This window comes from Hydrogenophaga intermedia (assembly GCF_000723405.1).
GTDB lineage: Bacteria > Pseudomonadota > Gammaproteobacteria > Burkholderiales > Burkholderiaceae_C > Hydrogenophaga > Hydrogenophaga intermedia.
On sequence record NZ_CCAE010000011.1, the window covers coordinates 1 to 55,018 of the forward strand.

General features: G+C 68.4%; 56 protein-coding genes (1 of these 56 cut by a window edge). 29 read left to right on the forward strand and 27 right to left on the reverse strand.

The features are described 5' to 3' along the window. Window positions 1-473 (forward strand): MFS transporter (locus BN948_RS09050; protein ID WP_035621348.1); only part of this gene is annotated, 473 nt, incomplete at its 5' end. Here the strand turns inward: BN948_RS09050 and murI are convergent. Together murI and BN948_RS09060 are read right to left on the reverse strand one after the other, a co-directional pair. Beyond that, window positions 464-1,279: a glutamate racemase gene (gene murI / locus BN948_RS09055; RefSeq protein ID WP_009518674.1), complete on the reverse strand. Its 816-nt coding sequence runs from the start codon at window positions 1,277-1,279 to the stop codon at window positions 464-466. The genes BN948_RS09050 and murI overlap by 10 nt on opposite strands. After that, entirely contained in the window at window positions 1,276-2,829 is a 1,554-nt protein-coding gene (locus BN948_RS09060; RefSeq protein WP_009518673.1) for a fumarate hydratase, read from the reverse strand. Before BN948_RS09060 ends, murI begins: the two co-directional genes overlap by 4 nt. A 146-nt stretch (window positions 2,830-2,975) precedes the next feature. On the opposite strand from BN948_RS09060, the gene BN948_RS09065 reads away from it, so the two are divergent. Both BN948_RS09065 and BN948_RS09070 read left to right on the forward strand, forming a co-directional pair. After that, window positions 2,976-3,251, forward strand: a complete 276-nt coding sequence (locus tag BN948_RS09065) for a type II toxin-antitoxin system Phd/YefM family antitoxin (protein ID WP_009518672.1) — start codon at window positions 2,976-2,978, stop codon at window positions 3,249-3,251. After that, the gene (locus tag BN948_RS09070) at window positions 3,251-3,592 is read left to right on the forward strand and encodes a type II toxin-antitoxin system RelE/ParE family toxin (protein WP_009518671.1); all 342 of its coding nucleotides are present in this window, start codon (window positions 3,251-3,253) and stop codon (window positions 3,590-3,592) included. The genes BN948_RS09065 and BN948_RS09070 overlap by 1 nt, the downstream gene beginning before the upstream one ends. Window positions 3,593-3,639: 47 nt before the next feature. On the opposite strand, the gene BN948_RS09075 is transcribed toward BN948_RS09070, so the two are convergent. After that, entirely contained in the window at window positions 3,640-4,602 is a 963-nt protein-coding gene (locus BN948_RS09075; protein WP_009518670.1) for a Bug family tripartite tricarboxylate transporter substrate binding protein, read from the reverse strand. A gap of 65 nt (window positions 4,603-4,667) precedes the next feature. Next, on the reverse strand, window positions 4,668-5,504 hold the full coding sequence (locus tag BN948_RS09080; RefSeq protein ID WP_009518669.1) for a cupin domain-containing protein: 837 nt from the start codon (window positions 5,502-5,504) through the stop codon (window positions 4,668-4,670). A gap of 98 nt (window positions 5,505-5,602) precedes the next feature. Between BN948_RS09080 and BN948_RS09085 the strand changes: the two genes are divergently transcribed. Both BN948_RS09085 and BN948_RS09090 read left to right on the forward strand, forming a co-directional pair. Continuing rightward, the gene (locus BN948_RS09085) at window positions 5,603-6,502 is read left to right on the forward strand and encodes a LysR family transcriptional regulator (protein ID WP_009518668.1); all 900 of its coding nucleotides are present in this window, start codon (window positions 5,603-5,605) and stop codon (window positions 6,500-6,502) included. 10 nt (window positions 6,503-6,512) lie between these two features. Further along, entirely contained in the window at window positions 6,513-7,310 is a 798-nt protein-coding gene (locus BN948_RS09090) for an aminoglycoside adenylyltransferase family protein (RefSeq protein ID WP_035621408.1), read from the forward strand. 4 nt (window positions 7,311-7,314) lie between these two features. Here BN948_RS09090 and BN948_RS09095 read toward each other — a convergent pair whose 3' ends face one another. Then, window positions 7,315-7,590 carry a DUF2164 domain-containing protein gene (locus tag BN948_RS09095; protein ID WP_009518666.1) on the reverse strand — a complete coding sequence of 92 codons (276 nt, stop codon included), beginning with the start codon at window positions 7,588-7,590 and terminating at the stop codon, window positions 7,315-7,317. A gap of 18 nt (window positions 7,591-7,608) precedes the next feature. After that, on the reverse strand, window positions 7,609-8,544 hold the full coding sequence (locus BN948_RS09100) for a LysR family transcriptional regulator (protein WP_009518665.1): 936 nt from the start codon (window positions 8,542-8,544) through the stop codon (window positions 7,609-7,611). 152 nt (window positions 8,545-8,696) lie between these two features. On the opposite strand from BN948_RS09100, the gene BN948_RS09105 reads away from it, so the two are divergent. From BN948_RS09105 to BN948_RS09135, 7 genes are read left to right on the forward strand one after another with little or no spacing between them, the layout of a single operon-like run. Beyond that, window positions 8,697-9,527, forward strand: coding sequence for an intradiol ring-cleavage dioxygenase (locus BN948_RS09105; RefSeq protein ID WP_009518664.1), 831 nt, complete (start codon window positions 8,697-8,699; stop codon window positions 9,525-9,527). A 34-nt stretch (window positions 9,528-9,561) separates the two neighbouring features. Next, window positions 9,562-10,659 carry a C4-dicarboxylate TRAP transporter substrate-binding protein gene (locus tag BN948_RS09110; protein WP_009518663.1) on the forward strand — a complete coding sequence of 366 codons (1,098 nt, stop codon included), beginning with the start codon at window positions 9,562-9,564 and terminating at the stop codon, window positions 10,657-10,659. Window positions 10,660-10,671: 12 nt separating this feature from the next. After that, a complete protein-coding gene (locus BN948_RS09115; RefSeq protein WP_009518662.1) occupies window positions 10,672-11,244 on the forward strand; it encodes a TRAP transporter small permease subunit in 573 nt (190 codons plus the stop codon). Further along, entirely contained in the window at window positions 11,237-12,556 is a 1,320-nt protein-coding gene (locus tag BN948_RS09120; RefSeq protein ID WP_009518661.1) for a TRAP transporter large permease, read from the forward strand. The genes BN948_RS09115 and BN948_RS09120 overlap by 8 nt, the downstream gene beginning before the upstream one ends. A gap of 17 nt (window positions 12,557-12,573) precedes the next feature. After that, on the forward strand, window positions 12,574-12,879 hold the full coding sequence (locus BN948_RS09125; protein WP_009518660.1) for a YciI family protein: 306 nt from the start codon (window positions 12,574-12,576) through the stop codon (window positions 12,877-12,879). A 7-nt stretch (window positions 12,880-12,886) separates the two neighbouring features. Further along, window positions 12,887-13,195, forward strand: a complete 309-nt coding sequence (locus tag BN948_RS09130; protein ID WP_009518659.1) for a Dabb family protein — start codon at window positions 12,887-12,889, stop codon at window positions 13,193-13,195. A 26-nt stretch (window positions 13,196-13,221) separates the two neighbouring features. Then, a complete protein-coding gene (locus BN948_RS09135) occupies window positions 13,222-13,809 on the forward strand; it encodes a malonic semialdehyde reductase (protein WP_009518658.1) in 588 nt (195 codons plus the stop codon). Between the two features lie 62 nt (window positions 13,810-13,871). Here the strand turns inward: BN948_RS09135 and BN948_RS09140 are convergent, their stop codons facing one another. From BN948_RS09140 to BN948_RS09150, 3 genes are all read right to left on the reverse strand, one after another. Continuing rightward, window positions 13,872-14,651 (reverse strand): peptidylprolyl isomerase, encoded by a 780-nt coding sequence (locus tag BN948_RS09140; protein ID WP_009518657.1) that lies wholly within the window; start codon window positions 14,649-14,651, stop codon window positions 13,872-13,874. A gap of 92 nt (window positions 14,652-14,743) precedes the next feature. Further along, complete coding sequence (locus BN948_RS09145) at window positions 14,744-15,019, reverse strand: BolA family protein (RefSeq protein ID WP_009518656.1); 276 nt, start codon at window positions 15,017-15,019, stop codon at window positions 14,744-14,746. Next, the gene (locus tag BN948_RS09150; protein WP_009518655.1) at window positions 15,016-15,561 is read right to left on the reverse strand and encodes a septation protein A; all 546 of its coding nucleotides are present in this window, start codon (window positions 15,559-15,561) and stop codon (window positions 15,016-15,018) included. Before BN948_RS09150 ends, BN948_RS09145 begins: the two co-directional genes overlap by 4 nt. A gap of 122 nt (window positions 15,562-15,683) precedes the next feature. Between BN948_RS09150 and BN948_RS09155 the strand changes: the two genes are divergently transcribed. Further along, a complete protein-coding gene (locus tag BN948_RS09155) occupies window positions 15,684-16,679 on the forward strand; it encodes a YcjF family protein (RefSeq protein ID WP_009518653.1) in 996 nt (331 codons plus the stop codon). A gap of 9 nt (window positions 16,680-16,688) precedes the next feature. On the opposite strand, the gene BN948_RS09160 is transcribed toward BN948_RS09155, so the two are convergent. Genes BN948_RS09160 through BN948_RS09170 form a run of 3 tightly spaced genes read right to left on the reverse strand, consistent with a single transcriptional unit; the run spans window position 16,689 to window position 19,610 of the window. After that, complete coding sequence (locus tag BN948_RS09160) at window positions 16,689-17,708, reverse strand: LLM class flavin-dependent oxidoreductase (RefSeq protein WP_009518652.1); 1,020 nt, start codon at window positions 17,706-17,708, stop codon at window positions 16,689-16,691. Next, window positions 17,705-18,106: a peptide-methionine (R)-S-oxide reductase MsrB gene (gene msrB / locus BN948_RS09165; protein WP_009518651.1), complete on the reverse strand. Its 402-nt coding sequence runs from the start codon at window positions 18,104-18,106 to the stop codon at window positions 17,705-17,707. Before msrB ends, BN948_RS09160 begins: the two co-directional genes overlap by 4 nt. A 13-nt stretch (window positions 18,107-18,119) precedes the next feature. Further along, a complete protein-coding gene (locus BN948_RS09170) occupies window positions 18,120-19,610 on the reverse strand; it encodes a protein adenylyltransferase SelO (RefSeq protein WP_009518650.1) in 1,491 nt (496 codons plus the stop codon). A 147-nt stretch (window positions 19,611-19,757) separates the two neighbouring features. Here BN948_RS09170 and BN948_RS09175 point away from each other — a divergent pair, with 147 nt between their 5' ends. Then, a complete protein-coding gene (locus tag BN948_RS09175) occupies window positions 19,758-20,924 on the forward strand; it encodes a hybrid sensor histidine kinase/response regulator (RefSeq protein ID WP_009518649.1) in 1,167 nt (388 codons plus the stop codon). A gap of 19 nt (window positions 20,925-20,943) precedes the next feature. Here the strand turns inward: BN948_RS09175 and BN948_RS09180 are convergent, their stop codons facing one another. Beyond that, window positions 20,944-21,930, reverse strand: a complete 987-nt coding sequence (locus BN948_RS09180; protein ID WP_009518648.1) for an AraC family transcriptional regulator — start codon at window positions 21,928-21,930, stop codon at window positions 20,944-20,946. Between the two features lie 218 nt (window positions 21,931-22,148). Between BN948_RS09180 and BN948_RS09185 the strand changes: the two genes are divergently transcribed. From BN948_RS09185 to BN948_RS09215, 7 genes are all read left to right on the forward strand, one after another. Continuing rightward, window positions 22,149-23,897, forward strand: a complete 1,749-nt coding sequence (locus BN948_RS09185; RefSeq protein WP_009518646.1) for a carboxylesterase/lipase family protein — start codon at window positions 22,149-22,151, stop codon at window positions 23,895-23,897. Window positions 23,898-24,013: 116 nt separating this feature from the next. Continuing rightward, window positions 24,014-25,657, forward strand: coding sequence for a 3-(methylthio)propionyl-CoA ligase (locus BN948_RS09190; protein ID WP_009518645.1), 1,644 nt, complete (start codon window positions 24,014-24,016; stop codon window positions 25,655-25,657). 154 nt (window positions 25,658-25,811) lie between these two features. Next, on the forward strand, window positions 25,812-27,047 hold the full coding sequence (locus tag BN948_RS09195) for a branched-chain amino acid ABC transporter substrate-binding protein (protein WP_009518644.1): 1,236 nt from the start codon (window positions 25,812-25,814) through the stop codon (window positions 27,045-27,047). 78 nt (window positions 27,048-27,125) lie between these two features. Further along, window positions 27,126-28,160, forward strand: coding sequence for a branched-chain amino acid ABC transporter permease (locus BN948_RS09200; protein ID WP_009518643.1), 1,035 nt, complete (start codon window positions 27,126-27,128; stop codon window positions 28,158-28,160). A 3-nt stretch (window positions 28,161-28,163) separates the two neighbouring features. Next, entirely contained in the window at window positions 28,164-29,465 is a 1,302-nt protein-coding gene (locus BN948_RS09205) for a branched-chain amino acid ABC transporter permease (protein WP_009518642.1), read from the forward strand. After that, the gene (locus BN948_RS09210) at window positions 29,462-30,247 is read left to right on the forward strand and encodes an ABC transporter ATP-binding protein (protein ID WP_009518640.1); all 786 of its coding nucleotides are present in this window, start codon (window positions 29,462-29,464) and stop codon (window positions 30,245-30,247) included. The genes BN948_RS09205 and BN948_RS09210 overlap by 4 nt, the downstream gene beginning before the upstream one ends. Continuing rightward, a complete protein-coding gene (locus BN948_RS09215; protein WP_009518639.1) occupies window positions 30,247-30,942 on the forward strand; it encodes an ABC transporter ATP-binding protein in 696 nt (231 codons plus the stop codon). The genes BN948_RS09210 and BN948_RS09215 overlap by 1 nt, the downstream gene beginning before the upstream one ends. Before the next feature lie 22 nt (window positions 30,943-30,964). Here the strand turns inward: BN948_RS09215 and BN948_RS09220 are convergent, their stop codons facing one another. From BN948_RS09220 to BN948_RS25605, 4 genes are all read right to left on the reverse strand, one after another. Continuing rightward, on the reverse strand, window positions 30,965-31,768 hold the full coding sequence (locus BN948_RS09220; RefSeq protein ID WP_009518638.1) for a hypothetical protein: 804 nt from the start codon (window positions 31,766-31,768) through the stop codon (window positions 30,965-30,967). Beyond that, entirely contained in the window at window positions 31,765-32,178 is a 414-nt protein-coding gene (locus tag BN948_RS09225; RefSeq protein ID WP_009518637.1) for a type III secretion system chaperone, read from the reverse strand. The genes BN948_RS09220 and BN948_RS09225 overlap by 4 nt, the downstream gene beginning before the upstream one ends. Window positions 32,179-32,290: 112 nt before the next feature. Next, a complete protein-coding gene (locus BN948_RS09230; RefSeq protein WP_009518636.1) occupies window positions 32,291-34,375 on the reverse strand; it encodes an ATP-binding response regulator in 2,085 nt (694 codons plus the stop codon). Between the two features lie 79 nt (window positions 34,376-34,454). Continuing rightward, window positions 34,455-35,159, reverse strand: coding sequence for an N-acyl amino acid synthase FeeM domain-containing protein (locus BN948_RS25605; RefSeq protein ID WP_009518635.1), 705 nt, complete (start codon window positions 35,157-35,159; stop codon window positions 34,455-34,457). 362 nt (window positions 35,160-35,521) lie between these two features. Between BN948_RS25605 and BN948_RS09240 the strand changes: the two genes are divergently transcribed. The 4 genes from BN948_RS09240 to BN948_RS09255 are packed head-to-tail and all read left to right on the forward strand — an operon-like array spanning window position 35,522 to window position 41,129. Continuing rightward, on the forward strand, window positions 35,522-37,636 hold the full coding sequence (locus BN948_RS09240; protein WP_009518634.1) for a 3-hydroxyacyl-CoA dehydrogenase NAD-binding domain-containing protein: 2,115 nt from the start codon (window positions 35,522-35,524) through the stop codon (window positions 37,634-37,636). A gap of 28 nt (window positions 37,637-37,664) precedes the next feature. Beyond that, window positions 37,665-38,840 carry an acetyl-CoA C-acyltransferase gene (locus BN948_RS09245; protein WP_009518633.1) on the forward strand — a complete coding sequence of 392 codons (1,176 nt, stop codon included), beginning with the start codon at window positions 37,665-37,667 and terminating at the stop codon, window positions 38,838-38,840. A 14-nt stretch (window positions 38,841-38,854) separates the two neighbouring features. Further along, window positions 38,855-39,292, forward strand: coding sequence for a PaaI family thioesterase (locus BN948_RS09250; RefSeq protein ID WP_009518632.1), 438 nt, complete (start codon window positions 38,855-38,857; stop codon window positions 39,290-39,292). A 13-nt stretch (window positions 39,293-39,305) separates the two neighbouring features. Then, window positions 39,306-41,129, forward strand: coding sequence for an acyl-CoA dehydrogenase (locus BN948_RS09255; protein ID WP_009518631.1), 1,824 nt, complete (start codon window positions 39,306-39,308; stop codon window positions 41,127-41,129). Between the two features lie 31 nt (window positions 41,130-41,160). Here the strand turns inward: BN948_RS09255 and BN948_RS09260 are convergent, their stop codons facing one another. Genes BN948_RS09260 through BN948_RS09305 form a run of 10 tightly spaced genes read right to left on the reverse strand, consistent with a single transcriptional unit; the run spans window position 41,161 to window position 51,216 of the window. Then, on the reverse strand, window positions 41,161-42,846 hold the full coding sequence (locus BN948_RS09260; RefSeq protein WP_009518630.1) for a tannase/feruloyl esterase family alpha/beta hydrolase: 1,686 nt from the start codon (window positions 42,844-42,846) through the stop codon (window positions 41,161-41,163). Between the two features lie 38 nt (window positions 42,847-42,884). Then, window positions 42,885-43,640, reverse strand: a complete 756-nt coding sequence (locus BN948_RS09265; protein WP_009518629.1) for an SDR family oxidoreductase — start codon at window positions 43,638-43,640, stop codon at window positions 42,885-42,887. Next, entirely contained in the window at window positions 43,637-44,539 is a 903-nt protein-coding gene (locus tag BN948_RS09270; protein ID WP_009518628.1) for an SDR family NAD(P)-dependent oxidoreductase, read from the reverse strand. The genes BN948_RS09265 and BN948_RS09270 overlap by 4 nt, the downstream gene beginning before the upstream one ends. Before the next feature lie 15 nt (window positions 44,540-44,554). After that, entirely contained in the window at window positions 44,555-45,487 is a 933-nt protein-coding gene (gene kce / locus BN948_RS09275) for a 3,5-dioxohexanoate:acetyl-CoA acetone transferase (RefSeq protein ID WP_009518627.1), read from the reverse strand. Between the two features lie 35 nt (window positions 45,488-45,522). Next, on the reverse strand, window positions 45,523-46,233 hold the full coding sequence (locus tag BN948_RS09280; protein WP_009518626.1) for an ABC transporter ATP-binding protein: 711 nt from the start codon (window positions 46,231-46,233) through the stop codon (window positions 45,523-45,525). Beyond that, window positions 46,230-46,985 (reverse strand): ABC transporter ATP-binding protein, encoded by a 756-nt coding sequence (locus tag BN948_RS09285; protein WP_009518625.1) that lies wholly within the window; start codon window positions 46,983-46,985, stop codon window positions 46,230-46,232. The genes BN948_RS09280 and BN948_RS09285 overlap by 4 nt, the downstream gene beginning before the upstream one ends. Beyond that, window positions 46,982-48,208: a branched-chain amino acid ABC transporter permease gene (locus tag BN948_RS09290; RefSeq protein WP_009518624.1), complete on the reverse strand. Its 1,227-nt coding sequence runs from the start codon at window positions 48,206-48,208 to the stop codon at window positions 46,982-46,984. Before BN948_RS09290 ends, BN948_RS09285 begins: the two co-directional genes overlap by 4 nt. An 8-nt stretch (window positions 48,209-48,216) precedes the next feature. Further along, the gene (locus BN948_RS09295; RefSeq protein ID WP_009518623.1) at window positions 48,217-49,158 is read right to left on the reverse strand and encodes a branched-chain amino acid ABC transporter permease; all 942 of its coding nucleotides are present in this window, start codon (window positions 49,156-49,158) and stop codon (window positions 48,217-48,219) included. Window positions 49,159-49,161: 3 nt separating this feature from the next. Continuing rightward, on the reverse strand, window positions 49,162-50,397 hold the full coding sequence (locus BN948_RS09300) for a branched-chain amino acid ABC transporter substrate-binding protein (RefSeq protein ID WP_009518622.1): 1,236 nt from the start codon (window positions 50,395-50,397) through the stop codon (window positions 49,162-49,164). A gap of 27 nt (window positions 50,398-50,424) precedes the next feature. Continuing rightward, a complete protein-coding gene (locus tag BN948_RS09305; protein ID WP_009518621.1) occupies window positions 50,425-51,216 on the reverse strand; it encodes an SDR family oxidoreductase in 792 nt (263 codons plus the stop codon). A gap of 166 nt (window positions 51,217-51,382) precedes the next feature. Between BN948_RS09305 and BN948_RS09310 the strand changes: the two genes are divergently transcribed. From BN948_RS09310 to BN948_RS09325, 4 genes are all read left to right on the forward strand, one after another. Continuing rightward, window positions 51,383-53,320, forward strand: a complete 1,938-nt coding sequence (locus tag BN948_RS09310) for a helix-turn-helix domain-containing protein (protein WP_009518619.1) — start codon at window positions 51,383-51,385, stop codon at window positions 53,318-53,320. Between the two features lie 102 nt (window positions 53,321-53,422). Continuing rightward, on the forward strand, window positions 53,423-54,214 hold the full coding sequence (locus BN948_RS09315; RefSeq protein WP_009518618.1) for an SDR family oxidoreductase: 792 nt from the start codon (window positions 53,423-53,425) through the stop codon (window positions 54,212-54,214). A 4-nt stretch (window positions 54,215-54,218) separates the two neighbouring features. Further along, window positions 54,219-54,647: a PaaI family thioesterase gene (locus tag BN948_RS09320; RefSeq protein WP_009518617.1), complete on the forward strand. Its 429-nt coding sequence runs from the start codon at window positions 54,219-54,221 to the stop codon at window positions 54,645-54,647. A gap of 17 nt (window positions 54,648-54,664) precedes the next feature. Further along, on the forward strand, window positions 54,665-55,018 hold the beginning of the coding sequence (locus tag BN948_RS09325) for an NADP-dependent oxidoreductase (RefSeq protein WP_009518616.1). The gene runs 663 nt beyond the window's last position; the window shows 354 of its 1,017 coding nt (coding positions 1-354); it begins with the start codon at window positions 54,665-54,667; the stop codon falls past the right edge of the window.

Genomic DNA, 55,018 nt, shown 5'->3' on the forward strand with positions numbered 1-55,018 from the left:
GATCTACCAACACCACCTCCGCGCCAGTGCTAGCTTTTCGTACCGTCACTTATTGCACTGAAAACGAGGAGACCCCCAAGCTGGCGCTGGGCCTCACGCTGCTGGGCTGGATTGCCACCTGCGTGATCGCGGCGCTCAGCACCACCAAGGGCATGTTCTGGTATGCCGCCGCCATTGCGGGCCTGTGCATGGGCTCCAGCCAGTCGGCCGGGCGCGCCATGGCCGGCATGCTGGCGCCGCCCGCGCAACTGGCCGAGTTCTTCGGCCTGTGGACCTTTGCCGTGCGCGTGGCCAGCATCGTGGGCCCGCTCACCTACGGCGTCATCACCTGGGCCACCGGCGGCAACCAGCGCCTGGCCATCATGTCGACCGCCTTGCTGTTCGTGCTGGGGCTGAGCTTGCTGGCGCCGGTGAACATGCGGCGCGGACGCGAAGCGGCGCTCACGGCGCCGTCGGCCCCCGCTCAGCTCTGAAGCGGGCGCACATCGGCTGGCATGCCCAGCCACTGCCGCGTGGCGCGGCTGAGGGCCTCGGCGTGGCCGGTGCAGTGCCAGATCGGCTCATTCTTCAACGCCAGGCCAGACGCTGCCGCACCCGACAGCAAGCCGAGCGCGCGGCGCGCCACGGCCTGCGCGGGATCGATCAGCGTGAGCGGCTGCGCGCCGCTGGCCGCTCGCCAGGACCCGAGCACCAGTGGGTAGTGCGTGCAGCCCAGCACCAGCGTGTCGATGGCCGGCGCCTCGTCCAGCAGCGCTTGCAGGTGGCTGCGACACAGCGCTTCGGCCGCCGCCCCGTCGCCGCGCTCGATCGCCGCGGCCAGGCCGTCTGCCGCGCGCTCGTGCACGGTGGCGCCACCCGGCGCGCGTGCCAGGCAGGCCGCGCGCAGCGCCTGGTAGCGCGCGCTGTTCAGCGTGGCGCGCGTGGCCACCACACCCACCCGGCCGCTGCGCGAGGCGGCCAGGGCGGGGCGAATGGCGGGTTCGATGCCCACGATGGGCAGTTCGCGATGTTCCGCGCGCAAGGCGTCGATGCCGACGGCGGTGGCCGTGTTGCAGGCCAGCACCAGCAGGTTCAGGGGTTCGCGCGCGCGCCAGTCGCGAACGAGGGTGAGGAGGCGTTCGCGCAGCGCCTCGGCGGGCCGCTCGCCGTAGGGCGCCCAGGCGTTGTCCGCCAGGTAGCTCAGTCGGGCGTGGGGCAGCGCGCCGCGCAGGGCGCGCCACACGCTCAAGCCCCCGACGCCGCTGTCGAAGACACCGACGACGGGGGCGAAACCGCTCAAGCCGTGGCCAGCGAAATGCCCTTGAACTCGCCCGAGGCGATGCGCTGGCTCCACTCGGCCGGGCCGGTGATGTGCGCGCTGGTGCCGCCGGCGTCCACCGCCACGGTCACGGGCATGTCCACCACGTCGAACTCGTAGATGGCTTCCATGCCCAGGTCTTCAAAACCCACGACCTTGGCGTTCTTGATCGCCTTGGACACGAGGTAGGCCGCGCCGCCCACGGCCATGAGGTAGGCGCTCTTGTGCTGCTTGATGGCTTCGATGGCGACCGGGCCGCGCTCGGCCTTGCCGATCATGGCGATCAGGCCGGTCTTCTCCAGCATCATGCCGGTGAACTTGTCCATGCGCGTGGCAGTGGTGGGGCCGGCGGGGCCCACGGCCTCGTCGCGCACCGGGTCCACCGGGCCCACGTAGTAGATGACGCGGTTGGTGAAGTCCACGGGCAGCGGTTCGCCCTTGGCCAGCATGTCCTGGATGCGCTTGTGCGCGGCGTCGCGGCCGGTGAGCATCTTGCCGTTGAGCAGCAGGGTCTGGCCGGGCTTCCAGGCCGCGACTTCCTCTTTGGTCAGCGTGTTCAGGTCCACGCGCGTGCTCTTGTTGTAGTCGGGCGCCCAGTGCACGTCGGGCCACAGGTCCAGGCTGGGCGCTTCCAGGTACACGGGGCCGCTGCCGTCGAGCACGAAGTGCGCGTGGCGCGTGGCCGCGCAGTTGGGGATCATGGCCACGGGCTTGCTGGCCGCGTGTGTGGGGTACATGGCGATCTTCACGTCCAGCACCGTGGTGAGGCCACCCAGGCCCTGTGCGCCGATGCCCAGGGCGTTGACCTTTTCGTGCAGTTCCAGGCGCAGTTCTTCCACCTGCGAGAGCTTCTCGCCCTTGGATGCCTTGGTCTGCAGGTCGTACATGTCGATGTCGTCCATCAAGGACTGCTTGGCCATCAGCATGGCCTTCTCGGCCGTGCCGCCGATGCCGATGCCCAGCATGCCCGGCGGGCACCAGCCGGCGCCCATGGTGGGCACGGTCTTGAGCACCCAGTCCACCAGCGAATCGCTGGGGTTGAGCATCACGAACTTGCTCTTGTTCTCGCTGCCACCGCCCTTGGCGGCCACGGTCACGTCCACGGTGTTGCCGGGCACGATCTCGGTGAAGATGACCGCGGGCGTGTTGTCCTTGGTGTTCTTGCGCGCGAAGTGCGGGTCGGCCACCACGCTGGCGCGCAGGGTGTTGTCGGGGTGGTTGTAGCCGCGGCGCACGCCTTCGTTGACGGCGTCGTCCAGGCTGCCCGAGAAGCCCTCGAGCCGCACGTCCATGCCGATCTTCAGGAAGACGTTGACGATGCCGGTGTCCTGGCAGATGGGCCGGTGGCCGGTGGCGCTCATGCGGCTGTTGGTGAGGATCTGCGCGATGGCGTCCTTGGCCGCGGGGCTCTGCTCTCGCTGGTAGGCGCGGGCCAGGTGGGCGATGTAGTCGGCGGGGTGGTAGTAGCTGATGTACTGCAGCGCACCGGCGATCGATTCGATGAGATCGTCGGCCTTGATGGTGGTGGGCATGGTCGGTCGTGGGCTGGGGGTGGATAACCTCGGGATTATCCCTCTGTGAGGATGGGCGCGCCGGGAGCGCCAAGGTGTCCACACATGGTCAGATAGGACCAAAAAAGGACTATATTCAGTCCTTTCCGGATCCCGAAGGACAGATCGTGCGCTACTCATCTCAAGTCAAGCCCATCAGTTACCTCAAGGCCAACGCGGCAGAGGTGTTGGCGCAGTTGTCCGAGCAGCGCGAACCCCTGGTCATCACACAGAACGGTGAAGCCAAGGCGGTGCTGCAGGACGTCGCCTCCTTCGAGGAAACGCAGGAGGCCTTGGCGTTGCTCAAGATCCTGGCGCTGGGCCACCAGGAGCTGGAGGCGGGGCGGGTCCGACCGGTGGCCGAGGTAGTGGCGCGCTTGCGGTCGAAGCGGGCACCGGGCTGATGGCCAGCAGGCCGAAGCGTTACGAGGTCCTGCTCACTCATGGCGCGGAGCAGGACCTGGAGTCCATTCACGACCACATCGCCGAGTTCGACTGTCTGGCCAATGCCCATCGTGTTCTGGACCAGTTGATGGCGGTGGTGGACGGGCTGGCTCACATGCCCGAGCGGGGCAGCTATCCGAAGGAGCTGGTGGCGCTCGGCATCAAGGAGTACCGCCAGACGGCATTCAAGCCTTATCGGGTGATCTACCGCGTCGTGGGCCAGCGCGTCGTCATCTACCTGATCGTGGACGGTCGCCGAGACATGCAGTCTGTGTTGGCCCGCCGGTTGCTGGGTGCTTGAGGCTTGTCATCTCGCCCGAACACGTCGGGCGGATCGGTTGAGGGCATTCACTCCAGCGTGATCTTCGCCCGCTCCACGACCTGCTTCCACTTCACCAGGTCGGCCTTGACGCGCTCGGACAGCGCCTCGGGTGTGCTGGGTGTGACTTCGTAGCCCAACTGGCGCAAGCGCTCGACCAGATCGGCCTGCGCCAGCGCCGTGGCCGTGGCCTCGCGCAGGCGCTGCAGCACCTCGGGCGGGGTGCCGGCCGTGGCGAACAGGCCGTACCACAGGTCGTGCGTGGCGCCCACGCCGTTCTCGGCCAGGGTGCGCACCTCGGGCAGCAGGGGCGAGCGCTTGTCGCCGCCGATGACGCTGATGCCGCGCAGCTTGCCCGCCTTGATGTGCGCTGCCAGCGCAGGCACGGTCACCACCACCATGTCGATCTGCCCACCCAGGACGTCGTTGATGGCCGGTCCCGTGCCACGGTAGGGGATGTGCTGCACGCGGGTGCCGGTGTTGAAGCCGTAGAGCTCGCCGAAAAGGTGCGGTGAGGTGCCCACGCCCGGCGTGCCGTACTGCAGCGTATGCGCCTGGGATTCGGCGCGCAGGGACTGCGCGTCCGTGGCCTTGACCCGCTGCGGGTTGACGGCGATCGCCATCTGCGTGGAGCCCACCAGCGAAATCGGCGCGAAGTCTTTCGCCGGGTCGTACTTCAGGTCCTTGTAGAGGTTGGGATTGGTGCCGAGGAAGTCGTTGGCGAACAGCAGGGTGTAGCCGTCCGCCGGGGCACGGGCCACGAACTCCGCGCCGATGTTGCCTCCCGCGCCGGGCCGGTTGTCCACGATCACGGGCTGGCCCAAGGCGGCGGACAGGCGCTCGGCGAAGGGGCGCGCGATGCCATCGAAGCCACCGCCGGGCGGGAAGGGCACCACCATCTTGATCGGGCGGTTGGGATAGGGCTGCGCCATGGCGAGTGCCACCGCGCCGAAGGCGAGGCCGCCGATCAGCAGGCGGATGAAGGTCTTCATGTCTTGTCTCCTGTGCGGTGTTCGTTGTCGTGCCACCGCGCGTTGCCGGGCGGTGTGCAGGGAAATCAATGGCCGGTGAGTGGCGGTATGTGCATCTCCAGCAGTTCGCTCGGCCGGGTGGCGCGCACCGTGGCGCCGTCGGCATCGGTGCGCAGCGTGGCGTGTCGCTTCCACGTGCCCAGGGGCGACGTGCCTTCGCCGTCGAGCACGAAGACGATGGCGTGTGGGGCGAGGGGCACAGGCATGTCGGCCGACAGGCCGATGAGGCTCAGGCGCGTGCCCCGGGCCGAGAAGCGGCCCAGCGGCTTGCGGCGCACACCCGGTGCAGCCGGATCGTCCTGCCACTCGATGGCCGCCGGGTCCAGGAAGACCGGCGCGTCCAGTTCGCTGGGCGAGTAGGCGATGCGCCGCCCGTGCACGTGTTCCCACACGGCTTCGTAGGCGTCCTGGTTCTTTCGGCCGCTCTCGCCTTCATGTCGGCGGAACACGCCGTTCTCGAACGTGCCGTGGCGGCGAAGCTCGTCCACGGCCTGCTGGAAACGCGCTTCCGAGATGTAGCCGCTGCCGCTGGCACCGCCGAACTGCAACACCAGCGTGGCCGATTCGCCGGCGATGCTCTGCGGCCCATAGTGCACGCCCTCGGGGAAGTAGGCGATGGAGCCGGGCCGCATCACGCCGTTGCGCGCGAAGTCGGCGTCGCCGTGCAGTTGCACGCGCACCTGGTCGAAGTTGTGCCTGTGGCGCGGCGAGTGGAAGTCGGCGTAGGTGTGCGCGAGCTGCAGGTAGAAGTTCTCCGGCGTGCCTTCTTCGCCGTGCAGCAGCGACTGCGAGCGGAACAGGCCGGCGCGCGCGTGCTGGCGCTCGATGACGGGCACATCGTCGAGGTTGACGAGGGCTTGCATGGGTCTCCTTCGGTAGTGGGGCGGGTCGAAGGAGCCGGAGTGTCGGCGCGCGGACGACATCAATCAATACAATGAACCGACTATCGAATATCAACGCAATGCATGTCAACGACATCGACCTGAACCTGCTGCGCCTGTTCGACGCGGTGTTTCGCGCGCGCAGCGTGAGCCGCGCCGCCGACACCTTGAACATGACGCAGCCGGCCGCCAGCCAGGGCCTCACGCGGCTGCGCGCCTTGTTGCACGACCCGCTGTTCATCCGCGCGCCGGGCGGTGTGCAGCCCACGCCCAAGGCCCAGCGGCTGGCCGAGCCGGTGCGTCGCGCGCTATCGGGCATCGAAGAGGCCTTGAACGAGACGGCGGCTTTCGATCCGGGGCTGTCTCGACGCACCTTCCACCTGCACATGAGCGACAGCGGCGAAATGCGCTTTCTGCCGGCGCTGATGGCGGCCGTGCGCGAACAGGCGCCGAACGTGCGTTTGGAAACGCGTCGCGTGCCGCGCGAGCAGATCACCGAGGCGCTGGACACGGGGCGCATCGACTTTGCCTTCGGCTTCCTGCCCACGGTGAAGGACACGCGGCGCGTGCAACTCATCCGCGACCGCTACGTGGTGCTGCTGCGCGAGGGGCATCCCCTGGCCGCGCGGCGCCGCACGGGCAAGGCCTTGCTGGCGGCCATGCGCGAGCTGGATTTCGTGGGCGTGCGATCGCACGCGGACACCCTGCGCATCCTGCAACGGTTGGGGGTGGATGACCGCCTGCGCCTGGTGACGGACCACTTCACCGTGCTGCCATCCATCGTGCAGTCCACCGATCTGGCAGCCATCATGCCCGGCGTGATCGCACGGGGTTTCGATCGTGGCTACACCATCCTCGAGCCCGACTTTCCCTTGTGCGAATTCACCGTCTCGCTGCACTGGAGCCGCCGCTTCGAGGTGGACCCGGGCAACCAGTGGCTGCGCGAGCTGGCCGTGGGCCTGTTCAGCGGGACGGACTGATATGGCGGAGATGAACAAATCCATGCCCCCGGAGATCCGTGCGCAGGTGTCGGCGGCGTGCACCCTGCTGAACCGGCACTTGGGCGATGCGCTGCTCGGCGTTCACCTGTTCGGCTCGGCCGTCGATGGTGGGCTCAAGCCTTTCAGCGACATCGACCTGCTTGTGACCGTCGGGGACCGTGTGCCCCCGTCCGTGCGCCGTTCGCTGATGGTGGATCTGCTGGACGTGTCCGCGCCGCCCGGGTCGGCGGGCCTTCGCGCGCTGGAGGTCACCGTGCTGGCCCTGCCCGAGGTCGTGCCCTGGCGTTACGCGCCGAGGCGCGAGTTGCAGTTCGGCGAATGGTTGCGCGCGGATATCGGGGCGGGTGTCATCGAGGGGCCGGTGAACGACCCCGATCTCGCGATCTTGTTGACGAAGGCCCTCCGGCACAGCGTGGCATTGGTGGGTGAGGGGGCCAATGGCTGGTTCGATGAGGTGCCCCGCGCCGACCTCGTGCGCACCTTGCTGGACACCGTGGCTCAGTGGAACGGGCCGGACGATTGGGCGGGCGACGAGTGCAACATCGTGCTGGCGCTGGCCCGCATCTGGTACACGGCCAGCACCGGCGGCATCGCGTCCAAGGACGCCGCCGCCCGCTGGCTGCTGGACGGCGGTGAGGCCGCCTCGCACCGCGCCGTGATCGAGCAGGCGCGCGCGGCCTATCTGGGGCAGGAGAGCGATGAACTGGCCCGGTGGCCAGCGGAAATCGCCGCCTTCGTGGCCCACGCCCGCCAAGCCATCGAGCGGCTGTGCACCGCGCCGCGCTGAAGGCTCAGCGCTTGCCTTTGCCCCCGGCCTGCCGCTTGCGCCAGTACTGGAAGGCGTCCTCATGCAACTCGATGTCGAGTTCCAGCAGGCGCTGCTGCAACCGCTCCTGCACCTCGGCCACCGTCTGGTTGTAGACCAGCGGGCCGATCTCTTCCAGAAAGAAGTTCAACAGCGCGCCCGCGCCGATGTTGCCGATGCGCTGGTCGAGCTCTTCGTTGAAGTAGCGCTCGATGGAGGCGACGGCCTGCGCGCGTTCGTCGCGGGGGAGTTCGATGGGCATGGCTTGGCTTCGTTGAAATCAATACACCGCGAACCGCCCCGTCCACTTCCGTTCGTAGTCCATCTTCGCGAAGTGCCCCGCCATGAAGTCGATGAAGGCGCGGACCTTGGCCGAGAGGTGTTTGCGGCTGGGGTAGGCGAGGTTGATGGTGAGATGGGGCAGGTCCCAGTCCTCCAGCACGGGCACCAGGCGGCCCGCGACGATGTCGTCGTAGACGATGTAGCTGGGCTGGATGAGGATGCCCATGCCGTCCAGCGCGGCGGCGCGCACGATCTGGCCGTCGTTGGTTTCCAGCAGGCCCTTGATCTGGATGGTCTTCTGCTCACCGCTGCCGATCTGCGTGAAGCGCAGCTCGTTCGGCGTGTTGGCGTGCAGGTAGACGAGCAGCTTGTGCTGCTGCAGGTCGTCCAGCCCCTTCGGAAAACCATGCTTCGCCAGGTAACCGGGTGAAGCCGCCAGCACGCGGCGTGTTTCGCCCAGGCGGCGGATGGTGATGTTGCTGTCGGGCTCGTACTCGCGCGTGCGGATCGCCACGTCGATGTTGTTGTCGATGATGTCGAGGTAGCGGTTGGCCGCCTCCACGTGCACGCTCACATTGGGGTAGCGCTCGGTGAACTCGCGCAGCAGCGGCGCGATGTGGTGCATCGAAAAGCTCAGCGAGGCCGTCACGCGCAGCAGGCCCGTGGGGTTGAGCGCGGCGGCGTTCACGTCCGACTCCGCGTCGCGCAGGTCGCTCAGGATGTTGCGCGCGCGCTGGAAGAACTCCTGCCCCGTGTCGGTGAGGTAGAGGCGGCGCGTATTGCGCTCCACCAGGCGCACGCCCAGGCGTTCCTCCAGCGCCGCCAGGTGGCGGCTGGCGCTGGCGTTGCTCAGGTTCAGGGTTTCGGCCGCGCGCGACAGGCTGCCGGTTTCGGCCACCTGCACGAACAGTTCGATCTCGGTCCAGCGGTCCATCGCTTGTCTCGTTGTCTTCTTCGGGTTGTCCCTGAGGCTCTTTCGCCGGACGGAAAAGTCTTTTCGATTCCGGGCATTGGTTTTCCATTTCGAGCGGCCTACATTCTGCCGCCACGGTGGCCCACGGGCCCAAGGATTTTGGAGACACGACGGTGCGCAACCTCAACCAGGACAACATCACGCAGGCGGTCATCGCCCGCCTGGCCCAGACGCCGGACCCGCGCCTCAAGCAGGTGCTGACGAGCCTGGTGCAGCACCTGCACGCCTTCGCCCGCGAGGTGAAGCTGACCGAGGCCGAATGGGCCTACGGCATCGACTTCCTCACCCGCGTGGGCCACACCTGCGACGACCAGCGCCAGGAATTCATCCTGCTGTCGGACACGCTGGGCCTGTCGATGCTGACGGTGGCGCTGAACAACCAGAAGCCCGCTGGCTGCACCGAGGCCACGGTGTTCGGGCCCTTCCACGTGGAGGGCGCGCCCGAGGTGCCGCACGGCGCCGACGTGGCCAATGGCGCACCCGGCAAGCCCTGCGAGGTGGCGGGCAGCGTGCGCGGCCTGGGCGGCGAGCCCGTGGCCGGTGCGGTCATCGACGTCTGGCAGGCCGACGCCGAGGGCCTGTACGACGTGCAGCGCGAAGGCCTGAAGGAGGCGCAGGGCAGGGCCGTGCTGCGCAGCGACGCCGAGGGCCGTTTCCACTTCCGCAGTGTGGTGGCCGAGCCGTACCCCATCCCCGACGATGGCCCCGTGGGCGAGATGCTCACCGCCACCAAACGCCACCCCTGGCGCCCCGCGCACCTGCACTTCCGCATCCAGGCGCCCGGTTACCAGACGCTGGTGACGCACGTCTTCCGCGATGGCGATCCCTATCTCGACTCCGACGCCGTCTTCGGCGTGCGCAGCTCGCTCGTGTCCGACTGGGTGGAACAGCCCGACGGCCGCGTGACCCTGGACTTCGATTTCGTGCTCAACCCGAGCGCCTGACGCTCACCGTTCCACAACAACAGGAGACAAGACCATGATGATCCACAAACGCGCCTTCGTGGCCGGCGCCCTGGCCGCCGCGCTGATGGCCGCCGGCCTCACCACGGCCCACGCGCAGCAGACCTTCAAGCTCACCATCGCTTCCAGCCACCCCACCACTTTGCCCTGGGTGGGCCTGATGAGCACGCTCTTCGTACCCGAGGTGAACAAGCGCGTGGAGGCCCTCGGCAAGGGCTACAAGATCGAGTGGAAGGAAGCCTACGGCGGCCAGCTCTACAAGATGAACGCCACGCTCACCAGCGTGGGGCAGGGCATCGCCGACATCGGCTGGGTATTCGCCAACCTCGAGGCGGCCAAGATGCCGCTGACCCAGTACGCCACCGTCACGCCCTTCGCCACGGGTGACGTGCGCACCCTGCTGCAGGTGGCCAACGAACTCAACGAAAAGATCCCCGCGCTCAAGGCCGAGTGGGACCGCAACAACCTGGTGTTCCTGGGCGCCAGCGGCGTGGACACCTACCACCTGTTCACCAAGAACCCGCTCAGCACCTACGCCGACCTCAACGGCCGCAAGCTCTCGGCCCCCGGCGCGCTGGGCCTGTGGCTCAAGGGCTCGGGCGCGGTGCCGGTGGACGGCTCGCTCACCAGCTACTACACCGACATCCAGACCGGCGTGAGCGAGGGCACCATCTCCATCGCCACCGGCATCCTGCCCAGCAAGGTCTACGAAGTGGCGCCCTACGTCACCACGGTGGACATCGGCGCGCTCTACAACGGCGGCATGGCCATGAACAAGGACAGCTTCAACGCGCTGCCGCCCGAGGTGCAGAAGATCATCAAGGACGTGGGCCTGGAGTACTCGCGCGTGCTGGGCGACACGCTCATGCAGCGCTACGAGGCCGCGCTCAAGGCCATCGGCGAGCAAGGCGCCAAGCAGGCCGTGCCGGTGAAGATCGCGCCCATGGCCCCTGGCGAGCGTGAGAAGTGGGCCAAGACCATGCCCAACATCGCCGGCGATTGGGTGAAGGCCAATGCCTCGCGCGGCCCGGCGGCGCAGATCGTGAAGACCTACCTCGAAGAGTTGCGCAAGCGCGGCGCGAAACCCCTGCGCGACTGGGACAAAGAGCTCTGATCGGCCGCTTTCATGAGCTTCGAAGCCAACACCAACCTGGAGGAGGCGCCAGTCTCGACGGCGCCGTCCAGTCCCTTCGGGCACGTCGTCGACGCGCTCAATGGCCTGGGCTCCATCGTCATCGCGCTCGTCATGGTGCTCATGTGCGCCGACGTGTTCATGCGCAATGCCTTCAACCAACCCCTGGACGGCGTCGCCGAGATGGTCGCGGCCTCCATCATCGTGATCGTGTTCCTGCAACTGCCGGCCACGCTGCGCCATGGCCGCATGAGCCGGGCCGACCTGTTCATCGATCCCTTCGTGTCCCAGCGGCCACGCGCCGGCAAGCGCCTGCGCGCGCTGTTCTCGCTCGCGGGCATCTTCGCCTGCGGCGTGATCGCCTACGCCACCTGGCCGCTGTTCCAGCGCGCCTGGACGAACAACGAGTTCTTCGGCGTCGAGGGCGTGTTCACCTTCCCCACCTGGCCCATGCGCATCGTGGTGTTCACGGGCGCCTTGCTGGCGGCGGTGCAGTACGCGCTGCTGGCCTGGCAGGACTGGCGAGAAGCCGCGCATGACCGAGCAGGGGAGGGCCGCCATGTCTGACCTGCTGCTGGGCTTCATGGCCATCGGGGTGATGCTGGCCTTCATCATCCTGGGCATGCACATCGGCATCGCGCTCATCGTCACGTCCTTCGTGACGGTGTGGGCCATGCGCTCGCCCGAGATCGCCGCGCGCTTCGTGGGCGCGGCGGCGAACGATGCCATCCGCGACTACCTCTTCGGCGTGGTGCCGCTGTTCGTGCTCATGGGCATGTTCGTCAGCGTGAGCGGAGTGGGGCGCGACACCTTCGACGTGTTCCAGTGGCTCTTGCGCCGCCTGCGCGGCGGCCTGGGCCTGGCCACCGTCGGCGCCAACGCGGTGTTCGCGGCCATTACGGGCATTTCCATCGCCTCGGCCTCGGTGTTCACCAAGGTGGCCACGCCCGAGATGATCCGCCACGGCTACACGCCGCGCTTCTCGGTGGGTGTGGTGGCGGGCTCGTCGGTGCTGGGCATGCTCATCCCGCCGTCGCTGCTGATGATCATCTACGGCGTGATCGCCGAGGAGTCGATCGGGCGCATGTTCCTCGCGGGCATCTTCCCCGGCCTGCTGCTGGCCCTGCTGTTCTGCGCGCTGATCCTGGGCCTGGCGTATCTGCGCCCTGCCAGCATCTACGCTTCAGGCCATGCGGCCCCTGCGGCCGAACAGGACACGGAGACCTGGCGCAGCGCCACGGTGAAGTTCTTTCCCATCCTGGTGCTCATCGTGCTGGTGCTGGGCGGGCTCTACAGCGGCTTCTTCACGCCCACCGAGGCCGGCGCCGTGGGCGCTGCCGGCGCCTTCGCGATTGCCATCGCCCGGCGCCGCCTGAGCTGGCGCAAGCTGTGGAACGTGCTCACCGAAACCGGCTACGTCTCGGTGTCGGTGCTGTTCCTCATCGTGGCGGCCTCGCTCTACAGCCGCATGCTCGCGCTCACCGGCATGCCCGCGGCCATCACCACCGGCATCACCGAGATGGGCCTGGGGCCCTGGGGATTCCTGGCGGCCTACCTGCTCATCGTCATCGCCCTGGGCTGCATCATCGATTCGGTGTCCATCATGTTGATCATGCTGCCCATCGTGCTGCCCATCGCCGAGGCCTTCGGCATGGACAAGATCTGGTTCGGCGTGCTCACCGTGGTGGCGGTGGAGATCGGCCTGCTCACGCCGCCTTTCGGCGTCTCGGTCTACACGGTCAAGAGCGCGCTCAACAACCCGTCCATCACCATCCGGGACATCTTCGCCGGCACCTTGCCCTTCGTGCTGGTGATGGTGTTCTCGCTGTTCGTCCTCGCCGTCTTCCCGGGCCTGTCCACCTGGCTGGCCCGCATGTGACCGTCTCTTGCGAACCCATGATCTACATCTTCCATCTCATCGACAAACCCGGTGGACTCGAACTGCGCCAGCGCATGCGCCCCGAGCACAAGGCCTACCTGGGCGCCATGGCTGATCGCATCGCCTTCGCCGGCCCCTTGCTGGCCGACGACGGCAGCACCATGGTGGGCAGCGTGCTCGCCATCGACTTCGACAGCCGCGAGGCCGCGCTGCAATGGCAGGCGGGCGAACCATTCACGAAGGCTGGGCTGTACGCCAGCGTCTCGGTGTACGCCTTTCAGAACCTGTGGCCCCAGAAGGCGGGTTTTCCGCCCAGCGCCTGAGGACGCAATGCCCATCGTCAAGCACATCGTGATGTGGAACATCCTCGGCGATACAGCCGAGGAGAAGGCGCGCAACACGCTGCGCCTGAAGGAAGCCTTCGAAGGCATGCGCGGGCGCATCCCGGGCATGCTCGCGCTGGAGATCGGCGTGGACATCAGCCGCGTCGACTACGCCTGCGACGTGGTGCTCTATTCCGAGTTCGAGACCACACAAGCCCTGGCCGACTACGCTACGCACCCCGAACACCTGCGCGTGCGCGAGCAGCTCGAAGGCCTGCGCATCGCACGCCACCAGGTCGATTACCTTCCCCTCTGACTTCAGTACCGAAAGGACTTCCCTCCGTGACCCCGCTCGACCCCGTTGCCATCGACACGATCTTTCGCCAGGCCCGCACGGCCAATGGTTTCCTCGACAAGCCCGTGTCCATGGACCTGCTCAAGCAGGTGTACGAACTGGCCGCGCTCGGCCCCACCTCGATGAACACCCAGCCCACGCGCTACGTGTTTCTGCAATCGAAGGAAGCGCGCGAGCGCCTGCTGCCGGCCATGTCGCCCGGCAACCTGGACAAGACCCGCACCGCGCCGGTGACGGTGATCGTGGCCACCGACACGAAGTTCCACGAGTACATGCCCCGCGTGTGGCACCGCGAAGGCGCCAAGGAGAACTTCGAAGCCAACGCCGCCCTGGCCAGCGCCACCGCCACGCGCAACGGCACCCTGGGTGGCGCGTACTTCATCATTGCGGCGCGGGCGCTGGGCCTGGACTGTGGCCCCATGAGTGGCTTCGACATCGCCAAGGTGGACGCCGAGTTCTTCCCCGACGGCCGCTGGAAGACCAACTTCCTGATCAACCTGGGCCACGGCGACGACAGCAAGCTGTTCAACCGCAACGCCCGCCTGGGCTTCGACGAGGCCTGCAAGGTGCTCTGAGCGCAGCGCGCACAAAAAAAGCGCGGCCGGGCCGCGCTTTTTTGTGGTCGACAGGGCAGGGCTTACTGCACCTTGGCCTTGTCGCGCAGGCCTTGCTGGTACTGCTGCATCTTCTGCTGCGTGATCTGCTGGGTGATCTGCGGCTTGAGCTCGTCCAGGCTGGGCAACTGCGCCTCACGCACGTCGTCCACGCGGATCACGTGCCAGCCGAACTGGCTCTGCACCGGGGCCTCGGAGAGTTGGCCTTTTTCCAGCTTGACCATGGCCTGCGAGAACTCGGGCACGTAGCTGGCTGCGGGCGCCCAGTCCAGGTCACCGCCGTTGGCGCCGGAGCCCGGGTCCTTGGACTGCTTCTTGGCGATGTCCTCGAACTTGGCGCCCTTCTTGAGGTTGGCGATGATGGCCTTGGCCTCGTCTTCCTTCTCGACCAGGATGTGGCGCGCCTTGTATTCCTTGCCCGCGCTGGCGGCGGCGAACTTGTCGTACTCGGCCTTGACCTCGGCGTCGGTCACGGGGTTCTTCTTCTGGTAGTCCGCGAAGAGGGCGCGGATCATGATGGTCTGGCGGGCCAGCTCCATCTGGTTCTTGAACTCGGGGCTGTTGGCCACGCCCTGCTTCTGCGCTTCCTGCATGAAGATCTCGCGCAGCACGACTTCTTCCTTGATCTGGGCACGGACGGCGTCGTCGACCGGACGGCCGCTGGCCTCGATCTGCTGCACCAGGGCATCCACGCGCGCGGTGGGCACGGGTTTGCCGTTGACGATGGCCACGTTCTGCGCGGCCGCCCAGGGGGCGGTGGCCATCAAGACCGCCGCGGTCAGTGCCGTGAGGGTGACTTTCATGGATGGAAATCCTCGAAGTTGGAAAGGTGTTGGAGCCGCCGCGCCCACGCCGGTTCGCGGGGGGATGTGACAGAAGGTAGTCGGGGGCTGCGTCAGCGCTGGATCTCGATGGCCAGGGCGTGCAGCCCGGCGTCCGTGAATTGACGCAGGGCATCATACACAAGGCGATGCTGCGCCACGCGGCCCAGGCCGGCGAACGCCGGGGCCCCGATGCGCACGCGGAAATGCGTGCCGTAGCCCAGGCCGTTGGCGCCCGCGTGGCCCGCGTGCGCGGCGCTTTCGTCGATGACTTCCAGCGTGGTGGGCGAGAGGGTGTCGCGCAGCCGCGCCTCGAGGGCGGCGGCGGTGGGGATGGACAGGGTGTTCATGCTTCGGAGCGCGGTTCCTCGTCCTTGATGTGCCGCGCGATGTAGAGCCCTTGCGCGACGATGAACGCCACCGGGAAGACGTAGCCCCAGAGCTTGAAATTCACCCATTGTTCGGTGGTCTGGTAAGCGGCGAACCAGGCGTTGATGGCCGCCATGAACAGGAAGTAGCCTACCCAGGCCACGGTGAGGCGCGCCCACACGGGCTCGGGCAGGCTCAACTGGCTGCCCAGCAGCATCTGCAGGAAGTTCTTCTTCCAGCCCCACAGTGCGGCGGCCAGCACCACGGCCATGCCGAAGTACAGCACGGTGGGTTTCCATTTGATGAAGCGCTCGTCCTGCAGCACCAGGGTGAGCACGCCGAACACCAGCACCAGCACCAGCGTGATCTTGTGGATGTTCTGCAGCTTGCGGTCCAGCGCGTAGACGATGCCGGTCTGCACCACGGTGGCGGCCATGAGCACGCCGGTGGCCAGGTAGATGCCCTCCAGCTTGTAGGCGGCGAAAAAGAGCAGGATGGGGAGGAAGTCGAGCAGCAGGCGCATGATGGCGCGATTATCCGTGGACTGTGTGTCAGGGAACCCGGGCGGGGCGGACCGGCTCTGAAGTCCGGCGCCTGTCTGGGAGCCGATTCCGCATTCCCGTGTTCCCACCGGCTGGAGACTTCATGAACCTGCAAGAACAACAGACCATCCTCACCATTGCCCTCATGGCCGCCCTGGCCGACGGCGAGAAGGCCGACACCGAGCGCGAGAGCATCCGCGCCATCGCCGAGTCACTGGGCGCCGAGGCCGGCGCCGGGCTGGCCAAGGTGTATCAGGATGTGCTGCTCAAGCGGGTGGATCTGGCGGCCTGCGTGGCCCGCCTGAGCGACCCGGGCCAGCGCGAGCTGGCCTACGAAATGGCGGTGTGCGTGTGCGACGCCGACGGCGCGCGCTCGGCGGCCGAAGCGGCCTTCCTGGCCGACCTGAAGGCCCGGTTGAAGCCGGATGCGGCCGAGTCGGCGGCCTTCGAGAAGGTGGAGGCCGAGCTGGTGGAGGCGGCGAGCACGGTGGCGCCGGTGGCTCCGGCGGCGGCGGTGGCCACGGCTGCCGCCAGCACCCCGGCCGCCTCGCCGCCGTCCGCCGCCAACGAGCGGCGCGGACCGGACGGCGCCGCGCTGGACAAATCCATCCTCAACTATTCGCTGCTCAACGGCGCGCTGGAACTGCTGCCGCAGTCCTGGGCGTCGATGGCCATCATTCCCCTGCAGGTGAAGATGGTCTACGAGATCGGCCAGGCGCACGGGGTGGAGCTGGACCAGGGCCACATCCGTGAGTTCATCGCGGCGGTGGGCGTGGGGCTGACCTCGCAGTACCTGGAGCAGTTCGGCCGCAAGCTCATCGGCGGGCTGCTGGGCAAGGCGGCGGGGCGCACCCTCGGCGGGGTGGGGCGCGCGGCCACGGGCATGGCGTTTTCCTTCGCCACCACCTACGCGCTGGGGCAGGTGGCCAAGCGCTACTACGCGGGTGGGCGGCAGATGAGCACTGCGCTGCTCAAACAATCCTTCCAGGACCTGCTGGGCCCGGCGAAGCAGATGCAGACGCAGTACCTGCCGCAGATCCAGCAGAAGGCGGCGACGCTGGACGCGGGGCAGGTGATGGCGATGGTGCGGGGGCGCTGAGCCCCGCGCTCAGACAGCGGCCGGCGCGCCCTCACGCATCGCCGCGGCGGCGATGTCCAGCGAGCGCAGGCGCAGCGCCGGGTCGAACACGTCGCTCACCAGGATGAACTCGTCCGCCTCGGTCAGGTCGGCCAGCCGCTGCAGGCCTGCGCGCACCGTCTCGGGGCTGCCGATGACGGCGGCGGCCAGGAAATCGCCAATGCCCTGGCGCTCATGCGGCGCCAGCGAGGCCACGAAGTTCTCCACCGGCGGCGGCAGTTGCCCGCGTTGCCCGGTGAGGATGCCCAGCACCCGCTGGTAGGTGCTGCTGGCCAGGTACTCGGCCTCCTCGTCGGTGGGCGCGGCAACCAGCGGCACGCCGATGGCGGCGTAGGGCTTGTCCAACGTGGCCGAGGGGCGGAACTCGCCGCGGTACACCTCCAGCGCCTGCAGCAGCAGGCGTGGCGCGAAGTGCGAGGCGAAAGCGAAGGGCAGGCCGCGCTGCGCCGCCAGCCGGGCCGAGAACAGGCTGGAGCCCAGCAGCCAGATCGGCACGTTCGTGTTCTGCCCCGGCACGGCCACCACGCGCTGGCCCGGCTGCACGGGCCCCAGAAAGGCGGCCAGCTCGGCCACCTCGCGCGGGAAGTCGTCCTCGGTCTCGCGGCGGTCACGGCGCAGGGCGCGCATGGTCAGGCCGTCGGTGCCGGGGGCGCGGCCCAGGCCCAGGTCGATGCGGCCGGGGTACATCTCGGCCAGGGTGCCGAAGGCCTCGGCCACCACCAGCGGGGCGTGGTTGGGCAACATGACACCGCCCGAGCCGACGCGGATGCGCTGCGTGGCGCCGGCGATGTGGCCCACCAGCACGGCCGTGGCCGAGCTGGCGATGCCGCTCATGTTGTGGTGCTCGGCCAGCCAGTAGCGCGTGAAGCCCAGGCGCTCGGCGTGCTGGGCGGTGCGGGTGGCGATGGCGATCGCCTCGGACACGGTGCCGCCTTCGCGCACCGCGACGAGGTCGAGCATGGACAGCTTGATGTTGCTTAGCGGGGTCATTTCAGTTCGAGGGAGGCAGAGTTCATGCAGTAGCGCAGGCCGCTGGGCGCGGGGCCGTCCTCGAACACGTGGCCCAGGTGGGCGCCGCACTGGCTGCACACGGTCTCGGTGCGCACCATGCCGTGGCTGCGGTCGGTGATCTCGGTGATGGCGCCCGGAATGGCCTTCCAGAAGCTGGGCCAGCCGCAGCCGGCGTCGAACTTGGTGCCGGCGTCGAACAGGTGGTTGCCGCAGCAGATGCAGTGGTAGCTGCCGTCGGCCCAGATCTCTTCGTACTTGCCGGTGAAGGGGCGCTCGGTGTGGGCCTGTCGCGTGACCTCGAAGGCACCGCGTTCGGCGCCCTTGGCGGCCAGGATTTCGCGCCACTCGGCGTCGGTTTTCTTGATGGGGAAGTCCATGTCGTGGGTCCTTTCAGGAGGAGCAGGAGATCTCGATCTGCTGCGCCCAGTCGGGCGGGAAGGCGGCGAGGTCGTCTTCGCCTTTGCGTTCGTCGTAGGGGGCCGACAAAGCTTTCAGCAGGCGGTCGACTTCGCCGAAGTCGCCTTGCTCGGCGCGCTGGATGGCGATCTGCGCCAGGTGGTTGCGCAGCACGATGCGCGGGTTGACCCGGCGCATCGCGGCGGCCGTGGCGGCGGCGTCGAAGCCGGGCTGCGCCTGCAGGCGCTCGCGCCAACGCGCGGCCCAGGCGTCGAAGGACTCGCGCTGCAGGAACAGGTCGCGCACGGGCTCGGCCGCACCCTCGAGCGCGTCGCACAGCCGACGGAACAGGATGGTGAAGTCCACCGCGTCCTTGGCCATGAGCTGCATCAGCTCCTCGATGAGCGCGGCATCGCCCTCGCGGGTGTCGGCCAGCCCCAGCTTGGCGCCCATGCGTTGCGTGAGCGCGGCGGGGAACCGGGTCTTGTAGGGCTCCAGCGCGTCCAGTGCCTGCTGCTGGTCGTCCATCAGCGGCAGCAGGGCCTGGCCCAGGCAGAACAGGTTCCAGTAGGCCACGTTGGGCTGGCGGTGGTAGGCGTAGCGCCCGCCGTGGTCGCTGTGGTTGCAGATGTGCGCCGGATTGAAGGCGTCCAGAAACTGGAAGGGGCCGTAGTCGATGGTGAGGCCCAGCACGCTCATGTTGTCGGTGTTCATCACACCGTGGCAGAAGCCCACGGCCTGCCACTGCGCCAGCAGGTCGGCGGTGCGCGCGCTCACGGCCTCGAGCAGGCGCGCGTAGGGGTTGCCGCCCGCCTCGCGGCAGCCCGGGTAGAACGCGTCGATGACGAAGTCGGCCAGTCGGCGCAGTTCGTCCGCGAGCCCGTTGGCGGAGAAATGCTCGAAGTGCCCGAAGCGGATGAAACTGGGCGCCACGCGCGTGACCACGGAGGCGCTCTCCACGGTCTCGCGGATCACCGGCTGCGGCGAGCCCGTGACGATGAGCGCGCGTGTGGTGGGAATGCCCAGGCCGTGCATGGCCTCGCTGCACAGGTACTCGCGGATGGAACTGCGCAGCACGGCGCGGCCGTCGCCCATGCGCGAGTAGGGCGTGCGGCCCGCGCCCTTGAACTGGATTTCCATCGGCCCGGCGGGCGTGTCCAGCTCGCCCAGCAGCAGGGCGCGGCCGTCGCCCAGCTGGCCGGCCCACACGCCGAACTGGTGCCCGCTGTACACGGTAGCCAGCGGGCGCGCCCCTTCGATCGGCAGCGAGCCGCTGAACGCGCGCACGGCGTCGTCCTGGCGCAGGCGCGCGGGGTCCAGCCCCAGCGCTTGCGCCAGCGGCGCGTTCAGGCTCACCAGGTGGGGCTCGGGCAGCGGGGTGGGGGGCAGTTCGGTGAAGAAGGCCGGCCCCAGGTCGGCGAAGCGGTGGCGCCAGGGCAGGGCCAGGTCCAGCGCCGCCGGTGCGGCGGTGTCGGTGTCGTTCATGTGGGGGATTGTCCCCTGGGGGGGTATCCCGGCCTGTTTTCAGGGCCTTGACCGGTTGCCAGCGCCGCGGCGGGCCAGATAATGTGCGCCGGTTATGCGCCGGCCACACGCCGGTGCCAGGGGGAATGACAACCATGCGAAAGAAAAATGCGCACTGACGCCCAGGCCATCCTGTTCGTGGACGACGAGGCCGTGTCCCGGCAGTGGTTCTCGCGCTGTTTCGGCGACGAATTCGAGATCGCCACCGCCGCCAGCGCCGAGGACGCGCTGACGATGCTCTCCGATCGCGGCGAGTCCTTCGCGGCGCTCATCACCGACTACCGCATGCCCGAGCAGGACGGCATGAAGCTGCTCAAGGCCGTGCGGCGCGAGCACCGCCACCTGGTGCGCCTGCTGGTGACGGCCTATGCCGAGAAGGATGTCGCCATCGCCGCGGTCAACCAGGGACAGGTGCTGCGCATCCTGGAAAAGCCCCTGGAAGACGAGCCCACCCGCGAAGCGCTTCGCGAGGCGCTGTCGCTCTACCGCCACCAGGCGATGGAGCGCGCGCTCAACGAAGGCCGGGCCGCCGCGCTGCGCGAAACCCTGGGCTTCCTCGCGCACGAGCTCAACACGCCGCTGGCCACGGTGCGCGGCAGCGTGGCGGCGGTGCTGGAGCGCCACCGCCCGCCCGAGCCGGGCGACCCCCCGGGCACGGTGCGCTTCGAGGGCCTGGGGCCGAAGGAGTTGCTGGCCGCGTTGCAGCGCGCGGAGCGGCGCGCACAGTACTGCCAGTCGCTGGTGGCCACCTTCGTGCAGTCGGCGCGTGACGCCTACCCGGGCGCGGCGCCGCAGACGGTGAGCGCGTCCAGCCTGCTGGCCGTGCTGGTGGACGAGTACCCCTTCGAAGACCGCGAGCGCCGCTGGGTCGATGCCGAACTGCGGCACGACTTTCGCCTGCCTGGCCGGCGCGACCTGCTGTACCTCGTGCTGTGCACCTTGACCAAGAACGCCATCCTGGCGCTGCGCGACACCACCGAGCCGCGCCTGCGCGTGGAGGTCGACTGCGTGGCGGGCCCGGCCGGGCCGCGGGCCTTCATCCGCTTCATCGACAACGGCCCGGGCATTCCGCCCGAGGTGCTGGCGCGGCTCACGCGCGAGCCGGTGACCACCCGCGCCGCCACTGGGGGCAACGGCATGGGCCTGATGTTCTGTCAGCGCGTGATGCAGGCGGCGGGCGGGCAGATCCGCATCGATTCCACCCAGGGAGAAGGCACCACGGTGGAACTGCTGTTCGAACGCGGCGTACAGCCGGTGGCCGCGGGCGAGGCCTGAGCCGCGCGGTCGGGCCGCCTCAGCCGGACTCGCTCACCGCCTCGGCGCCCAGCAAGCGGGCCCGGTATTGACCCGGTGATACGCCGAACCAGCGCTTGTTCGCGCGAAAGAAGTTGCTCTGGTCCGCAAAGCCGAGCAGGTCGGCCACCTGCGCGAGCGCGTAGCGCGGTTCGGCCAGGTACTTGCGCGCCAGGTCGCGCCGCGCGTTGTCCAGCAACTGCTGAAAGCTCGTGCCTTCCTCGTGCAGGCGGCGCTGCAGCGTGCGGTCGGCCATGGCCAGGCCGTTGGCGATGTCTTCTCGCCGTGGCTCCCCCAGGTGCAGGCAACGGATGATGGCCTCGCTGGCGCGGTGACCGACGCGGGCATTGCCCAGGTGCACCAGGCGCGCCTCGATGACGCGCCGGTGCATGTCGAGGAGCACCGGGTCGCTGGAGGGCAGGCGGGTCTCGAGGTCCGCGTTGTCGAGCAGCAGGCGTGTGGCCGGTCGATCGAAGCGCACCGGGCAGCCGAAGGCGCGTCGGTACGGCTCGGCGCTCACCGGCTCGGGAAAGATGAACTCGGCGGCCAGCGCCTGTACCTCGCGCCGCGTGATCCAGCGGCACAGCATGGCCAGCGCGAGCAAGCCGTACTCCTGGCGCTGCCGCGGGATCGGCTGCGTATTGCCGATGTGGCCCAGCACCAGCCAGCACTGCCCCGTGCCTTGCGGCTCGAGTTCGAAGGTGGCGGCGTCGGAGATCACCGCCAGGTAGCGCGCGAAGCTCTGCAGGCCACAACGCAGCGTGGGGCTGGCCAGCATCACGTAGGCCACCATGTCGTAGTTGACGTGACGGGTGGCGAGCTCGCGGTCCATGCCCAGCGCCGGCTGGCCCGACCACGCCACGGCCAGGCGCCACAGGCGGCTGATGTCCTCGGCGTCGAAACGGGCCTCGGGCTGTTGCAGCAGGGCCATGTCGATGCCGGCCGTCGCGAAGAGGCGGGGCACGTCCAGCCCCTGCGAGGCAAACATGTCGGCAATGCCCCGGACCCAGGTGACCGAGCTTGTCCGTTTCGCTGGGGGTTGGCGGTGTGAAGTCACTGGATTGGCCACGTTGCGATAGCGGCGCGGCGTGCGCCCGTTCCTAGAATTTTTTGCGAGGACGGTGCCGCCAGGCGGAGCCGGATTCAACGGGATTTCAGTGCACGGCGCAAGCTGTTGTTTACCCCCAAAACACGAGGAGACAAGACATGTTCGAACGCACACCGGTGGGCGTGAAATGGGGCGTGGGCGCGGCCTTCGCGTTGCTGGCCGCGTGCGGCGGCGGCACGACCGTCGAGCCGCCAACGCCCGCTCCCCCCGCGCCACCCGCCCCCGAAGTCCGCCAGCTCGTCCAGGGCAGCGTGCGCGGCGTCAACGCGGCCACCGCCAACGGCACCTACTTCTGGAAGGGCATTCCCTACGCACAACCGCCGGTGGGCGCGCGGCGCTGGAAGGCGCCGGCTGCGCCCCTGGCCTGGACCGGCACGCGCGACGCCAGCCGCTTCGGCGCCGCCTGCCTGCAGAACGGCCGCATCTACGGCCCTGGCGCCAACAACCGGCACGACGCCACCATTGCCACCACGCTGAACACCCCCGTGGGCAGCGAAGACTGCCTGACGCTCAATGTGTGGCGCCCGGCGAACGGCGGCGTCGGTCTGCCAGTGATCGTCTTCGTGCACGGTGGCAGCAACATCTCGGGCTACACGGCCGACCCGGTGTACGACGGCGCGGCCCTGGCGCGCGCCACCAACACGGTGGTGGTGACGCTGAACTACCGGCTCGGCGTGCTGGGCTTCATGAACCTGCCACAACTCAAAGGCGGCACCGACCCCGACGAGGACTCGGGCAACTTCGCGTTGCTCGACATCGTGCAGGCCCTGCGCTTCGTGCGGCAGAACATCGCGGCTTTCGGCGGCAACGCCGGCAAGGTCACGCTGATGGGGCAGTCGGCTGGCGCCATCAACGTCTGGGCGCTGATGGCCTCGCCGCTGGGCACCGGGCTGTTCCAGCAGGCGGTGCCACTGTCAGGCGGCATTTCGCTGGCGAGCAACTTGCCGCCCGGCACCATCCCCACGCTCAACCCCGCCTCGACCTACCTGGCGCAGGCCAATGGGTTGCTCGCGCGCCTGGCGATGGCCGATGGCCTGGCCGCCGACCTGCCCGGGGCGCAGGCCTGGATCGCCACGCAGTCGGCCACGCAGATCGCCGACTACCTGCGCGGCAAGAGCGGCGCCGCCCTGCTGAGCACCTTGCTGGCGAACGGGCTCACCGGCTCCGGGCCGATTCCCGACGGCGCGGTGCTGCCCACCGACCCGATCGCCGCCATGGTGGCCGGCCACTACAACAAGGTGCCCGTGCTCGCGGGCAACACGGGCGAGGAGGGCAAACTCTTCGCGCCCTTCCTCACGCTGTTCGGCGGCCCGCCGGGCTTTCGCATCGACGACGCCACGCGCTTCAACATGATGGAAGCCTTCGACCCCGACGCGCCCACGGCGCTCACCGAGGGCGACATCCTGGACGCCGCCTACACGCCCTCGAACACGCCGGTGACCGGCTGGAGCGCGCGCGCCGCGCAACTGTCCGCCACCTTCATGGCGCCCAGCCGCGACAACGTGTTGAACACGCTCAAGGCCCGACAGGCCGAGGTCTGGTATTACCAGTTCGACTGGGCGCAGCAGCCCGCGCCATGGAACACCGTCTACGGCGCCGCCCACGCCTTCGACCTGCCGTTCCTGTTCGGCAACTTCGGCCCTTCGCTGTTTGCCAACACCATCGGCGGCAGCGCCAACCGCGGCGGCCGACTGGCGCTCTCCGCGCACATGATGGCCACGCTCGGCGCCTTCGCGCACCATGGCGATCCCAACCACGCCGGCCTGGGCGTGAACTGGCAACCCTGGCCGACGCAACTGCGCTTCGACGCCACGCCCACGGCCGCGCAGATCGGTACCGTGCCTTGAGCCTGTCCCGGATCGGACATGTCGGGGTTTCCTCTCGGGGAACGGCGGCTCTGCACCGCGCTTCACCCGCTACGATGAACGCCCCATTCCCTTGCCGGTAGACAGGAGACATTCACATGCTGGGCCAGATGCAGAGCCAACCGCTGCTCATTTCCAACCTCATCGTGCACGCCGAACGGCACCACGGCGCCACCGAGATCGTGTCGCGCCGCGTCGAGGGCGACATCCACCGCACGACCTGGGCCGAGGTGTCTCGCCGTTCGCGCCAGGTGGCCAATGCACTCGACGGACTGGGCCTGGCCTTTGGTGACCGCGTGGCCACCCTGGCCTGGAACGGGTATCGCCATCTGGAACTGTATTTCGGCGTCAGCGGCACCGGCCGCGTGCTGCACACGCTCAACCCGCGCCTGCACCCCGAACAACTGGTGTGGATCGTCAACCACGCCGAAGACAAGGCCCTGTGCTTCGACATGACCTTCCTGCCGCTGGTGAAGGCGGTGTGGAGCAAGTGCCCCACGGTGAAGCACTGGATTGCCCTGTGCGACGAGGCCGCGCTGCCGGCCGACAGCGGCATCCCGGGTCTCAAGAGCTACGAGGCCTGGATCGGCGCCCACAAGGACACCTACGCCTGGCCCGAGTTCGACGAGAACAGCGCCTCCAGCATGTGCTACACGAGCGGCACCACCGGCAACCCCAAGGCCGCGCTGTACTCGCACCGCTCCACCACGCTGCACGCTTATGGTGCGGCCATGCCCGACGCGATGAGCTGCTCGGCGCGCGACAGCATCCTGCCGGTGGTGCCCATGTTCCACGTCAACGCCTGGGGCCTGCCGTATTCCGCGGCGGCCGTGGGCTGCAAGTTGGTCTTCCCCGGCCCGGCGCTGGACGGCAAGTCGGTCTACGAGCTCATCGAGGCCGAGCGCGTGACCATGGCCGCCGGCGTGCCCACCGTCTGGCAGATGCTGCTGGGCCACCTGCAGCAGAACGGCCTGAAGTTCAGCACGCTCAAGCGCACGGTGATCGGCGGCTCGGCCTGTCCGCCCGCCATGATCAATGCCTTCAACGACCAGTACGGCGTGGACGTGCTGCACGCCTGGGGCATGACCGAGATGTCGCCGCTGGGCACGGTGTGCACGCTCAAGAACGCCCAGCTCGAACTGCCGGCCGACGAGCAACTGAAGGTGCGGCTCAAGCAGGGCCGCGCCATCTTCGGCGTGGACATGAAGATCGTGAACGAAGCCGGCGAAGAACTGCCCTGGGACGGCAAGGCTTACGGCGACCTGCTGGTGCGCGGGCCCTGGATCATCGCCAGCTACTTCAAGGGCGAGGGCGGCGACCCGCTGCGCTACGACGACCAGGGCCACGGCTGGTTCCCCACTGGCGACGTCGCCACCATCGACGCCGACGGCTTCATGCAGATCACCGACCGCAGCAAGGACGTGATCAAGTCCGGCGGCGAGTGGATCAGCTCCATCGACGTGGAGAACATCGCCATGGCGCACCCGGCCGTGGCCATGGCCGCCTGCATCGGCATGAAGCACCCCAAATGGGACGAACGGCCCATCGTGGTGGTGGTGAAGAAGCCCGGCGCGGAGGTGACGCGCGAGGAACTGCTGACGTTCTACGAAGGCAAGACCGCCAAGTGGCAGATCCCGGACGACGTGGTCTTCGTCGAGGCGATTCCACTGGGCGCCACGGGCAAGATGCAGAAGATGGTGCTGCGCCAGCAGCTCAAGGACTACGCGTTGCCGGGCCTGTGACAAACGGTTGGTGACAGTCCCATGGCCGCGCCATGACGGTGCAGGGTGTCGCCCAGGGGATAGGAGCCCGGGCAATCCCTGAAGCGACCACACGCCGCTACGCCTTACGCTGCGAAGGTTTGTGGCTCAACACACTCATCAAGGAGACAAAGGCATGAAATCGAGCATGAAGGCCCTGGCCGCCGCGGCCCTGCTGGTGGCGTCCGGCGCGTCGTTCGCCCAGGCGGGCGAGACGGTGAAGATGGTTCGCATCGACCCCCTGACCGGCCTGCTGGGCCCCGTTGGCGTGAGCCAGTTCAAGGGCTACCAGTTCTTCGCCGAGAAATTCAGCGGCAAGGGCAACCCGGCCGGCGTGAAGTTCGAGATCACCGCGATCGACAACAAGCTCAGCCCGGCCGAAAGCCTCAACGCGCTGAAGGCCGCCATCGACCAGGGCGCGCGCTACATCATCCAGGGCAACGGCTCGTCGGTCGCGCTGGCGCTGTCCGACGCGGTGGAAAAGCACAACGCGCGCAACCCCGGCAAGGAGGTCCTGTACCTCAACGACTCGGCGGTGGACCCGGACCTCACCAACAGCAAGTGCAGCTACTGGCACTTCCGTTTCGACGCCGACACGTCGATGAAGATGGAAGCCATGTCCAGCTTCATCGCCACGCAGCCGGACATCAAGAAGATCTACCTGCTCAACCAGAACTACTCGCACGGCCACCAGGTCGTGAAGTACGCCAAGGAAACCATCGGCCGCAAGCGCCCCGACATCCAGTTCGTGGGCGAAGACCTGCACCCCCTGGCCCAGACGCGCGACTTCGCGCCCTATATCGCCAAGATCAAGGCCGCGGGCGCCGACACGGTGATCACCGGCAACTGGGGCTCCGACCTGTCGCTGCTCATCAAGGCCGCCAATGAGAACGGCTACAACGGCAAGTTCTTCACGTACTACGCCGGCGTCACCGGCACGCCCACCGCGCTGGGCACCAACGGCGCCGGCCGCGTCTACCAGATTGCCTACAACCACTACAACATGGGCGGGCAGATGGAGAAGTGGATGAAGGAGTTCAACCAGAAGTACAACGACGACTTCTACACCGGCTCCACCATCCGCATCTACGAGATGCTGGGCGCGGCCATGGCCAAGGCCAAGTCCACCGACCCGGTGAAGGTGGCCGCCGCCATGGAAGGCCTGAGCGTCAAGAGCTTCAACGGTGAGGTGCAGATGCGCAAGACCGACCACCAGCTGCAGCAGCCGCTGTACATGTCGGTCTGGCAGAAGGCCGACGCCAAGTACCCCTACAGCCCCGAGAAGACCGGCATGACCCTGGCCCCGGTGGCGGAGTACCCGAACTACGTGTCGAGTACCCCCACGAGTTGCCAGATGAAACGCCCCGGCTGAGCAAGCTGCTCCCCTGAGGAGCCCGAGGCGGGGTGCCGTTTCGGGCTCTTTCAATTTCAACGATGAAGGTCTGAGGGAATGGAGTTTTTCATCATCTCGATGCTGAACGGGCTGAGCTACGGGCTGCTGCTGTTCATGCTCAGCTCGGGGCTCACGCTGATCTTCAGCATGATGGGCGTGCTCAACTTCGCGCACGCCAGCTTCTACATGCTGGGCGCCTACGTGGGTTACACCGTGGCGCAGTTCGTGGGCTTCTGGCCGGCCCTGGTCGTCGCGCCCATCGTGGTCGGCCTGCTGGGCGCCGCCTTCGAACGCCAGTGCCTGCGCAAAGTGCACAAGTACGGCCACGTGCCCGAGCTGCTGGTCACCTTCGGCCTGTCCTACGTCATCGTCGAGCTGGTGCAGCTCATCTGGGGCCGCATCGCGGTGGAATTCCGCCCGCCCGAGCAGTTGCAGGGCCCGGTGTTCACCCTCATCAACCATTCCGTCGACGGCCTGCGCCTGATCTGGGGCACGGCCGCGCCCGAGCTGTGCAGCGCCGCCGACGCGGCGGTGCGCGTGGTGTGCTCGCCGTTCCCCGCCACGCGCGGCTTCATGATGCTGGTGGCGGTGGTGATGCTGGCGTCGGTCTGGCTGCTGCTCACGCGCACGCGCATCGGCCTGGTGATCCAGGCCGCGCTCACGCACCCGCAGGCGGTGGAGTCGCTGGGCCACAACGTGCCGCGCGTGTTCATGCTGGTGTTCGGCGCCGGCTCGGCGCTGGCGGGCCTGGCTGGCGTCATCGGCGGCAGCACGTTCCTCACCGAACCGGCCATGGCGGCCACAGTGGGCTCGGTCATCTTCGTGGTGGTGGTGGTGGGCGGCATGGGCTCGCTCTCCGGCGCCTTCGTGGCCTCGCTGCTCATCGGCGTGATCCAGACCTTCGCCGTGGCCTTCGAGTACTCGCTGCTCACGCTGTTCGAGCAGATCGGCGTGCCCCTGTCCGACAGCCTGCGCAACAACTCCTACATCCGGCTCACGCTGTCGCAGGTGGCCCCCATCCTGCCGTACCTGTTCCTGGTGCTGATCCTGATCTTCCGCCCGCGTGGCCTTCTCGGCAAACGGGAGGGCTGAGCCATGAACACGACCACATCCACGCTTGCGCCCGTGCGGCGCTTAAACACCGGTCGCTGGCTCATCTGGGGCAGCTTCGCGCTGCTGCTGATCGTGGCACCCCACATCTGGGGCAGCGGCCTGGGCCTGACGGTGCTCTCGCAGATGGGCATCGCCATCATTGCCTGCCTGTCCTACAACATGCTGCTGGGGCAGGGCGGCATGCTCAGCTTCGGGCACGCGGTGTACACGGGCCTGGGTTCCTTCATGGCCATTCACGCACTCAACCGCGTCACCGAAGGCGCGATGCAGATGCCCGTGTCGCTGATCCCCATCGTGGGCGGCCTGGCGGGCCTGGGCTTCGCGGTGCTGTTCGGCTACGTCACCACGCGCAAGTCGGGCACCACCTTCGCCATGATCACCCTGGGCCTGGGCGAGCTGGTGTTCGCGCTGTCGCTCATGATTCCCGAGTTCTTCGGCGGGGAGGGTGGCGTCTCGGGCGACCGCATGGCTGGCGAGCCCTTCATGGGCATCACCTTCGGGCCGCAGCGGCAGGTGTACTACCTCATCGCGGTCTACACCTTCGTCTGCGTGGCGCTCATGTACGCCTTCACGCGCACGCCGCTGGGCCGCATGCTCAACGCCGTGCGAGACAACCCCGAGCGCGTGGAGTTCGTGGGCTACGACACGCAGAAGGTGCGTTACCTGGCCTTCATCATCGCGGGCTTCTTCGCCGGCATCTCGGGTGGCCTGGCCGCGCTCAATTTCGAGATCGTCACGGCCGAGGTGGTGGGCGCGGCGCGCTCCGGCGCCTACCTGCTGTTCACCTTCCTGGGCGGCGCCACCTTCTTCTTCGGGCCCATCATCGGCGGCGTGCTGATGGTGCTGGCGCTGATCCTGCTGTCCGAGCTCACCAAGGCCTGGCTGCTCTACCTGGGGCTCATCTTCCTCTTCATGGTGATGTACGCGCCCGGCGGCATCGCGGCGCTGATCATGATGAACGTGCGCGTGGCGGCTTATGGCCGCTTGCGCGAACTCACCGGCAGCTACCTCGCGCTGTTCGCGGCCACTGTGGTGATGCTGCTGGGCGCGGCGGCCATCATCGAGATGGTCTACCACCTGCAGCTCAGCACCACGCTGGGCGACGAGCTGAACTTCCTGGGCCTCACGCTGCATGCGCGCGGCTGGGCGAGCTGGATCGGCGCCGTGCTGGTGGCGGCGGTGGGCTTCGGCCTGTTCGAGCTCACGCGCAAGCGCTTCGCGCGCCGCTGGGGGGCGATCCAGGAAGACATCGAGAACCAGATCAAGCAGAAGGAGGCGGCGTGAGCGGCATCGCACCCACCCCCGCGTTGGAACTGAGGGACCTGCGCAAGAGCTTCGGCAAGACCGAAATCATCCGTGGCGTGAACCTGGCCGTGCAGCCGGGCGAGCGCGTGGGCATCATCGGCCCCAACGGCGCGGGCAAGTCCACGCTGTTCAACCTCATCAGCGGGCGCTTCGCGCCCACCAGTGGCCAGGTGCTGCTCAACGGTCAGCGCATCGACGGCAAGCGGCCGTTCGAGATCAACCGCGCGGGCCTGTCGCGCAGCTTCCAGATCACCAACATCTTCCCCAAGCTCAGCGTGTTCGAGAACCTGCGCTGCGGGGTGCTGTGGAGCCTGGGCTACCGCTACACCTTCCTGAAGTTCCTGGCCGACCTGACCGACGCCAACGCGCGCGCGGAACAACTGCTGCACATGATCCAGCTCGACCGCAAGCGCGACGTGCTGGCGATGAACCTCACCTACGCCGAGCAGCGCGCGCTGGAGATCGGCATCACCATCGCCGGCGGTGCCAACGTGATCCTGCTCGACGAGCCCACGGCCGGCATGAGCAAGAGCGAAACCAGCCGCTTCATCGCCCTGATCAAGGACGTGACCGAGGGCAAGACCCTGCTGACGGTGGAGCACGACATGGGCGTGGTGTTCGGCCTGGCCGACCGCATCGCCGTGGTGGTGTATGGCGAGGTGCTGGCCTTCGACACACCCGATGCGGTGCGGGCGAATGAGCGGGTTCAGGAGGCGTACCTGGGCTCGCACGTGGCCGAAGAACAAGGGGCGGGGCACTGATGCTGAAGATTGAAAACCTCCACGCCTACTACGGCAAGAGCCACGTGCTGCACGGCGTGGACTTCGAGGTGCGGGCGGGCGAGATCGTGGCGCTGCTCGGGCGCAACGGCTCGGGCCGTTCCACCACCGCCAAGGCCGTGATGGGCCTGGTGGACTGCGAGGGCAGTGTGTCGTGGAAGGGCCAGGAGATCGTGGGCCGCAAGGCCTACGAGGTGGCCCACCTGGGCCTGGGCTACGTGCCCGAGAACCGCGACATCTTCCCCACGCTCACGGTGCACCAGAACCTGATGCTCGGCCAGAAGGGCACGGGCAAGGGATCGCGCTGGGGCTTCGAGGACATGTACACCATGTTCCCGCGCCTGAAGGAACGGCAGCACACCGAGGCCGGCGTGCTATCGGGCGGCGAGCAGCAAATGCTGACCCTGTGCCGCACGCTCATGGGCGACCCGGACCTCATCATCATCGACGAGCCCACCGAGGGCCTGGCACCCAAGATCGTGGAGCTGGTGGCCGAGTACCTGCAGGCGCTCAAGGCGCGTGGCATCTCGGTGCTGCTGATCGAGCAGAAGCTTACCATCGCCATGCGCATCTCCGATCGCGCGTTGGTGATGGGGCACGGCAGCATCGTCTTCGACGGCACGCCGGAGCAGTTGAAGGCCGATCCGGCGGTGCGCAAGGAGTGGCTGGAGGTGTGAGGCGGCGCTGCCATGCCCTCCTTCACACGTCGTTCGGCGGATCGAGTGACCAGCCGAGGTGCTCGCAGACCTCGGTAGCCAGTGCCCGCGTGCTCCTTTTTCGATGTGGATTGGTGGCGCTATCGACCCAGTAGTCCTGGGTGTCCTGCTCATGGGCTCGCAGCAACGGCGACAGGGCCGATGGCAACCCCTCCGTGAAGCCCTCTCGGTGTGGTTCGTCGGGCTGGCGCCGCATGACCAGGAAGAGGCTCATGATGAACGTGTGCACCTGTGAGCCATGGTCGCACCATTGAAGGAGGGTCAGCAGGCCCAGTGCCATCTTCTGATCGTGCTCGTTGGTGGTGATCAGGTCGGTGATCAGTTCGCTCAAGGGTTTGGGCTGTCTGAGAAGCCGCACGGCGGCACTCGGGCGGCCTGTGCTTTTGGTTTGCAAATCGCACAGGCGGCCCAGTTGCTCGGCGAACTCGGCTTCGGCCTGCGACTCGGTGATGGCGGTCGCAGGGCGTGCCTTCTCGGGGGGCGCCGAGACGATGTCTTTCGGCGGGAACATGAAGGGCTCGCGCACGCCTCGCAGGAAGTTGTCGAGCACCGACGGCGGCAACAAGGCCAGTACGCCCAGGTGATGCAAGAGGGGTTCCTCCGGGAACTCCGGAGGCTCATCACGGTTCGGGCCGCCCCTGAAGACCTCGTGCACCGAGTGCCGGCTGGTGGTCTTGAGTGGCGTCTGGTGCGAGGTTGGGGGGGACTGGGGTGCTTCGCCGTTGTTCGCACCAGGTTCGTTCACACCAGGTGCGTTCTTGCGCTTGTTGCCCGTCAGACGGTTCATGCCGGGCTTCCTTCGGAGGTCACCCGGTCCAGGGCCTCGCGCCATTCGCGGTGCTGCGCCAGATGCGTGTCCAGCCGCTGCCCGAGCGTGGTTGCATCGAGCGCGGCGCGTGGCCACACCTCGGCCAGGAACAGTTGGCGGGTCGCCGGTTCGATCTGCACGACGGCCAGCGCGCGCTCGTCGGCCGGCAGCGGCACGGCATGGGACCAGGCCTGCGTGCGCCCGGCCAGGTCGTGCGTTTCGGGCAGCCGGCCGGGCACGCTGTAGAGCACCACGCGCTCGGTGCGGTCCAGGTCGCGCAGGTGAACCAGAACGTCACCGTCGAGGAGCAGGCTGCGCAACCGGCCGGCGTGAGGATCGTTGGCGGGTTGCCCGGCGGGCGGGCCCAGCAGGGCATCGAGTACGGACATGCGGGAATGGGCAACAAAAAGAGTTGCGCGGGCGACGCCCGCGCTGCGCACTCAGTTGCCGCAGTGATTCCGCGCGTTCCTCACGAAACCGCGAACGCTGTGGTGCTGCGGTTCAGGACTCGCTGGTGCGAGTGTCCGTGCCTGGCGCGACCCGCACGCCGCAGTACTGCCACAGCGCCCGCTCGGTCGCCTCGAGCAGCTCGCGCAACTCTTTTGCCCAAGCGGTGCCGCCGGGCCGTTGGCCCTCCAGCCAGGCGGCGTAGCGCTCGCGCGCACGGCCGTGCAGGGTCTGGGCGCCCACCTCGCCCGCCAGGCCCACCAGCGCGTGCAGCGACGCCGACACCGCCTCGCGGTCGCCTGCGGCGGCCGCCTGCTCCAGCGACTGCACGTGGCGTCGCAGGTCCAGCAGGGCGCGCGGCAGCAGGTCGTCCAGCAGGCCCAGGCGGCGGAAGTTCTCGATGCGCGCGGTGTTCAGCAGGTCGGCTGCGGGCGCCGGCGTGGGAGACACCGGCGCGGTGCTGCGGCCTTCCAGCGCGGCGCTCAAGGCGCGCTGCAGCGCCGTGGGGTCGATGGGTTTGCCGAGAACGCCCTGCATGCCGGCCGCGCGCGCGCGGGCCTGTACGGAGGCCGAATCGTTGGCGGTGAGGGCCAGCACGGGCACGCGGCCCGCGTCGCCGGGCAGGGCGCGCAGGCGCTGCGTGGCGGCGATGCCGTCGAGCCCCGGCATGTTGATGTCCATGAGGATGGCGTCAGGCAACTGGCCGGCCTCCAGCATGTCCAGCGCCTGCTGGCCGTGTTCGGCCTCCAGCACGGTCAGACCCAGCTCGCCCACCAGGGCGCGCGCGATGGTGCGGTTGAGTGGCTGGTCGTCGACGATGAGCACGCTGCGCCCGGCCAGGGAGACGCTGGCCGGCGCCACCGTGGTGACCGGGGCACCCACGGGTGCCAGCGGAAAGCGCAGAGTGAACTCGGTGAAGCGGCCCCATTCGGAGCGGCACTCGATGTCCCCGCCCAGGCCGCGCATGACACGGCGACAGAAGGACAGGCCCAAGCCCGTGCCCTCGGCCTTGCCGGTGGTCTGGAATTCCTCGAACAGGTGGGGCACGAACTCGGGGGTGATGCCCGGGCCCGTGTCGCGTACCACGATGCTGGGCTCGGGCTGGGTGGTGACGGTGAGGCGCACCGTCATGTCCGGGTGCAGCGGCGCGTAGTACAGCGCGTTCTTCAGCAGGTTGAAGAAGACCAGTTCCACCGCCGTGGGGTCGGCGCGGAAGCGGAAATCCTGCTCCACCACCACCTGCACGCGCTCGCGGTGTTCGGCGGCGTCGTAGGCGAAGTGATCCACCGCGCGGTGCGCCACCTCGGCGGCCGACAGCGTGTGCAGGCGTGCCTGGTCGGGGGTGTCGGGCTGCAACTGCTTCAGGGTGATCTCGATGGCCTGCAGGCCGCGCGCGATGGCTTCGTTGCCCTGCTGCACGCTGCCCAGCAACTGCTGGACCTTGGGCGACGAGAGCGCCACGGGCAGGCCCGTGCCACGGGTGCCCAGCGCATTGGCGATGTTGTCGAGCGCGTGGCGCACCTGCGCCAGGGGCGTGCGCATCTCGTGCGCGACAGAGCCTGCCAGGCCGATGTAGACGCGGCGCATGCGCTCGAGCTCGACGCGCTTCTGACCCTGATGCGACAGGGCGCCGCCGGCCACCAGCAAGGCCGAGCCGCCTGCGGCGAAGACGAAGTCGCGCGGCACGACGGGGTTGGACTCGAAGAGGAAGTACAGGCCCAGCGCCAGCGCATAGCCCAGCAGCAGGATGGTGACGCTGTTGCGCCAGTCGGCCAGCAACACGATGAGCACCGTGCACATCACCATGTTCACCACGAACGGTGTGCCGCCCCGGTTGAGCAGCATGGTGTACGACATCAGGAAGGACAGCGAGTAGAAGACCACCCACCACGAGTACGCGATGTAGTAGGGCTTCAGGCGGTCGGGCCACCAGCGGCGCAGGGCCAGGCCCAGGCAGAGCACAACGGCGGGCAAGCGCCACCACAGGTCGTCGTAACCACCGTCTCCCGCGGCGCGGCGCAGCGCGTACAGCACGGGAAAGGCAATGACGCCCACCACGCCGATCCATTGCAGCAGCGGCCGGTCCAGCTCGTGGTGGGCCCGGTAGCGATCGAAAAGGCTCCCCCCGCGTTTGCGCATGCGTCTCCTCGCCTGGCGTTGTCACCTCCCTTGCCGGCCCGGGAGCAGGACACACCGGCGGTGCTCCCCGGCGCGCGGGTCACTGTAGCAGCAGTGCTTCGCCCTGGGTTTCCAGCGGGGCCGGCGCGGTCACGGGTTCGTCGATGTGGAAGGCCCGCATGGACGCCTCGACCGAGGCGTGCACCAGCGCGCAGTCCAGGCCCGCCTGACTGCGCAGGGCGTGGATCTGGAAGCCGAAACGGCGGTACAGCCGGGTCATGCGCATCACGCAGGAGCCGTGCATGTGCTCCACGTGCTCGCGGCGCATCAATTCCATCAGCGACAGGCGCAGCAGCGGCGTGAGCAGGTCGGCGCGGCGGTGTTCGGGGGCCATCACCAGGCGGCCCACTTCCCAGCTGTTGCGGCCCAGGATGGCGGGATCGGTGACCAGGTCGGCCCAGAAGCGCTCGGTCAGCGTCAGGCCATGGCCGGAGGGAATGAAGCGGATGGTGGCGATGGCTTCACCGCCGCGCATCAACGCCATGACCACACCCGCGTCGTCCTTGTTGTCCTCCAGGGCGGCCAGGCCGGGGTCGAGCAGGTACTCCGACTTGAAGTCCGCCAGATCGCGCAGGTGGGCGATGCGCATGCGGTCGGCGCGCGTGGGCAGCACGAGGGCGCTCAGCGGGTCGGGCGCCTGCCAGGGCGTGACACCGGGCGCGGACCACGGGACGATGGGCTGTCCGGTGGCGTGGGTGCCGGTAGGGGGCGGGGCGACGGTGGCGAGGGTCTTGAACAGGTCCATGTGGGTTCTCCAAACGAAAAGCGATGAGCGGTGGCAGCAAGGTGTGCCAAAGTTGGCACTTGGACATTGTCAATTGCGCTTGTCTCACGGACGAGTCGTGAAAGCCTGGTGTCGCGTGCGGCAGACGCAGTGCAGCGGCCCTTCAGCTGCTCCGGCTTTTGAAGCGACTGGGGGTGGGCATCGAGGCGATTAGCACAGCCGTATTCGTTTTCGTTCCGCCCCATGCCCCACGTAGCCCTTACGTGTGCTCAGGCGTTTTGTCCCGACCGCGACAAACGCGGTTGGCGCTCTGGAAGCGCCTTTCTAGAATGTCAAAATCGAACGACCGTTCTTTTCCCTAAACCGCCATCGAAGGAACCCACATGACGGCTGAGTACAAGGTCCATGGAGACATCGCGCTGATCACGCTGAACAACCCGCCGGTCAACGGCCTGGGCCTGGCCACGCGCCAGGGCATCACGGCCGGGCTGGAGCAGGCGCAGGCCGACCCGGCCGTCAAGGCCGTCGTGCTCACGGGCGCGGGCAAGGCGTTCTCGGGCGGCGCGGACATCAAGGAGTTCGGCACGCCCAAGGCGCTGGCCGAGCCCAACCTGCTCAGCGTGATCCTCGCAGTGGAGAACTGCAGCAAGCCCGTGGTGGCCGCCATCCACAGCGTGGCCATGGGCGGCGGACTCGAGCTCTCGCTCGGTTGCCACTACCGCATCGCCGCGCCGGGCGCCAACATCGCGCTGCCCGAGGTGAAGCTGGGCCTGATTCCCGGTGCTGGCGGCACGCAGCGCCTGCCGCGCGTGTTGGGTGTCGAAGCCGCGCTCAACATGATCGTGAGCGGCGAGCCGGTGAAGAGCGAAATGCTCGCCCAACTGCCGGGCCAGAAGCTGTTCGACAAGATGGCCAGCAGCCCCGAGAAGCTGGCTGAGGAAGCCATCGCCTTCGCGAAGGAAGTGGCCGCGAAACACGCCGACGGCAGCCCCCTGCCGCTGGTGCGCAACCTGCCCTGCAAGCACAAGGACGGCGACGCCTACTTCCAGTTCGCGCGCAACATGGTCAAGGGCATGGCGAAGAACTTCCCGGCGCCCGCCAAGTGCGTGGACGCGGTGGAAGCCGCCACCAAGCAGAAGTTCGACCAGGGCATGCTCACCGAACGTGAGATGTTCATCAACCTGATGTGGACGCCCGAGTGCCGTGCGCTGCGCCACCTCTTCATGGCCGAGCGCGCCGCCAGCAAGATCCCCGACGTGCCGGAAGACACGCCGCAGCGCAAGATCGAGAAAGTGGCCGTCATCGGCGCCGGCACCATGGGTGGCGGCATCTCCATGAACTTCCTGAACGCGGGCATCCCCGTGACCATCCTGGAGATGAAGCAGGAAGCGCTGGACCGTGGCGTGGGCGTGATGCGCGGCAACTACGAGGCGCAGGTCAAGAAAGGCAAGCTCAAGCAGGACAAGCTGGATGCGCGCATGGGCCTGCTCAAGACCACGGTGAACTACGAGGACATCAAGGACGCCGACCTCGTGATCGAGGCCGTGTTCGAGGAGATCGGTGTCAAGGAGGCGGTGTTCAAGAAGCTCGACGAGGTGATGAAACCCGGCGCGATCCTCGCGTCCAACACCTCCACGCTGGACGTCAACAAGATCGCCAGCTTCACCAAGCGCCCGCAGGACGTGGTGGGCCTGCACTTCTTCAGCCCGGCCAACGTGATGAAGCTGCTGGAGGTGGTGCGCGGCGAGAAGACCGCCAAGGACGTGATGGCCACCGTGATGGCCGTGGCCAAGAAGATCAAGAAGACGGCGGTGGTGTCCGGCGTGTGCGACGGCTTCATCGGCAACCGCATGATCGAGCAGTACGGCCGCCAGGGCGGCTTCCTGCTGGACGAAGGCTGCACGCCCGCGCAGGTGGACCGCGCGATCGAGAAGTTCGGCTTCGCCATGGGCCCGTTCCGCATGGGCGACCTGGCCGGCAACGACATCGGTTGGGCGATCCGCAAGCGCCGCTACACCGAGAAGCCCGACATGAAGTACAGCAAGACCGCCGACCTGCTGTGCGAGAAAGGCCGCTTCGGCCAGAAGGTGGGCAAGGGCTGGTACGACTATGTGCCCGGCAAACGCGACGCCATTCCCAACGCCGAGGTGGAGCAGATGATCGTGGAGCACCGCAAGGCCCTGGGCATCACGCCGCGCAAGATCAGTGACGAGGAGATCGTGCAGCGCCTGGTGTTCTCTCTGGTGAATGAGGCCGCGCACATCCTGGAAGAGGGCATCGCCAACAAGGCCAGCGACATCGACGTGGTCTACATCTTCGGCTACGGCTTCCCGGTGCACCGCGGTGGCCCGCTGAAGTACGCGGACGAGGTGGGGTTGTTCAACGTGGCCCAGGCCATGAAGCGCTTCCAGAAGAACCCGCTCGACGATGCGAAGTTCTGGGAACCGGCTCCCTTGATCCAGAGGCTCGTCGCCGAGGGAAAAAATTTCAACGGCTGATGCCCCGCACCGAATCAGGAGAAATCACATGAGCAACGCCGTCATCGTTTCCACCGCCCGCACGCCGCTCACCAAGAGCTGGAAGGGCGCCTTCAACATGACCCATGGCGCCACCCTGGGTGGCCACGCCGTTCGCGCCGCGCTGGAGCGCGCGGGCGTGGAGGGCGCCGCCGTCGAAGACGTGATCATGGGCTGCGCCAACCCCGAGGGCGCCACGGGCGCCAACATCGCGCGCCAGATCGCGCTGATGGCCGATCTGCCCGTGAGCGTCTCAGGCATGACCGTCAACCGCTTCTGCTCCTCTGGCCTGCAGACCATCGCCATGGCCGCCCAGCGCGTGATCGCGGGCGAGGGCGACGTGTACGTGGCCGGTGGCGTGGAGAGCATCTCCTGCGTCCAGCAGGAGATGAACCAGCACATGCTGCGCGACCTGGATCTGGACAAGAAGAAGCCCGAGATCTACTGGAGCATGCTGCAGACCGCCGAGCAGGTGGCCAAGCGCTACAACATCTCGCGCGATGTGATGGACGAGTACGGCGCAGCGAGCCAGCAGAAGGCCTGCGCGGCCCAGGCCGCCGGCAAGTTCAACGACGAGATCGCGCCCATCACCGTCACCGCTGGCGTCGCCGACAAGGTGATGGGCCTGATCACGAAGAAGGTGACCGTGAGCGCCGACGAAGGCCTGCGCGAAGGCACCACCAAGGAAGGCATCAGCGGCATCAAGCCCGCGCTGCCGGGTGGCGTCATCACGGCCGGCAACGCCAGCCAGTTCAGCGACGGCGCGGGCGCCTGCGTGGTGGTGAGCGAGCAGTTCGCCTCGTCCAACAACCTCAAGCCCATCGGCCGCTTCCTGGGCTTCGCGGTGGCGGGCTGCGAGCCCGACGAGATGGGCATCGGCCCGGTGTACGCCGTGCCCAAGGTGCTCAAGAAGCTGGGCCTGAAGGTCAGCGACATCGACCTGTGGGAACTCAACGAGGCCTTCGCGGTGCAGGTGCTCTATTGCCGCGACAAGCTGGGCATTCCGGCCGATCGTTTGAACGTCAACGGCGGCGCCATCGCGGTGGGCCACCCGTATGGCGTGTCGGGCCAGCGCCTCACCGGTCATGCACTCATCGAAGGCAAGCGCCGCGGCGCCAAGCGCGTGTGCGTGACGATGTGCATCGGCGGCGGCATGGGCGCCGCTGGCGTGTTCGAAGTGCTCTGAGCGGGCGCGCCGCCATGGACGCCGCCGGCGTGAGCCCCGAGGTGTTCCTGGCCATGGGGCGCGAGGTGCTGGCCTTGCAGCCGTTCTCGCGCCTGATCGGTGCCGAGCTCGCCGCGCTCAGCCCCGGGCGCTGCGAGCTGCAGGTGCCGATCGGCGAGTCGGTGAAGCAGCAGCACGGCTTCGTGCACGGCGGCGTGGTGAGCTACGCCGCCGACAACGCGCTCACCTATGCGGGAGGCACGGCCTTGCGCGTGCCCGTGGTCACGAGCGAATTCAAGATCAACTACCTGCGGCCCGCCGTGGGCGAGCGCCTGATCGCGCGCGCCGAGGCCGTGCACGCGGGCCGCAGCCAGGCGGTGTGCCGCTGCGACGTGTTCGTGGTGCAAGGGGGCGAGGAGAAGCTGTGCGCGGTGGCGCAGGGCACCATCGCCGCGCTGCCACCCAAGACCTGACGAGAGAACCCCCATGAGCCTGCGCCCCACCGTCGACTTCCTGCTCAACGACTGGCTCGGGGTCGAATCCCTGAACCAGCGCGAGCGCTTCGCCGACCACAGCCGCGAGACCTTCGATGCCGTGCTCGACACCTGCGAGCGCATCGCGCGCGAGAAGTACGCGCCCTTCAACCGCACGGTGGACACGCAGGAGCCGCACTTCGACGGCGAACGCGTGGTCCTGCCGCAGGCCACGCACGACGCGCAGAAGGCCTACGCCGAGAGCGGCATGCTCAGCGCCGCGCAGGACTACGCCATCGGTGGCATGCAACTGCCCTACACGGTGGAAGCGGCGGCCAACGCGTTCTTCGCCATGGCCTCGGTCAGCATCGGCAGCGGCATGCTCACCACGGGCAACGCCAATCTGCTGATGGCGCATGGCACCGAGGCGCAGAAGCGCGTGTTCGCGCTCAACGAGTTCTCGGGCCGCTGGTCCGGCACCATGTGCCTGAGCGAGCCGCAGGCCGGATCGAGCCTGAGCGACGTGGCCACGCGCGCCACGCCCGATGGCGATGACTTCATGAATGACCCGCTGGGCCCGCGCTTTCGGCTCAAGGGCAACAAGATGTGGATCTCGGCCGGCGAGCACGAGCTCACCGAGAACATCATCCACCTGGTGCTGGCGAAGATTCCGGGAGCCGATGGCAAGCTGCCGCCGGGGGTGAAGGGCATCTCCTTGTTCATCGTGCCCAAGAAGCTGGTGGACGCGGACGCGAAGCTGACCGGCGAGCGCAACGACGTGGCCCTGGCCGGCCTGAACCACAAGTGCGGCTGGCGCGGCACCACCAACACGCTGCTGAACTTCGGCGAAGGCAAGTTCCCGGTGCGCGGCGGCGCAGGGGCGGTGGGCTACCTCGTCGGCCAGCCCGGCGAGGGCCTGCGCTGCATGTTCCACATGATGAACGAGGCCCGCATTGGCGTGGGCATGGCCGCCACCATGCTGGGCATGGCGGGCTACCACGCCAGCCTCGACTATGCGAAGAACCGGCCTCAGGGCAGGCCGGTCGGACCCGAGGGGAAGGACCCGTCGCGACCCCAGAGCCGCATCATCGAACACGCCGACGTGAAGCGCATGCTGCTGGCGCAGAAGAGCTACTGCGAAGGCGCGCTGGCGCTGGAGCTGTACTGCGCGCGGCTGGTGGACGAGCAGCACACCGGCGCGCCCGAGGCCGCCGACGAAGCGCGCCTGCTGCTGGAGGTGCTCACCCCCATCGCCAAGAGCTGGCCCAGCGAGTGGTGTTTGGAGGCCAACAGCCTGGCGATCCAGGTGCACGGCGGCTACGGCTATACGCGCGACTTTCCGGTGGAGCAGTACTGGCGCGACAACCGCCTGAACATGATCCACGAGGGCACGCACGGCATCCAGGCCATGGATCTGCTGGGCCGCAAGGTGCTGATGGAAAACGGCCGCGGCCTGCAGTTGCTGGCGCAGCGCATCAACGCCACCATCGAACGCGCCATGCACGTGCCCGACATGGCGGTGCATGGCAACGCCCTGGGTCAGGCGCTGGCGCAACTGGGCGCGGCCACCAAGGCCGCCTGGGCCACCGGCAACCCGGCCGAGGCGCTGGCCAATGCCGTGCCCTACCTGCAGGCCTTTGGCCATACGGTGCTGGCCTGGATCTGGCTCGACGTGGCCCTGGCCGCGCAGGCCTCACCCGAGAGCGCCGCGCGCACCGGGCGCCTGGGCGCCATGCGCTTCTTCTTCCACTACGAGCTGCCCAAGATCGGCGCCTGGCTCGCCGTGGTGAGCCAGCGCGACCCGACCTGCGCGGCGCTGCCGGAAGAGGCGTTCTAGGCGGGCGCGCCGCTCCTGGGCGCGCCAGCGTTCAGCGGTTGGTGCAGACGAAGGACGCCGCGGCGTTCACGTCTCCCGTGCCGCGGTACCGCGGCCAGGCGGGGTACTCGCACAGCGGACGCTGGCGCCCGGGCACGCCCACCGTGTCGGTGGTGACCTGTTCGCGCGGCGCCGCGCCCCTTTCCACCCAGTTTTCCAGGGCCGTCAGGGAGTCCCAGGTGGCGTTGAACACCGTGCTCACCGCGTGCCCGTAGCCCGGCACCTCGTAGTAGCGCACGAAGGTGTCCACCCGGGCCGGGCCCATCTGCGCCTGCAGGCGCTGGTAGTACTGCTCCGTGGCGCGGGCGCTCACCAGCACGTCCGACACCCCGTGCGCGAGCAGCAGCTTGCCGCCCCGGGCGGCAAAGGCGGTGAGGTCCGTGCCCACGTCGAGCTGGGTGCTGAGCGCGCTGAAACGGGACGCCCAGGGGCCGGGATTCTCCGGGTCCAGCGCCAGCGAATCGAAAGCCGGGTTGCGCGTGACACCGAGCTTGATCACCTGGTCGAGCTGCTTGGTGATGTAAGGCGCACCCGAGGGCACCGGCATGGCCGGTTGCTCGGTGCCCAGGTTGAGGAAGGTCTCGATCGGGTGCACCGGCGACGAGCCCGCCGCACCACCCAACGAGGCGCCCCAGACGTTGTAGCCCGGGTAGCCGCTGGAGCCGCTGGCCAGGAAGAAGTTGAACCGTGTCGCCGTGTTCATGGTGTTGAGCGCGGCGATCTGCGCGTCGGACAGGCAGGCGTCACCGGCATCGGTGCCACCGGCGCAGCGCAGGGGGGCGCCGGCGACCTGCGCCACGGCTGGGTCGAAGACGGCGTTGCACTGCGACTGGTGGCTCACCACGCCGTCGGCCACGCCGTCCAGCAGGTCGCAGGTTTCCAGCACCGCGCGCCGCAGCAGCGCGCGCTTGGCGGGGTTGGGGTAGGCGCCCGGTTGCGCCAGGGCACGGCTGGTGCGGTGGCCCGCCAGCATGGCCGAGAGCTGATTCCACGCCGGGTACCAGGCGATGATGCCGTCCCAGTCGCCCGGCCAGCGCTGCGCCAGCGAGAGCGCCTCTCGCCCGCCGGTGGAGCCGCCCGCAAAGTACGCGCGTTTGGGCGCGCCGCGACCGTAGTGCCTGCCGATCAGGAACACGGCCGCGTCGCGCGTCTTCTTGAGCGCCTCGCCACCGAAGTTGCGCTCTGCCTCCGCGTTCAGCAGGAACTGGCCGTCCAGCGACCCGGTGGCATTGGCCTGGTGGCCCGAATCGCTGGCGAACGTGGCATAGCCGCGCCCCAAGGGTGTGGGCTGGTCGGTCGGCCCCGCCGGCACATTGCCCGCCACGTTGGGCACCGTGCCATTGAAGCCGCCGCCGCCGAACATCATCCCCTTGCTGTTCCAGGCCACGGGCAGCGCCACGCGGAAGGTGATGCGCGGGGCCAGCGGATCGACCGGGGCGATGGTGCCGGTGAGGCGGCAGTGCTCGGGTGCGGCGGACGCATTCGATCCCGCGGCCGGCACCACCACCGCCTCGTTGACCTGTCCACCGCCCGTGGGCAGGCCGATGGCGCCCGCCGGGACGCTCAGCCCCTGCATCTGCGCGCACGGCAGCGGCCGGGCGTGCCCCTGGGCATGAAGGGCGGCGGCCGGGGCCAGCAGGGCCACGACACAGCCGCTCGCGACGAATCCTTTTCTCATCACTTCTGTCTCCTTCGTTGGGGGTGGAAAGGCCAGGCTTACAAGTCGTTCACGTACATGCGGTTCCAGGTCGGGCTGATGACGAGCTGGTTGATGCAAACGCCGGCGGGCAGCTCGGCGATGAAGCGGATGGTGTGTCCCAGGTCGTCGGGTTGCAGCATGCGCGAGCGCTCCTGCGCGGTGGGCGGCGAGGGCCGCGTGTCCAGGATGGGCGTGGCCACCTCGGCGGGGCACAGGCTGCAGGCGCGGATGCCGTTCACGCCGTCTTCCATGTTGATGGTCTCCGTCATCGCGACCACGGCGTGCTTGCTGCCGTTGTAGGCCGGTCCGGTGAGCTTGGGGTGGTGCACGCCGGCCCAGGACGACACGTTGATGACCAGGCCACTGCGACGTGCGCGCATGGCGGGCAGGACGGCATGCGTCGTGTAGAACATGCTGTCCAGGTTGGTCGCGATGACCTGGCGCCAGCCCTGCGCGGATTGGTCGTGCCAGAAGCGCTCGGGCGTGTTGGTGCCCGCGCAGTTCACCAACACGTCCAGGCGGCCGCCGTGGCGCTGCAGCAGTTGCGAGGCTGCGGCCGCCACGGCCTGGGCATCGGTCACGTCCAGCGCCGCCACCTCGGCCAGGCCACCGGCGGCGCGGATCTGTTCGGCCGCTGCCTCCAGCAGACCCGCGCGTCGCCCGGACAGCACCACGGTGGCGCCAGCACCGGCCAGCGCACGGGCCGCCGCCAGCCCGATGCCGGAGCCGGCCCCGGTGACCCAGGCCACCTGTCCTTGCAGGCCGGCGCTCATGCGGCACCTTCCACGGCGCGCTCGCCCAACTTCAGCTCATGCGCGTACTGCTCCCAGCCAGACCCCGGGACACGTTCTCCCTCGCGGCTGCGGACCTCGGCCAGACGCTGGCACAACTGCTCGGCGGCGCGGGCCTGGTCGGCGATGTGGATGCCCTGCGTCATGGTGATGTGCGCGGCCTCGAAGCTGCCCGCACCCGCCAGCAGGATGGTGCGGTTGGGCGCGTCTTCGCAGACGAGGGGAATCAGTGCGGGGCTGACCCGTTCCGGCGTGAGCCGGGCCAGCGCCTCGGGCGGCAGGATGCCGTGCGTCATGCCCGTGGCGGCTGAGGGGGCCAGGCAGTTGACGCGGATGTTGCGCTTGTCACCTTCCAGCGCCAGCGTCTGCATCAGGCCCACCAGCGCCATCTTGGCGGCCCCGTAGTTGGACTGGCCGAAGTTGCCGTACAGGCCCGACGACGAGGTGGTCATCACGATGCGGCCGTACTGCTGCTCCTGCATCTGCGGCCACACCGCCTTGGTGGCGTGGACGGCGCCCATGACGTGCACCTCCAGCACCAGGCGGAAGTCGTCCAGCGACATCTTGGCGAAGGACTTGTCCCGCAGGATGCCCGCGTTGTTGATGAGGATGTCGATGCGGCCCCACGCGGACATGGCCAGCTCGGCCATGTCCTGCATGTTGCCGGCCCGCGTGACGTCGCCCAGGTGCGCCAGGGCCTCGCCGCCCTGGGCGCGGATGGCGTCCACCACGGCCTGCGCGGCGGCGCTGCCGCTGGGGCTGCCGAGTTCGTTGACGATCACGCGCGCACCATGGCGCGCCAGTTCCAGGGCGTGGGCGCGGCCCAGGCCACCGCCGGCACCGGTGACGATGGCAACCCGTTCTTGAAGCAGTTTTTTCATGATGTGTGAAGGTGGTCAGAAGTTGACGGCGTCGGCGCCCTTGAGCGCCAGCAGGGTCCGGGCCTCGGCGGGTGTCGCGACCTCCAGGGACAGCTCGTCGAGAATGCGGCGGATCTTGCGCACCTGCTCGGCGCAACTGCTGGCCAGTTGGCCTTTGCCCAGGTAGAGGCTGTCTTCAAGCCCCACGCGCACGTTGCCGCCCATCACCGCGGCCATGGTCAGCAGCGGCATCTGGTGGCGCCCGGCGCCGAGCACGGAGAAGCGGTAACCGTCGCGGCCGAACAGGCGATCGGCCGTGGTGCGCATGGCGACGAGGTTTTCCGGGTCGGCGCCGAGGCCGCCGAGGATGCCGAAGATGCACTGCAGGAAGATGGGCCCATCGATCAGGCCCTCGTCGCGGAAGTGGGCCAGCGTGTAGAGGTGGCCCATGTCGTAACACTCGAACTCGAAGCGCGTGCCGCGCTCGCGGCCCAGCACCTGGAGGATGTGTTTGATGTCGGCGAAGGTGTTGCGAAAGATCAGGTCCTCCATGCCTTCGACGTAGGGCTTCTCCCACCCGTGCTGCCAGTTCGTGATCTTTCGCGCCACGGGGTGGATGGTGAAATTCATCGACCCCATGTTGAGCGAGCACATCTCGGGCGCCGCCTGCAGGGGGTAGGCCAGGCGCTCGGCCAGCGTCATGCGGGTGCTGCCGCCGGTGGTGATGTTGATGACCGCGTCGGTGGCGGCCTTGATGCGCGGCACGAAGCGGTCGAAGACCTTCGGGTCGGGCGTGGGCCGCCCGTCCGCCGGGTCGCGCGCGTGCAGGTGCAGGATGGCCGCGCCCGCCTCGGCGGCTTCGATGGCCTGCTCGGCGATCTGCTCGGGCGTGATCGCCAGGTGGGGCGACATGGTGGGCGTGTGCACCGAGCCGGTGACCGCGCAGGAGATGATGACTTTGTCGGACATGCGAAGGCTTGTGTGAAGTCTTGTAGGAAGGCTTCCTAGACGGCCAGCCACTGCGCGAGCAGCGCCGGATCGGATTGCAGTTGGGCGGGCGTGCCCTCGAACACGATGCGGCCATGGCCCATCACGCAGACGCGGTCCGACACCTTGAGCGCGATGGCCAGCTTCTGCTCGACCAGGACGACGGACACGCCCTGGGCGCGCATGTCGCGGATGCACTCGGCGACCTGCGCCACGATCATGGGCGCCAGCCCTTCCGTGGGCTCGTCGATCAGGATGACGCGCGGGTTGCCTAGCAGGGAGCGGCAGATCGTGAGCATCTGCTGCTCGCCGCCGGACAGGCTGCCCGCCCGGGTGTGGCGCCGCTCCTCGAGTCGGGGGAAGTAGTCGAACATCTGCCGCAGGGTCCAGCGCGGCGCGCCGGGTGCCGGGGGCTGTTCGCCCATGCGCAGGTTTTCGTCCACGGTGAGGTTGGCAAACACCTCGCGCTCTTCGGGCACATAGGCCAGGCCCGCGCGGCAGATGCGGCTGGGCGGGGAGCCGGTCAGTTCGCGGCCGGCCAGGCGCACGCTGCCCCGGCTGGGCGGCACCAGCCCCATCAGGGCCTTGAGCGTGGTGGAGCGGCCCGAGCCGTTGCGCCCGAGCAGGCTGAGCACCTCGCCCTGGCCGACGCGCAGGCCCACGCCTTGCAGGATGTGGCTCTTGCCGTAGAAGGCGTGCAGGTCGTGCACCTCGAGCAAGTCCGTCATGCCGCCACCTCCTCGCCCAGGTAGGCCTCGCGCACGCCCCGGTGCTGGCGGATCTCGTCCGGCGTGCCGGTGGCGATGACCTCGCCATACACCAGCACGCTGATGCGGTCGGCCAGCTTGAACACCACGTCCATGTCGTGCTCCACGATCAGCAGCGCACGGCCGGCGGTGACCTCGCGGATCAGATTCAAGGTGTACTCCGTCTCTTCGCTCGACATGCCCGCCATGGGCTCGTCGAGCAGGATGAGCCGGGGATCGGAGGCCACGGTCATCGCGATCTCCAGCGAGCGCTGCTCGGAGTAGCTGAGTTCACCGGCCAGGCCGGTGGCGCGCGTGTGCAGGCGCACCTGTTCGAGCAGCCGATCCGTGGCTTCGCGCAGGCCGGGCAAACGCTCGACGCGGCGCCAGAACGCCGTGGGCTGCGGCTGCTGGCGCATCACCGCCAGGCGCACGTTCTCGAACACCGTCAGCCTGGGGAAGATGTTGGTGATCTGGAACGAGCGCGCCAGGCCCAGGCGGTTCACGCGCTGGGGCGACCAGCCGGTGATGTCGCGCCCCTGGAAGGCCACCGTGCCCGAGCTGGCGGCCAGGTTGCCCGAGATCAGGTGAAACAGCGTGGACTTGCCGGCGCCGTTGGGGCCGATGAGGGCGCGGCGCTCGCCCGGCGCCACCTCGAGGTCGACGCCGCGAATGATCTGCGTGTCGCCAAACGACTTGCACAGCGCCTTGAGTTGCAGGATGGGCTCGGTCATGCGGCGTCTTCCGGGGTGCGCAGGCGTTTGTGCGCGAAAGCCAGCAGGCCGCCGCCCAGGGCCATCAGGCCCAGCGGCCAGGCCCAGGTGGCCACGCTGGTCACGTCCCAGGTGGCATCGAGCAGGTTCACGGGCGGCCAGCCCTGCGCCTGGGCGGCCAGGGTGCGGTAGTCCTGCGAGCACAGACGCTGCAGCAGCTCGACCAGGAACACCGCGCCAGCGGCCAGCAGCAGGGCCGCCAGCAGCCAGGCCAGCAGCAGGGGCAGGGCCCGCGCGGCGCCCAGGCGCCGCACGCGCGACACCGCCAGGCCACCCAGGCCGACCAGGCCTTGCGGCATGAACATCATCACCAGCACGAACAGCACGCCCTGGTAGAGCAGCCAGGCCTGGGTGGTGTCGGACACGGCATAGCCGAAGAAGCTCATGAGCGCGGCACCCAGCGCGGGCCCCAGGAACACGCCGACGCCACCGATGTAGCTGTTGAGCACCACGCTGGCCGAGACGGCGGGGTCGAACACCACGTAGTTGGCCGCCTCGTTGGCGAGCACCTGCAGCGCGCCCGCCAGGCCCGAGAAGAGGCCGGAGATGGCGAAGGCCGACACGCTGAGGCGGTGCACGTCGTAGCCCAGGAATCGCAGGCGGTGGCTGTTCTCGCGCAGGCCCAGCGTCAGGCGCCCGGCCGGCGTGCGCGTGTGGAAGTGCAGCAGCAGCAGCGAGATCAGCACCCAGACCAGCGTTAGGTAGTACACCTGCGTGGTCGAGCCGAAATTCAGGCCCCAGGCCGGCATGCGCATGGTGGAGATGCCCGATTCACCACCGAACAGGCCCTTGAGCTGCGGTGCCAGCGAGTGCAGCAACTCCGCGATGGCCAGGGTGATCATGGCGAAGGCCGTGCCGCTGCGCTGGGTGGCGAACCAGCCCGCCACCACGCCGAAGGCCAGGCCCGCACCGGCGCCCACCAACGGCATCAGCGGCGTGGGCAACAGCCCGGTGCCGCCCAGGGCGTTCATGCCGTGGACGGTGGCAAACGCGCCCACGCCGAAATACGCCGCATGCCCGAAGGAGAGCATGCCGGCGCGACCCGCCAGCAGACCGTAGGCGCTGGCGAACAGGGCAGCGATCAGCATCTGCACGGCGGCGTTGAGCAACCCCGCCGACAGCAGGAACGGCAACACCGCGAGCAGGGCCACGCCGCCCGACAGGAGGGAGAGGGAGGTGCGCATGGGAAGAATCAGCTCTTGTCGCCCAGCAGGCCCTGGGGCCGCAACAGCAGGACGAGCAACATCAGGGCGAATGGCAGCGTGGACGCCAGACTGGACAGCTTGAGCGTGAGCAGGCCGCCCACGCCTTCGGCCCAGGCCCGCGCGCCCAACAGGCCCAGCAGGTCGGCCAGGCTGTGGTCGATGCCCACCGCCAGCGAGGTGAGCAGGCCGATCAGCAGGGACGCCAGCATGGCCCCCGCCAGCGAACCCAGGCCGCCGACCACCACCACCACGAAGACCATCACGCCGATCTCCAGCGCCATGTTCGGGCTCGTGGTGTAGAAGGCGCCGGCAATGGCGCCGGCCAGCCCCGCCAGCGCCGCGCCGACGCCGAACACGCCCATGAACACGAACTGCACGTTGTGGCCCAGGGCCTCCACCATGCGCGGCCGGTAGATGGCCGAGCGCACGATGATGCCGACGCGGGTGCGCGTGAGCAGCAGGTAGAGCAGCGCGAACATCGCCAGGGCCACGCCCCCCATCAGCAGGCGGTACAGGGGGTACTGCTGCCCGCCGAGCGAGAAGGCCGAACCGTCGAGTGCCGCGGGCACCTGGTAGTTCACCGGAAAGTTGCCGAACAGCAGCTTGATCGACTCGGCCACGATGAACGACAGCCCGAAGGTGAGCAGCAGTTCGTGCGCGTGGCCATGGTGGTGGACACGCCGCAGGAAGAAGCGCTCCACCACCGCGCCCACGCCGCCGGCCAGCAACATGGCCACCACGACCGCCGCGCCGAAGCCCAGCACGCCCTGCAGCGTGTAGGCGAAGTAGGCGCCGAGCATGTAGAACGATGCGTGGGCGAAGTTCAGCACCCCCATCATTCCGAACACCAGCGTCAGCCCCGCCGACACCATGAACAGCAGCAGACCGTAGATGACGCCGTTGAGCAGCGAGAACAGCAGGGTGTCCATGGCTCAGGACGGGCGCTGCATCTTGCAGCTGGCCTGCACGGGCATGGCGGCGTCTTCGGCGCTGAACACCTTCACCGGCTTGAAGCCCATGTCCGTGCCGTCCACCTTGTAGCGGGCGTCCCGGGTCACGGTGGACACCACCAGCGGCATCAGGATCTGGTGGTCCGCGGCGCGCATGCTGGCCTCGCCCATGGGGGTCTTCACGCGCGCCGTCTCCATCGCGCGGGCGAAGGCGTTCACGTTGAGCTTGCCGCCCTCGGGCTTGGTGCGCCGCAGGGCATCGGCCACCATGTCCAGGCCGAACGCCGTCTGCGGTTCGACGAACACGGGCGGGCGGCCCAGCTTGGCCGAGAAGTCGGCCACGAAGCGCTCGCCGTCGGCGCCACCCGCTTCGCCGTTGAAGGCGTGCACGATGAAGTGCCCCAGGGCGGTGTCACCGGCGTTGCTGATGTTGCCCGGCTGATCCAGGAAGACCGTGCCGAACGTGGCCTTGAGGCCGGCGCCCTTGGCCGCTTTCATCATCAGCAGCAGGTCGTTGGACCAGTTGCCGGTGAGCACGGTCTCGGCACCGGAGCTGCCGATCTTGGCGATGTAGGGCGCGAAGTCCTGGATCTTGTTGGTGTCGTGCAGGGTCTTCTCCACCACCTGGTAGCCGCCCGCCGTCGCGTTGTCGACGATGGCGGCCTCCATGTCCTGGCCCCAGGAGTAGTTCTGGTTGATGGAATAGACCTTCTTGCCCAGTGCGTTGGCCTCCTTCATGCCTTTGACCAGCACCTTGGTGCGCACCTGCGCGTTGGGCGCCACGCGGAAGTGGTGGAAGTTGCACTTTTCACCCGTCAGCTCCAGGGCCTCGGCGCCGACGTTGATGTAGACGATTTCCTTGCCCGGGTTGCGCAGGTTGTGCTTGCGCACGTCTTCGGTGATCTGCCCGCCGATGGCCGACGACGCCCCCTGCACGACGATCTGCACGCCGTCGGCGATGGCGGCCTTGAGCTTGTCGGACGCGCCGGCGGGCCCGCCCTGGTTGTCGTACTCGACCAGTTGCACCGGCTGGCCGTTCCAGCCGCCGGCCGCGTTCATCTTGTCGATAGCGAAGCGCACGCCGGCGCGGAAGGTCTGACCCGTGGAGGCTTGCGGGCCCGAGAGGGTTTCCAGCAGGCCGATCTTGACCGCGTCGGCGTGCGCGGCCGAGGCGATCAGCAGGGCCGCGGGGAGGGCGGCGAGGCGAAATGAACTCATGGTTTGTCTCCTGTTGTGGATGGGGGGTCAGAGGTACTCGACGTTGCCGTCCACGCTGATCACCTGACCGGTCAGGTTGCGCGCGCCCGGCGAACTCAGGAACAGCGCCGTAGCCGCGACGTCGTCGGCGGTGACCATGCGGCGCAGGGAAATCTTGTCCAGGTACTGCTGGCGCATCGCTTGCGGGCTGATGTCCAGCGCGCTGGCGCGTGCCGCGATGACGCCGTCCATGCGGGCGCCCTCGACCACGCCGGGCAGGATGGCGTTGACTCGCACGCCCTGAGGTCCGAGCTCGATGGCCAACGAACGGGTCATGCCCACGATGGCCCACTTGCTGGCGGCGTAGGGCGTGCGGTAGGCATAGCCGAGGCGGCCCGCGACCGAGCCCATGGCGATGAGGCTCGGGTTTGCGCCCGAGGCCTTGAGCAAGGGCACCGCGCGGCGGGCGAAATGGAACTGGCTGTCCAGGTTGACGGCCAGCGTGCGCTCCCAGGCCGCGGCGTCGATGTCCTCGATGGCGGCGGTGGGGCCGGCAATGCCGGCGTTGTTGACCAGGACGTCCAGGCCGCCCAGGTGGTGGCGCACGCCCTCGAACACGGCGTCCACATCGGATGGGACCGAGGCATCGGCCGGCGTGCCGGTGAGGCCCGGGCTCTCGGTGAGCAGCCGGTCCAGGGCCAAGCGGTCGATGTCGCAGACGTGCACCTGAGCGCCCGCGGCATGGAAAGCGCGTGCGATGGCGGCGCCGATGCCACCGGCCCCGGCAGTGATCAGCACGCGAAGGCCGGGGGCAGGGCGGAGGGATTCGTGGAGGGCCATGGGTCGGTCGGTGTGCAAGCTGCGGGCAGTGTCTGCAATGCATCCGTCACGAGCCATGTTCTTTGCGCACACAAATACAGGCTTGTTTGTGTGACGACCTCACATAAGGCACCCCCTTTCGGGTCGGCGGGCTCTGGTACCCTTGCCGCCCAACGCAGGAGGCGCCTTGGACATCCCCCCCTCGATCGCGCAGACCTTGATTGAGTTGCTGCACCGCGCCGCGCCCGCCGAGGACTTCGCCCAACAGTTGGCCCAGGTCGAGGCCTTGCCGGCCGGTCAGGCCGACAAGGCCAGCCTGGTGGAGACGGTGCGCATGGCCATGGCCGTGCACAACCGCATCGAGGTGCTTCAGCAACGCGAGCAGGGCATGGTGGCCCTGATGGAGTCGGCCCAGGACCTCTCCGAGCAACTCGAACAAGGCAAGTTGCTCGATGCCATGGTGGCCAGGACGCGGCGCCTGCTGGGTGCGGACATGGCCTGGCTCTCCGAGCTGGACGAGGCGCGTGGCGTGTTCCAGGCGCTGGCCGCCGAAGGCGGGCTGACGCGCAATTCGGTCGCCATGAACATCCGCAGCGACCGGGGCGTGGCCAGCGTGGTGATGGCCACCCGCATGCCTTTCACCACACCCGACTACCTGCACGACACGCGCTTCAGCCACGACCCCCGCTTCGACGACATCTTCCGCGCCGAGGGCATCTGCGCCCTGGTGGGCGTGCCGCTGATCTGGCAGGACGAGGTGATCGGCCTGCTGTTCGCGGCGGACCGCTACCCGCGGGTCCACACCACGCAGAACATCGCGATCCTGCGCGCGCTGGCCGCCCACGGCGCGCTGGCCCTGAAGAACGCGCGCGACTTCAAGCGCGTCAACCTGGCGCTGGACAAGGCGGACGAGGCCCGGTCCGAACTGGAGCGCCACATCCGGGGCGTGCAGGCCGCCGCCGACGCGCACGAGGAGATCACCCTGCTGCTGGCCCGGGGCGCCTCGCTGGCGACGCTGTGTCAGGCGGTGGCGGGCCTGTTGGGTGGCGGCCTGCTGGTGCTGGACGAGCTCAACCAGGTCATCAGCCAGGGCGTGGCCGAGGGTTACGCGGGCACGGGCGCGCAACGCTACCAGCCCCATGGCGAACACAGCGCCGACCTGGCCCGGGCCCTTCGTCAGGCGCGCCTGTCCGGGCGCTCGGCCCAGGCCTATGAAGCCGACGGGGAAATCTGCCGCGTCATGCCGGTGATCGGGGGCGACGACGCGCTGGGCGCCATCGTCCTGTTTCACCAGAAGCCACTGGAAGAGGTGGCCGAGCGCACGTTCGAGCGCAGCTCCAGCGTGATCGGGATCGTGCTGCTGTCGCAGGAGCGCCAGGAGGCCAGCAGCCACCGCGACATGTCGGCCCTGATGCGCGCCCTGGTGTCGCCGCGGCAGGACGAGCTGGCCCTGCTGGGCGACGGGGCCGAGCGCTTCGGTCTGGACCTCACGCAGCCCCTGTCCCTGATGATGGTCGAGCTCAATGGGCCGAGCGCCGGCTTCGTGTCCCGGCGCCTGCTGCAGATCCCCGGGGTGAAACCCTGCCTCATCGACGACATCGACGGCATCGTGGCCGTCGTGTGCAGCACCCTTCGCGCCCAGGAGGTGCGCCAGGCCCTGGCGCTGTGGATGCGCCGGGAAGTGGGCAAGGCCTACCGCGGCGTGCTGTCGCGGCCCATGAGCTCACCGGCCGAGTTGCCCGCGGTGTTTGCGACGATCAAACGGTCGATGGGCATCCTGCGCCGCCTGGGGCTGCAGGAACAGCTCATCGGCCAGAACGAGCTGGCGCTGTACTCCACGCTGTTCGAGACCCACGACGCCAGCAGCCTGGAGCAGTTCCTCGATGCCAGCATCGGCCCCTTGATCCAGCACGACCGCAAGCGCCAGACGGCCCTCACCGCCACCTTGCTGTGCTTCTTCGACTGCAACCAGAACGCCAGGACCACGGCGCAGCGGCTGAACATCCACGTCAACACGGTGCGCCAGCGCCTGAGCACCATCGAGGGGCTGCTGGGCCACCTGGGCCAGGCCTCGCGGGCGCTCGAGGTTCACGTGGCGCTGCGGCTATGGAGCCTGCGCGCCTGAGCGGTCGCGGAGCGCGCCACTGATGTGACACACGCGCGCCGGCCCCGGGGCCACAATGGCCGTTTTCGTCGGTTCAAACAACACACACGAGGCAGACAAGACATGACCCGCACCATCTCCCAACTCTTCGACCTCAAGGGCAAGACCTCCCTCATCACCGGCGGCTCGCGCGGCCTGGGCCTGCAGATGGCGCACGCGCTGGGCGAGGCCGGCGCGCGCGTGCTGATCAGCTCGCGCAAGCAGGCCGACCTGGAAGAGGCCACGGCCGAACTCAAGGCCGCCGGCATCGACGCGCAGTGGATCGCCGCCGACGGCCAGAGCGAGGAGGAGTGCCGCCGGCTGGTCGACGAGACGATGAAGCGCCTGGGCAAGATCGACATCCTGGTGAACAACGCCGGCGCGGCCTGGGGCGCGGCGGCCGAAGAGCACCCGGTGGACGCCTGGGACAAGGTCATGGACCTCAACGTGCGCAGCTACTTCATCCTGAGCCAGGAGGTCGCGCGCCGCAGCATGATCCCGAACAAGGGCGGCAGCATCATCAACACCGCCTCCATCGCCGGCCTGGGTGGCAACCCGCGCGGCATGAAGACCATCGCCTACAACACCTCCAAGGGTGCGGTCATCAACTTCACGCGCGCGCTCGCGGCCGAGTGGGGCGACCATGGCATCCGCGTCAACGCCATCTGCCCGGGCTTCTTCCCCAGCAAGATGACACAGGGCACGCTCAAGGCCATGGGCGAGGAGAAGCTCGCCGCGCACGCGCCGCTGGGCCGCCTGGGTGACGACGAGGACCTGAAAGGCCTGACGCTGCTGTACGCCAGCGACGCCGGCAAGCACATCACCGGCCAGTGGCTGGCCGTGGACGGCGGCGTGTCCATCATCACGGGAGGCTGAACGCTTGGAGTTTTCTGTCCGCATTCCCTTCGTCGATCTGCTCGGCTTTCGCCTCACCCGCATGGACGGCGGCGAGGCCGAGATCACCTACGAGCCGATCGCCGAGCACCTGAACTCCTTCGATGTGGTGCACGGTGGCGCCAGCATGACCTTGCTGGATGTGGTGATGGCCCACGCCGCGCGATCGGTGCAGACCGACATGGGCTGCGTCACCATCGAGATGAAGACCAGCTTCATGCGCGCCGCCAAGGGCCCGCTGGTGGCGCGCGGCAAGCTGCTGCACCGCACCGCCACCCTGGCCTTCACCGAAGCCAGCGTGTTCGACGCCGCCGGCAAGCTGTGCAGCCACGCCACCGGCACCTTCAAGTTCGTGCCGCGCCTGCCCACGGGGCCGGGCGCCGTGAACACCCTCAACCGCATCTCAACCGACTGAACTCCGGGAGACACACCATGCCCACCAACCGCCAGATCCTGCTCGACAACCGCCCCAAGGCCGAGGCCACGGTCGACAACTTCAAGCTCGTGAGCAGCGAAACGCCCGCGCTCAAGGACGGCCAGGTGCTCGTGCGCCACCACTTCCTCAGCCTCGACCCCTACATGCGCGGCCGCATGAACGACAGCAAGAGCTACGCGGCCTCGCAGCCCCTGGGCGAGGTGATGATCGGCGGCACCGTGGGCGAGGTGGTCGAGTCGAAGAACCCCAAATACGCCGTGGGCGACCAGGTGGTGGGCATGGGCGGCTGGCAGGAGTACAGCGTGGTGGACGCCGAGCAGCCCGGCGCGCTGCGCAAGGTGGACACCACC

What these genes read in the sequence shown, in the direction of transcription:
- BN948_RS09060 (WP_009518673.1), bottom strand. Translation starts at nt 2,829, where the DNA reads ATGCCCACCACCATCAAGGCCGACGATCTCATCGAATCGATCGCCGGT.
- BN948_RS09070 (WP_009518671.1), top strand. Translation starts at nt 3,251, where the DNA reads ATGGCCAGCAGGCCGAAGCGTTACGAGGTCCTGCTCACTCATGGCGCG.
- BN948_RS09075 (WP_009518670.1), bottom strand. Translation starts at nt 4,602, where the DNA reads ATGAAGACCTTCATCCGCCTGCTGATCGGCGGCCTCGCCTTCGGCGCG.
- BN948_RS09080 (WP_009518669.1), bottom strand. Translation starts at nt 5,504, where the DNA reads ATGCAAGCCCTCGTCAACCTCGACGATGTGCCCGTCATCGAGCGCCAG.
- BN948_RS09085 (WP_009518668.1), top strand. Translation starts at nt 5,603, where the DNA reads ATGCATGTCAACGACATCGACCTGAACCTGCTGCGCCTGTTCGACGCG.
- BN948_RS09090 (WP_035621408.1), top strand. Translation starts at nt 6,513, where the DNA reads ATGAACAAATCCATGCCCCCGGAGATCCGTGCGCAGGTGTCGGCGGCG.
- BN948_RS09095 (WP_009518666.1), bottom strand. Translation starts at nt 7,590, where the DNA reads ATGCCCATCGAACTCCCCCGCGACGAACGCGCGCAGGCCGTCGCCTCC.
- BN948_RS09100 (WP_009518665.1), bottom strand. Translation starts at nt 8,544, where the DNA reads ATGGACCGCTGGACCGAGATCGAACTGTTCGTGCAGGTGGCCGAAACC.
- BN948_RS09110 (WP_009518663.1), top strand. Translation starts at nt 9,562, where the DNA reads ATGATGATCCACAAACGCGCCTTCGTGGCCGGCGCCCTGGCCGCCGCG.
- BN948_RS09115 (WP_009518662.1), top strand. Translation starts at nt 10,672, where the DNA reads ATGAGCTTCGAAGCCAACACCAACCTGGAGGAGGCGCCAGTCTCGACG.
- BN948_RS09120 (WP_009518661.1), top strand. Translation starts at nt 11,237, where the DNA reads ATGTCTGACCTGCTGCTGGGCTTCATGGCCATCGGGGTGATGCTGGCC.
- BN948_RS09125 (WP_009518660.1), top strand. Translation starts at nt 12,574, where the DNA reads ATGATCTACATCTTCCATCTCATCGACAAACCCGGTGGACTCGAACTG.
- BN948_RS09130 (WP_009518659.1), top strand. Translation starts at nt 12,887, where the DNA reads ATGCCCATCGTCAAGCACATCGTGATGTGGAACATCCTCGGCGATACA.
- BN948_RS09140 (WP_009518657.1), bottom strand. Translation starts at nt 14,651, where the DNA reads ATGAAAGTCACCCTCACGGCACTGACCGCGGCGGTCTTGATGGCCACC.
- BN948_RS09145 (WP_009518656.1), bottom strand. Translation starts at nt 15,019, where the DNA reads ATGAACACCCTGTCCATCCCCACCGCCGCCGCCCTCGAGGCGCGGCTG.
- BN948_RS09150 (WP_009518655.1), bottom strand. Translation starts at nt 15,561, where the DNA reads ATGCGCCTGCTGCTCGACTTCCTCCCCATCCTGCTCTTTTTCGCCGCC.
- BN948_RS09155 (WP_009518653.1), top strand. Translation starts at nt 15,684, where the DNA reads ATGAACCTGCAAGAACAACAGACCATCCTCACCATTGCCCTCATGGCC.
- BN948_RS09160 (WP_009518652.1), bottom strand. Translation starts at nt 17,708, where the DNA reads ATGACCCCGCTAAGCAACATCAAGCTGTCCATGCTCGACCTCGTCGCG.
- msrB (WP_009518651.1), bottom strand. Translation starts at nt 18,106, where the DNA reads ATGGACTTCCCCATCAAGAAAACCGACGCCGAGTGGCGCGAAATCCTG.
- BN948_RS09170 (WP_009518650.1), bottom strand. Translation starts at nt 19,610, where the DNA reads ATGAACGACACCGACACCGCCGCACCGGCGGCGCTGGACCTGGCCCTG.
- BN948_RS09175 (WP_009518649.1), top strand. Translation starts at nt 19,758, where the DNA reads ATGCGCACTGACGCCCAGGCCATCCTGTTCGTGGACGACGAGGCCGTG.
- BN948_RS09180 (WP_009518648.1), bottom strand. Translation starts at nt 21,930, where the DNA reads ATGTTTGCCTCGCAGGGGCTGGACGTGCCCCGCCTCTTCGCGACGGCC.
- BN948_RS09185 (WP_009518646.1), top strand. Translation starts at nt 22,149, where the DNA reads ATGTTCGAACGCACACCGGTGGGCGTGAAATGGGGCGTGGGCGCGGCC.
- BN948_RS09190 (WP_009518645.1), top strand. Translation starts at nt 24,014, where the DNA reads ATGCTGGGCCAGATGCAGAGCCAACCGCTGCTCATTTCCAACCTCATC.
- BN948_RS09195 (WP_009518644.1), top strand. Translation starts at nt 25,812, where the DNA reads ATGAAATCGAGCATGAAGGCCCTGGCCGCCGCGGCCCTGCTGGTGGCG.
- BN948_RS09200 (WP_009518643.1), top strand. Translation starts at nt 27,126, where the DNA reads ATGGAGTTTTTCATCATCTCGATGCTGAACGGGCTGAGCTACGGGCTG.
- BN948_RS09205 (WP_009518642.1), top strand. Translation starts at nt 28,164, where the DNA reads ATGAACACGACCACATCCACGCTTGCGCCCGTGCGGCGCTTAAACACC.
- BN948_RS09215 (WP_009518639.1), top strand. Translation starts at nt 30,247, where the DNA reads ATGCTGAAGATTGAAAACCTCCACGCCTACTACGGCAAGAGCCACGTG.
- BN948_RS09220 (WP_009518638.1), bottom strand. Translation starts at nt 31,768, where the DNA reads ATGAACCGTCTGACGGGCAACAAGCGCAAGAACGCACCTGGTGTGAAC.
- BN948_RS09225 (WP_009518637.1), bottom strand. Translation starts at nt 32,178, where the DNA reads ATGTCCGTACTCGATGCCCTGCTGGGCCCGCCCGCCGGGCAACCCGCC.
- BN948_RS09230 (WP_009518636.1), bottom strand. Translation starts at nt 34,375, where the DNA reads ATGCGCAAACGCGGGGGGAGCCTTTTCGATCGCTACCGGGCCCACCAC.
- BN948_RS25605 (WP_009518635.1), bottom strand. Translation starts at nt 35,159, where the DNA reads ATGGACCTGTTCAAGACCCTCGCCACCGTCGCCCCGCCCCCTACCGGC.
- BN948_RS09240 (WP_009518634.1), top strand. Translation starts at nt 35,522, where the DNA reads ATGACGGCTGAGTACAAGGTCCATGGAGACATCGCGCTGATCACGCTG.
- BN948_RS09245 (WP_009518633.1), top strand. Translation starts at nt 37,665, where the DNA reads ATGAGCAACGCCGTCATCGTTTCCACCGCCCGCACGCCGCTCACCAAG.
- BN948_RS09250 (WP_009518632.1), top strand. Translation starts at nt 38,855, where the DNA reads ATGGACGCCGCCGGCGTGAGCCCCGAGGTGTTCCTGGCCATGGGGCGC.
- BN948_RS09255 (WP_009518631.1), top strand. Translation starts at nt 39,306, where the DNA reads ATGAGCCTGCGCCCCACCGTCGACTTCCTGCTCAACGACTGGCTCGGG.
- BN948_RS09260 (WP_009518630.1), bottom strand. Translation starts at nt 42,846, where the DNA reads ATGAGAAAAGGATTCGTCGCGAGCGGCTGTGTCGTGGCCCTGCTGGCC.
- BN948_RS09265 (WP_009518629.1), bottom strand. Translation starts at nt 43,640, where the DNA reads ATGAGCGCCGGCCTGCAAGGACAGGTGGCCTGGGTCACCGGGGCCGGC.
- BN948_RS09270 (WP_009518628.1), bottom strand. Translation starts at nt 44,539, where the DNA reads ATGAAAAAACTGCTTCAAGAACGGGTTGCCATCGTCACCGGTGCCGGC.
- kce (WP_009518627.1), bottom strand. Translation starts at nt 45,487, where the DNA reads ATGTCCGACAAAGTCATCATCTCCTGCGCGGTCACCGGCTCGGTGCAC.
- BN948_RS09280 (WP_009518626.1), bottom strand. Translation starts at nt 46,233, where the DNA reads ATGACGGACTTGCTCGAGGTGCACGACCTGCACGCCTTCTACGGCAAG.
- BN948_RS09285 (WP_009518625.1), bottom strand. Translation starts at nt 46,985, where the DNA reads ATGACCGAGCCCATCCTGCAACTCAAGGCGCTGTGCAAGTCGTTTGGC.
- BN948_RS09290 (WP_009518624.1), bottom strand. Translation starts at nt 48,208, where the DNA reads ATGCGCACCTCCCTCTCCCTCCTGTCGGGCGGCGTGGCCCTGCTCGCG.
- BN948_RS09295 (WP_009518623.1), bottom strand. Translation starts at nt 49,158, where the DNA reads ATGGACACCCTGCTGTTCTCGCTGCTCAACGGCGTCATCTACGGTCTG.
- BN948_RS09300 (WP_009518622.1), bottom strand. Translation starts at nt 50,397, where the DNA reads ATGAGTTCATTTCGCCTCGCCGCCCTCCCCGCGGCCCTGCTGATCGCC.
- BN948_RS09305 (WP_009518621.1), bottom strand. Translation starts at nt 51,216, where the DNA reads ATGGCCCTCCACGAATCCCTCCGCCCTGCCCCCGGCCTTCGCGTGCTG.
- BN948_RS09315 (WP_009518618.1), top strand. Translation starts at nt 53,423, where the DNA reads ATGACCCGCACCATCTCCCAACTCTTCGACCTCAAGGGCAAGACCTCC.